Annotated in this window: 49 protein-coding genes and 1 tRNA gene (2 of these 50 only partly in view); 22 read left to right on the top strand and 28 right to left on the bottom strand. The window is 66.4% G+C overall.

Going from position 1 to position 57250, the window contains the following annotated elements; translation table 11 throughout:
- The 11 genes from hisA to guaA all read right to left on the bottom strand — a co-directional run.
- Positions 1-664, bottom strand: partial view of a 1-(5-phosphoribosyl)-5-[(5-phosphoribosylamino)methylideneamino]imidazole-4-carboxamide isomerase gene (hisA, locus tag F8S13_05155; GenBank protein ID KAB8145219.1) — the 5' portion only. 50 nt of this gene lie to the left of the window's left edge; the window shows 664 of its 714 coding nt (coding positions 1-664); its start codon is at positions 662-664; the stop codon falls past the left edge of the window.
- Positions 655-1293, bottom strand: coding sequence for an imidazole glycerol phosphate synthase subunit HisH (gene hisH / locus F8S13_05150; protein KAB8145218.1), 639 nt, complete (start codon positions 1291-1293; stop codon positions 655-657). The genes hisA and hisH overlap by 10 nt, the downstream gene beginning before the upstream one ends.
- Before the next feature lie 238 nt (positions 1294-1531).
- Entirely contained in the window at positions 1532-2563 is a 1032-nt protein-coding gene (locus F8S13_05145; GenBank protein ID KAB8145217.1) for a histone deacetylase, read from the bottom strand.
- A gap of 47 nt (positions 2564-2610) precedes the next feature.
- Complete coding sequence (locus F8S13_05140; protein KAB8145216.1) at positions 2611-3570, bottom strand: A/G-specific adenine glycosylase; 960 nt, start codon at positions 3568-3570, stop codon at positions 2611-2613.
- Between the two features lie 264 nt (positions 3571-3834).
- Positions 3835-4365 (bottom strand): ATP/GTP-binding protein, encoded by a 531-nt coding sequence (locus F8S13_05135; GenBank protein KAB8145215.1) that lies wholly within the window; start codon positions 4363-4365, stop codon positions 3835-3837.
- Between the two features lie 105 nt (positions 4366-4470).
- The gene (locus F8S13_05130; protein ID KAB8145214.1) at positions 4471-5280 is read right to left on the bottom strand and encodes a DUF4388 domain-containing protein; all 810 of its coding nucleotides are present in this window, start codon (positions 5278-5280) and stop codon (positions 4471-4473) included.
- A gap of 381 nt (positions 5281-5661) precedes the next feature.
- A complete protein-coding gene (locus tag F8S13_05125) occupies positions 5662-6105 on the bottom strand; it encodes a hypothetical protein (GenBank protein KAB8145213.1) in 444 nt (147 codons plus the stop codon).
- Between the two features lie 60 nt (positions 6106-6165).
- On the bottom strand, positions 6166-6414 hold the full coding sequence (locus tag F8S13_05120) for a hypothetical protein (protein ID KAB8145212.1): 249 nt from the start codon (positions 6412-6414) through the stop codon (positions 6166-6168).
- Positions 6415-6516: 102 nt separating this feature from the next.
- The gene (gene mnmA, locus F8S13_05115) at positions 6517-7581 is read right to left on the bottom strand and encodes a tRNA 2-thiouridine(34) synthase MnmA (protein ID KAB8145211.1); all 1065 of its coding nucleotides are present in this window, start codon (positions 7579-7581) and stop codon (positions 6517-6519) included.
- 85 nt (positions 7582-7666) lie between these two features.
- Entirely contained in the window at positions 7667-8689 is a 1023-nt protein-coding gene (gene mvk, locus F8S13_05110; GenBank protein KAB8145210.1) for a mevalonate kinase, read from the bottom strand.
- A 131-nt stretch (positions 8690-8820) separates the two neighbouring features.
- Positions 8821-10359, bottom strand: a complete 1539-nt coding sequence (guaA, locus tag F8S13_05105; protein KAB8145209.1) for a glutamine-hydrolyzing GMP synthase — start codon at positions 10357-10359, stop codon at positions 8821-8823.
- A gap of 295 nt (positions 10360-10654) precedes the next feature.
- Here guaA and F8S13_05100 point away from each other — a divergent pair, with 295 nt between their 5' ends.
- Positions 10655-11281: a hypothetical protein gene (locus tag F8S13_05100; GenBank protein KAB8145208.1), complete on the top strand. Its 627-nt coding sequence runs from the start codon at positions 10655-10657 to the stop codon at positions 11279-11281.
- Here the strand turns inward: F8S13_05100 and F8S13_05095 are convergent.
- Complete coding sequence (locus F8S13_05095) at positions 11278-12390, bottom strand: DUF2156 domain-containing protein (protein KAB8145207.1); 1113 nt, start codon at positions 12388-12390, stop codon at positions 11278-11280. The genes F8S13_05100 and F8S13_05095 overlap by 4 nt on opposite strands.
- Here F8S13_05095 and F8S13_05090 point away from each other — a divergent pair.
- Positions 12389-13609: an MFS transporter gene (locus tag F8S13_05090; protein ID KAB8145206.1), complete on the top strand. Its 1221-nt coding sequence runs from the start codon at positions 12389-12391 to the stop codon at positions 13607-13609. The genes F8S13_05095 and F8S13_05090 overlap by 2 nt on opposite strands.
- 56 nt (positions 13610-13665) lie before the next feature.
- Here F8S13_05090 and F8S13_05085 read toward each other — a convergent pair whose 3' ends face one another.
- Together F8S13_05085 and F8S13_05080 are read right to left on the bottom strand one after the other, a co-directional pair.
- On the bottom strand, positions 13666-15111 hold the full coding sequence (locus tag F8S13_05085; GenBank protein KAB8145205.1) for a hypothetical protein: 1446 nt from the start codon (positions 15109-15111) through the stop codon (positions 13666-13668).
- Positions 15112-15253: 142 nt separating this feature from the next.
- Complete coding sequence (locus tag F8S13_05080; protein ID KAB8145204.1) at positions 15254-15862, bottom strand: metal-binding protein; 609 nt, start codon at positions 15860-15862, stop codon at positions 15254-15256.
- A 127-nt stretch (positions 15863-15989) separates the two neighbouring features.
- Between F8S13_05080 and F8S13_05075 the strand changes: the two genes are divergently transcribed.
- The 6 genes from F8S13_05075 to pepF all read left to right on the top strand — a co-directional run bounded on the left by F8S13_05075 (position 15990) and on the right by pepF (position 24410).
- Positions 15990-17390, top strand: a complete 1401-nt coding sequence (locus F8S13_05075; protein ID KAB8145203.1) for a transcriptional regulator — start codon at positions 15990-15992, stop codon at positions 17388-17390.
- A gap of 108 nt (positions 17391-17498) precedes the next feature.
- Positions 17499-17588 (top strand) — tRNA-Ser (locus F8S13_05070).
- Between the two features lie 187 nt (positions 17589-17775).
- On the top strand, positions 17776-19077 hold the full coding sequence (locus F8S13_05065; protein ID KAB8145202.1) for an MFS transporter: 1302 nt from the start codon (positions 17776-17778) through the stop codon (positions 19075-19077).
- A gap of 378 nt (positions 19078-19455) precedes the next feature.
- A complete protein-coding gene (locus F8S13_05060; GenBank protein ID KAB8145201.1) occupies positions 19456-20718 on the top strand; it encodes a PAS domain S-box protein in 1263 nt (420 codons plus the stop codon).
- A gap of 345 nt (positions 20719-21063) precedes the next feature.
- Positions 21064-22353, top strand: coding sequence for a PAS domain S-box protein (locus F8S13_05055; protein KAB8145200.1), 1290 nt, complete (start codon positions 21064-21066; stop codon positions 22351-22353).
- Between the two features lie 182 nt (positions 22354-22535).
- Positions 22536-24410: an oligoendopeptidase F gene (gene pepF / locus F8S13_05050; protein ID KAB8145199.1), complete on the top strand. Its 1875-nt coding sequence runs from the start codon at positions 22536-22538 to the stop codon at positions 24408-24410.
- Between the two features lie 777 nt (positions 24411-25187).
- Here the strand turns inward: pepF and F8S13_05045 are convergent.
- The 5 genes from F8S13_05045 to dusB form a co-directional block, all read right to left on the bottom strand.
- Complete coding sequence (locus F8S13_05045; protein KAB8145198.1) at positions 25188-26366, bottom strand: class I SAM-dependent methyltransferase; 1179 nt, start codon at positions 26364-26366, stop codon at positions 25188-25190.
- A gap of 609 nt (positions 26367-26975) precedes the next feature.
- Entirely contained in the window at positions 26976-28184 is a 1209-nt protein-coding gene (locus F8S13_05040; protein ID KAB8145197.1) for an MFS transporter, read from the bottom strand.
- Between the two features lie 177 nt (positions 28185-28361).
- Positions 28362-29954 carry a glycine--tRNA ligase gene (locus F8S13_05035; protein ID KAB8145196.1) on the bottom strand — a complete coding sequence of 531 codons (1593 nt, stop codon included), beginning with the start codon at positions 29952-29954 and terminating at the stop codon, positions 28362-28364.
- Between the two features lie 514 nt (positions 29955-30468).
- Positions 30469-31371 (bottom strand): tyrosine recombinase XerD, encoded by a 903-nt coding sequence (locus F8S13_05030; protein KAB8145195.1) that lies wholly within the window; start codon positions 31369-31371, stop codon positions 30469-30471.
- Between the two features lie 202 nt (positions 31372-31573).
- Positions 31574-32614 (bottom strand): tRNA dihydrouridine synthase DusB, encoded by a 1041-nt coding sequence (dusB, locus tag F8S13_05025; GenBank protein KAB8145194.1) that lies wholly within the window; start codon positions 32612-32614, stop codon positions 31574-31576.
- Positions 32615-32692: 78 nt separating this feature from the next.
- Here dusB and malZ point away from each other — a divergent pair, with 78 nt between their 5' ends.
- Positions 32693-34519, top strand: a complete 1827-nt coding sequence (gene malZ / locus F8S13_05020; protein ID KAB8145193.1) for a maltodextrin glucosidase — start codon at positions 32693-32695, stop codon at positions 34517-34519.
- 65 nt (positions 34520-34584) lie between these two features.
- Here malZ and F8S13_05015 read toward each other — a convergent pair whose 3' ends face one another.
- Together F8S13_05015 and F8S13_05010 are read right to left on the bottom strand one after the other, a co-directional pair.
- A complete protein-coding gene (locus tag F8S13_05015; protein KAB8145257.1) occupies positions 34585-35163 on the bottom strand; it encodes a M23 family metallopeptidase in 579 nt (192 codons plus the stop codon).
- Positions 35164-35213: 50 nt separating this feature from the next.
- Positions 35214-37457 carry a GAF domain-containing protein gene (locus tag F8S13_05010; protein KAB8145192.1) on the bottom strand — a complete coding sequence of 748 codons (2244 nt, stop codon included), beginning with the start codon at positions 37455-37457 and terminating at the stop codon, positions 35214-35216.
- Between the two features lie 304 nt (positions 37458-37761).
- Here F8S13_05010 and F8S13_05005 point away from each other — a divergent pair, with 304 nt between their 5' ends.
- Entirely contained in the window at positions 37762-38547 is a 786-nt protein-coding gene (locus F8S13_05005) for an SURF1 family protein (protein ID KAB8145191.1), read from the top strand.
- Here F8S13_05005 and F8S13_05000 read toward each other — a convergent pair whose 3' ends face one another.
- Positions 38548-38802 carry a hypothetical protein gene (locus F8S13_05000; GenBank protein ID KAB8145190.1) on the bottom strand — a complete coding sequence of 85 codons (255 nt, stop codon included), beginning with the start codon at positions 38800-38802 and terminating at the stop codon, positions 38548-38550.
- A gap of 481 nt (positions 38803-39283) precedes the next feature.
- Here F8S13_05000 and F8S13_04995 point away from each other — a divergent pair, with 481 nt between their 5' ends.
- Positions 39284-40831: a nicotinate phosphoribosyltransferase gene (locus F8S13_04995; GenBank protein ID KAB8145189.1), complete on the top strand. Its 1548-nt coding sequence runs from the start codon at positions 39284-39286 to the stop codon at positions 40829-40831.
- A gap of 59 nt (positions 40832-40890) precedes the next feature.
- Here the strand turns inward: F8S13_04995 and F8S13_04990 are convergent, their stop codons facing one another.
- A complete protein-coding gene (locus F8S13_04990; protein KAB8145188.1) occupies positions 40891-41574 on the bottom strand; it encodes a 1-acyl-sn-glycerol-3-phosphate acyltransferase in 684 nt (227 codons plus the stop codon).
- A gap of 83 nt (positions 41575-41657) precedes the next feature.
- The gene (locus F8S13_04985) at positions 41658-42332 is read right to left on the bottom strand and encodes an HAD-IA family hydrolase (GenBank protein ID KAB8145187.1); all 675 of its coding nucleotides are present in this window, start codon (positions 42330-42332) and stop codon (positions 41658-41660) included.
- 51 nt (positions 42333-42383) lie between these two features.
- On the opposite strand from F8S13_04985, the gene F8S13_04980 reads away from it, so the two are divergent.
- Positions 42384-42704 (top strand): hypothetical protein, encoded by a 321-nt coding sequence (locus F8S13_04980; protein KAB8145186.1) that lies wholly within the window; start codon positions 42384-42386, stop codon positions 42702-42704.
- A gap of 225 nt (positions 42705-42929) precedes the next feature.
- Here F8S13_04980 and F8S13_04975 read toward each other — a convergent pair whose 3' ends face one another.
- A complete protein-coding gene (locus tag F8S13_04975) occupies positions 42930-43745 on the bottom strand; it encodes an SDR family NAD(P)-dependent oxidoreductase (protein KAB8145185.1) in 816 nt (271 codons plus the stop codon).
- 615 nt (positions 43746-44360) lie between these two features.
- Here F8S13_04975 and F8S13_04970 point away from each other — a divergent pair.
- From F8S13_04970 to F8S13_04925, 10 genes are all read left to right on the top strand, one after another.
- Positions 44361-45434, top strand: a complete 1074-nt coding sequence (locus F8S13_04970) for a hypothetical protein (protein KAB8145184.1) — start codon at positions 44361-44363, stop codon at positions 45432-45434.
- 249 nt (positions 45435-45683) lie between these two features.
- On the top strand, positions 45684-46856 hold the full coding sequence (locus F8S13_04965) for a threonine synthase (protein KAB8145183.1): 1173 nt from the start codon (positions 45684-45686) through the stop codon (positions 46854-46856).
- A gap of 111 nt (positions 46857-46967) precedes the next feature.
- A complete protein-coding gene (gene pdxS, locus F8S13_04960; GenBank protein ID KAB8145182.1) occupies positions 46968-47849 on the top strand; it encodes a pyridoxal 5'-phosphate synthase lyase subunit PdxS in 882 nt (293 codons plus the stop codon).
- A gap of 63 nt (positions 47850-47912) precedes the next feature.
- Complete coding sequence (gene pdxT, locus F8S13_04955) at positions 47913-48482, top strand: pyridoxal 5'-phosphate synthase glutaminase subunit PdxT (GenBank protein ID KAB8145181.1); 570 nt, start codon at positions 47913-47915, stop codon at positions 48480-48482.
- A 43-nt stretch (positions 48483-48525) separates the two neighbouring features.
- Positions 48526-49593 carry a hypothetical protein gene (locus F8S13_04950; protein KAB8145180.1) on the top strand — a complete coding sequence of 356 codons (1068 nt, stop codon included), beginning with the start codon at positions 48526-48528 and terminating at the stop codon, positions 49591-49593.
- Positions 49514-51202: an AAA family ATPase gene (locus tag F8S13_04945; GenBank protein ID KAB8145179.1), complete on the top strand. Its 1689-nt coding sequence runs from the start codon at positions 49514-49516 to the stop codon at positions 51200-51202. Before F8S13_04950 ends, F8S13_04945 begins: the two co-directional genes overlap by 80 nt.
- A gap of 62 nt (positions 51203-51264) precedes the next feature.
- Positions 51265-51954 (top strand): dTMP kinase, encoded by a 690-nt coding sequence (gene tmk / locus F8S13_04940; protein KAB8145178.1) that lies wholly within the window; start codon positions 51265-51267, stop codon positions 51952-51954.
- Positions 51955-52009: 55 nt separating this feature from the next.
- Entirely contained in the window at positions 52010-52339 is a 330-nt protein-coding gene (locus tag F8S13_04935; protein KAB8145256.1) for a hypothetical protein, read from the top strand.
- 164 nt (positions 52340-52503) lie between these two features.
- The gene (locus tag F8S13_04930; protein ID KAB8145177.1) at positions 52504-53016 is read left to right on the top strand and encodes a zinc ribbon domain-containing protein; all 513 of its coding nucleotides are present in this window, start codon (positions 52504-52506) and stop codon (positions 53014-53016) included.
- Positions 52887-53876, top strand: a complete 990-nt coding sequence (locus F8S13_04925; protein ID KAB8145176.1) for a DsbA family protein — start codon at positions 52887-52889, stop codon at positions 53874-53876. The genes F8S13_04930 and F8S13_04925 overlap by 130 nt, the downstream gene beginning before the upstream one ends.
- A gap of 73 nt (positions 53877-53949) precedes the next feature.
- Here the strand turns inward: F8S13_04925 and F8S13_04920 are convergent, their stop codons facing one another.
- The 3 genes in view from F8S13_04920 to nadB are tightly spaced (at most 47 nt apart) and all read right to left on the bottom strand, a layout consistent with a single transcriptional unit that may run on beyond the window.
- A complete protein-coding gene (locus F8S13_04920) occupies positions 53950-55089 on the bottom strand; it encodes an aminotransferase class V-fold PLP-dependent enzyme (GenBank protein KAB8145175.1) in 1140 nt (379 codons plus the stop codon).
- Complete coding sequence (gene nadC / locus F8S13_04915) at positions 55086-55973, bottom strand: carboxylating nicotinate-nucleotide diphosphorylase (protein ID KAB8145174.1); 888 nt, start codon at positions 55971-55973, stop codon at positions 55086-55088. The genes F8S13_04920 and nadC overlap by 4 nt, the downstream gene beginning before the upstream one ends.
- A 47-nt stretch (positions 55974-56020) precedes the next feature.
- On the bottom strand, positions 56021-57250 hold the 3' portion of the coding sequence (gene nadB, locus F8S13_04910) for an L-aspartate oxidase (GenBank protein KAB8145173.1). 360 nt of this gene lie beyond the right edge of the window; only the last 1230 of its 1590 coding nucleotides appear in the window; its start codon lies off the right edge, out of view — the gene reads right to left on this strand; the stop codon is at positions 56021-56023.

Raw genomic sequence — 57250 nt, 5'->3', positions numbered from 1 at the left:
GCGCGCGCCCGACGATAGCCCCCTCAACGCCCGCATCGGCCAGCCGCCGCAGGTGGTCGAGCGCGCACACCCCGCCCGAGGCGATGATGGCAGGGCCGCCCTCGCGCACGAGCGCGCCGGTGGCGGCGAAGTTTGGCTCGGTCAGCGTGCCGTCGCGGCTGATATCGGTGTAGATAATGCGCCGCACGCCCACCGCCGCCATCTTCTCGGCCAGAACGGTAGCCATGATCGAGACCTGCTCGGTCCAGCCCGCCGTCTTCACTAGGCCGTCCTTGGCATCGATGCCCACCACAATCGCATCGCCGAAGCGCGCGGCCAGCCGCCCCACCATCTCGGGGTCCTCCACCGCCGCCGTGCCCAAGATCACCCGCGCCACGCCCAGCGACAGCGCCGCGTGGGCGGCGGCCTCGGTGCGCAGCCCGCCGCCCAGCTGCACCGGGATGGAGATCGCCCGCACTATGCCAATGATCGTATCGGTGTTGACCGGGTGTCCGACCAGCGCGCCATCCAGATCGACCAGATGGAGGCGCGTGGCCCCCAGCGCGGCCCAGCGCCGCGCGACCTCCAGCGGATCTTCGCCGTAGACGGTGGACTGGGCGAAGTCGCCCTGGTAGAGGCGCACGCAGCGGCCATCTTTGATATCAATCGCCGGAATTATTTCCATGCTTGTGTCCAGCTTACATAGTTAGCCAGCAGCCGAAGGCCCAGCTGGCCGCTCTTCTCGGGGTGAAACTGCACCGCCGCAACGTTCTCGCGCACCAGCGCGCTGGGGAAGCTGACGCCGTAGTCGGTGGTCGCGCCGATCATGCGGGGGTCGGAGAGATCGCAGAAGTAGGAGTGGACAAAGTAGAAGTCGCTGCCATCCTCGATGCCGGCAAACAGCGGGTGGCCCCGCCCCTGCTCGGTGAGCGTGACCTGGTTCCAGCCGATCTGGGGCACCTTCTGGCCAGTGGGCAGCGCGCGCACCGTGCCGCCCACGATGCCGAGGCACGGGTGGGTGCCGAACTCCTCGCTGGCCTCGCACAGCACCTGCATGCCCACGCACACGCCCAGCACCGGCCTGCCCGACTCGGCGGCCTCGCGCAGCGCATCGACCATGCCTAGGCGCTCCAGCGACTGCATCGTATCGAGCGTCGCGCCGACGCCGGGGAATACCACCGCGCGGGCCTCGCGCACATCCTTTGGGTCGGATGTCACCACCAGGTCGCCGCCCACGCTGCGCAGCGCCCGCACCATATTGGGCAGGTTGCCAGCGCCATAGTCCACCACTGCTATCGCTGCCTGTTTGCTCATAGTGTCCCTAATTATACACGATAGTGTTTTTTGCCATTCGGCTGCCCTAGCGCTAGGCAGAGCCTATGCATTCTAGATTCATCGAAGATTCGCTATCACGAAGTCACGACGACTCGAAGGTTTGTATCACTTTTTCTTTGAATCGTCGTGCCTTCGTGGGGAGTGGCTCCCTTTTCCCTTGGTATCTTGGTGGGTAAAAGAATCGGCGTCCTGTCGAGAACGCATAGCCCCTATAGCGCTAGGAGGAGAGCAGCGGGTGCTCCGCCCGCAGCTTCTTGATCAGGTTGGTGATGTCTGGCTCCATATTCTCCGCCGGTCCGATCAGGTCATCCTGCGGCTCGCCCATCAGCGCGCCCAGCGCCGCGTTAGCGCACGCGCCCAGCACCCGCAGGCTGTAGCCGCCCTCAAGCACCAGCGCGATCCGCCCATCGCACAGCTCGTCGGCGGCCTGCTTTAGCTGCTGGGTCAGCCCGGCGTAGCCATCCACCGAAAGGGTGAGCGGGCCGATCGGGTCATCCCAGTGCGCATCAAAGCCCGCCGACACCAGCAGCAGCTGCGGGCGAAAGCGCCGCAGCGCAGGCAGAAACACCTGCCGATACAGCCGCTCGAAGCCCACATCGCCAACCCCATAGGGCAGCGGCACATTCAGCGTCGCACCCACGCCAGGGCCAACCCCGATCTCGCGCATGTCGCCCGATCCTGGGTACAACGGAGCCCCATGCGACGAGCAGAACAGCACGTGGCCATCGTTATAGAAGCAGTCCTGGGTACCATTGCCATGGTGCACATCATAATCGACGATCGCCACACGATCCATGCCCAGCACATCCACGGCATAGCGGGCGGCGATCGCCACATTGTTCAGCAGGCAGAAGCCCATCGAGCGATCGGGGGTGGCGTGGTGTCCGGGCGGTCGGGTCAGCGCGAAGGCGTTGTGGGCGTGCCCGCTGGCCACCGCATCCACCGCCTCAATCGCCGCGCCAGCCGCCGTGGCGGCAGCATCCCACGATCCAAACATCACATAGGTATCGCTATCGAGCCAGGCCTCGCCCTCGTTCGAGATGTACTGGATGGTCTCGACCACACGCGGCGAGTGGACGGCGCGGATATACTGGTCGCTGGCGGGCTTGGCGTCGACCACGTGCGCGCGCGCCAGCAGCCCGCTCGCGGACAGCGCAGTTTCGATCGCGGCAAGGCGCGCGGCCTGCTCGACATGGCGCGGCTCGCTATGGGCGGTGTGGGCGGTGGTGCGGATAAGTGCCGTCGTCATCGGGAACCTCTATGTCTGGCAAAAAGAACAGACCAGGACAGTCAAGGCTAGGCTGGCAGCTGCACATGCTCGCCATCCAGCACGACAAGGCCATCGGCGGCAAGGCGATCGAGCAGCCCGCGCAGCCAAGGGCGGTCGGCATCGGTAAAATCGGACTTGATCTGCGGGCCAAGCGCGGCACTCGCCACCCGGTGCCCAGGCGGCGCTGCCCGCAGCGCATCCACGATCCTACCGCGGTAGTAGCGCGTCGAGCCGACAAATGGGGCCTCGCGCCGCTCGGCCACTGCGCGCGCGCGTCGGGGCGGGGCAGCCGGGGCAAGCTCGAACGCAGCGGTGTCGCGGGCGCTGCGCACATGGTAGGCGCGGCACCCCGACTGCAGCGGGCAGCGCCAGCACTGCGGGTTCGTGGCCCCGCAGATCAGCGCGCCGATCTCCATCACGCCTTGGTTCCAGGCCCAGCCATGCCCGGCGGGCAGCACCTGCGCCGCCAGCGCCAGCAGCTCGGCATCCGAGGCTGGCCCTTGCTCCTCGGGGCCAACAAAGGCCCGCTGGATCACGCGGCGGATGTTGGTGTCCATAAACGCCACATCCTGCTCGAAGGCAAAGCACGCCACCGCCCCAGCGGTGTATGGCCCCACCCCCGGCAGTTTGAGCAGCGTGGCCACATCGCGCGGGAAGACCCCGCTGTGCTGCTCAACCACCGCCTGGGCCGCACGCTGCAGGTTGACCGCACGTCGGTTGTATCCCAGCCCCGCCCACGAGCGGATCACGTCGGCAGTAGATGCGGCGGCCAGCGCCTGGATGGTCGGAAACAGTGCAAGGAAGGCGAGATATTTGGGCATCACCCGATCCACCTGGGTCTGCTGCAGCATGATCTCAGAGACCAAGATATGGTAGGGGTCGCGCGTCTTGCGCCACGGCAGGTCGCGCCCATGCGCGGCAAACCATTGCAGCAGCCCTTGCTGCAGCGGGCCAAGCTCTCGGGCGGGCAGTGTGGAGGAATCCATGCTGCGTATTATAATATAAGAGCACGGCCCACGCATGCACAAAACAGCGGGCGGGCAGAAGCGCGAGCGCCTACCCGCCATTGTTTAGGGCAAAAATAGTGAGGGGGAAATTGAAGGGGTACGTGTGCAAACACTGCCGCAAACAAGGGGGAAGGCTCGCAGAGAGCCTCTGGGCAGCATGGCAAGCGCCTGCAAGCCTCGCTATAGAAACGCAGCGCGGAGAGATCCGCGCCGCGCTAAACGAGTGCAGGAACAACGATGCTATTACTCTTCACTCTGCTGCATGATCACATCCAGCAGCTCCAGCAGGACGCTCTTGACGCTCTCGCGGTCGTTCGCCATACAGGGCAGGATGCGAATATGCGGGGGCAGACGCAGGGCAAGCCGAAGCTCCTCGGGCGACCACGCATTAGGCTTATCCTGTTTGTTGGCAGCTACAACATACGGCGTATCGCGATAGGAAACAAAAAAGTCGATAATTCGGTTGGTCTCGCGGAAGGTCTCCGGGCGCGTGCTATCCACGAGGATAACCAGGCCAAGCATACCCTCCGAGAGGATCTCCCACATAAAATCGAACCGTTTCTGTCCCGGCGTACCGAACAGATGCAGCACGAGATCGTCGCCGACGGCGATGCGACCAAAGTCCATCGCCACGGTGGTCTCTTTTTTGATCAGCTTCGTATCATCCGTGGCCCGCCGTTCGGTGGAAACCACTTCGATCTCGCTAATGGTTTTGATGAACTCGGTCTTGCCCGCGTTCACCGCCCCGCTAATGACCATTTTTACCGTCTGCACACCGACCCTCCGCTGCGGTGCTGGTCCTCGACTCTGGGACGAGCGTAGAGTTGACTGCGCCAGCCTGCGTATATTGACAGTACCGCACTCCGCGGCACCATGCCATCACATACCACGAATCCGGTTGATAATCCGCGAAACAAGGCTCTTTTTCACCTTGGGTGCTTCCTGGCCCGGGCGGTCGCCCGCCGCAACCGGGCGAGGTTTCTTCAGAACCTCAACGAGGCCAGCTGTAAGAAAGCCGTAGACAATGCGGCAGACATCGAACTCGCTCAGGCCAGTTTTCTCGGCGATCTCAGCGAGCGTATGTTTGCCATTGATACGTGCAAAGACGCGCCACTCTTCGGTTGAGAGATTGACCCCCTTTGCCTTTTCGCCAGGCTGCTCGACAAAGCGAACGATCATATCGGTGCTGGGGATGCGATCTTTGATCCGGCCCCACTCATCGATGCGCCGCACGCCTTCCATGATAAGGTTCTCGACCGAGATCGGCACCGGCATGATCGGTGCGTCGCTCGAAGGCCGTTGGTTTTGCTCGAAGCGAAACTCGCCATCGGGCCAACCAAAAAGCGTGTAGACCGACTCTTCGATATATTGCTGAAGCGTACGCTGCAAGTCCTCGCGGCTGATGACGTTCTTTTCCGTGAGCGCCTGCGAGAGCTGCTGGCCTTCGGTCGACTCGCCCGCAGCTGCCATCGCCTGTTCTGGCGAAAGTTTCCCCCGCTGCACTAATACATCAGTCACGCGAACCTGCTGGCCATTTCGCCCGGCTGTGACAAGCTTGCCTTTGTCAAAAAAGAGCGAGGCTGTGTCATCACCTCGTGAGAGATGGAGGCAGCCGGTCTTGTAGCCACGATCAACAAGATACAAGAAATCGGAAAGCCCGAAATCACGCAGATTACCAACCAGCGCCATTGTTTCCTCCGCCCGGTGGCGTGGATGTCACCTAGTCTACTCACTTACACAACCGCGCCTGCTGGAAGCAACCGGTGGTGTCGGAGCCCCTTCCAACTGCCAGGCCATCAACAAGAACTGCTTGAAACAAACACCGCAATGGGCTAGGGCCATGTGTGGTTGATCCGAAAGCGACAGGGTACACATCCAGCTGTGATGCCGATATGTAACACCTTTGGTATGGGCGATCCACTGGCACCCTGAAAGTAGCCGTAATCGCCTCTTTTATCATACCATGGAGCGTTACTGAGAACAATAGTGATCGAGTACCACTCGTTAGCGGTTCTCTGGCCATTCCGGTACTATTGCGATCTCAGATCACGCCTAGCTTTCACCTAACCACTAGTCGCGAGGGGGGGCACCACGGCGAGCAATGAAGCTAGCGCCAGCGCGAACCCCAGCAACTAGGCCAGCCAGCTTGATCACAGGCGTCACCGCCTGCTCAGCGGCGTAGTTCGTTGTCGTTGTGACAGCAGTAACCGAGGTACGGGCCTGCTGCGACACGGCCGTGACATTTTCTAAGATGACATCGACTTTATCTGAAAGTGTTTTGATCTGGGGTTGAACCGTATCGGTCGCAAGACTGCGGATTTTATTAACAGCGTAGAGGATGGCAAACAGAATAGCGATAAGAATGAGGGTTGCGATGATGCCAGTAACCGCAACAAGGATGATCGCGATATCGCGCGTTGCTGCACGCCATTCGGGAAAGATATACGAGCAGACGATAAAGGCAACCAAAATGAGCGCCGAAACCGCAACGCCAATACTTATCCACTTCTGCAATGTGTTGCTCCTCTAATTTACAGCGACAGAATGCGCTATGAGAAGATGTTAGCGATTATATCATAGGCGCAATTTTGAAGCAACAAAAAGCAAAATCCATGCCGCTGCAATGCTTTCCAGCAGCGGAATACCAGCCGGGTGGGGCAGGCGGATGGGTAGCGACAGGCCGGTGACATAGATGATCAGGCAGCCAGCGAAGGCGGCCATCCAGTAGATGATGAGCTGAAGCCAGTGCCGCCCCCAGATCAGGTGGGCAACCGAGGCGCAGGCGGTGGCGATCAGGAGAATGAGCAATGATGATGGAGACATGGCCCCGCGATACGCGCCACAGCCAGGCGGCGGCAGCGCACTAGTGGCGGGGCGGCTTGGGTGCAGCCGCCCCACCATGGGTTGCTTGGCGTGCGATCGGGGCTAGGAAATGCGCGCGCCGCCGATCACGGTGTCGCCATTATAGAACACGGCGGCCTGCCCTGGGGTGATGGCGCGCTGCGGGGCGGCAAAATCGACATGGATGGCACCGCCCTGCCCTGGGGTGATGGTGGCAGGCACCGGCGTGGCGTGTGAGCGGATCTGCACATCGCAGGTGAAGGGGGCTGCGGGAAACTGCCCGCTGACAAAGGTGGCCTGGGTGGCATCCAGGCTGGTGCGCTCCAGCGCATCGGCGGGGCCGACGACCACGGCATTGCGCGCCGGGTCGAGCTGGATGACGTACATCGGCTGGCGGCTGGTGATGCCGAGGCCGCGCCGCTGCCCGACGGTGTAGAGCGGCAGGCCCTGGTGGCGGCCCAGCTCGCGCCCATCGGCATCTACGATCGGGCCTGCCATGATGCTCTCGGGGCGCTCCTCGCGCAGCAGGTTGCGGTAGTCGCCGCCCGGCACAAAGCAGATGTCCTGGCTCTCGGGCCGATCGGCGCTGTCGAGGCCGCGCTGCTTGGCCAGCTCGCGCACCTGGGACTTGGTGTAGCTGCCAATCGGGAAGAGCAGGTGGGCCAGATCTTCCTGGCCGAGCATGTGCAGCATATAGGCCTGGTCCTTCTCGGGGTCGAGGCCACGCAGGAGCTGGAAGCCGCCATCCTCGCCGCGCTGGATGCGGGCGTAGTGGCCGGTGGCCACGTAGTCGACGCCGAGGGCCTGGGCGCGCTGCAGCAGGGCGCGGAACTTGACATCGCGGTTGCAGGCCAGGCAGGGGTTCGGCGTGTAGCCCTGGGCGTACTCTTTGAGGAAGTAGTCGATCACGTGGCGGCGGAACTCGCGCTGGTAGTTAAACACATAGTAGGGGATGCCGAGCTGGGCGCAGACGCGCCGCGCGCTCTCGGCGATCTCCAGCGAGCAGCACAGGCTCTCGGCTAGGCGATCGTCGTCGCCATCCCAGAGATGCATCGTCACACCTGTGACCTCGTGGCCCTGCTCGTGGAGCAGCGCCGCCGCCAGCGAGCTATCGACGCCGCCGCTCATGGCGACTATAACCTTTGCCATGGTTTCCTCTATACCTCTGAAAAGCGCACTGCTCTGCGCTATTTCACGAATAACCGTTAGTTGCCGCGCCTCTGCGCTTCCCTTATTATAGCCGAATTTCTGGCGGGCCGCCCACCGCTGTCCTGAGCACGCTGGCCGCGCCTGCGCCACGCAGCGCCGCGCTGATCTGGGCCGCGCGGGCGGGGTGGGCGAGAGCGAGCATCACGCCGCCCCAGCCAGCGCCCGAGAGCTTCGCGCCGAGCGCGCCAGCCTCGCGGGCGGCCAGCACCAGCCGATCCAGCTCGGGCGAGGAGACGCCGATCTGCTGAAGCAAGGCGTGGTTTTGATCAAGCAGGGGGCCGAGCGTGCGGGTATCGCCAGCGCACAGGGCGGCGCGGGCCTGCAGGGCCAGATCGCCAACCTGGGAAAACAGGGCGTTGTAGGGGGCGGGATCGTGCTGCCAGCGGCGGCGCACCTCGCCCACGGGCAGCTTGGTCGAGCTGCGCACGCCGGTGTCGGCCACCAGCAGCAGCAGCGGCGCTGGGATGTCGAGCGGCTCGATCTGCGCGCCATCTTCGGTTCGCACGAACCACACGGCCTGCTCGTAGGCGATCACCGTATTATCCACCCCGCTGGGCGTGCCGTGCAGGCGTCGCTCATTTTCAAACACCAGCTGCGAGATCTGGGCGGGGGCCAGCGTGCGCCCAGTGTAGCGGGCCAGCGCGCGCACGATCGCGGTGGCGACCGAAGCGCCGCTGCCCATGCCCGAAGCAATCGGCAGATCGGATGTGATCGTAATGGTAATCGCGGGTGGCGCGGCGATCTGAAAGGCATGCAGAACCTCGCCGACCAGCTGGCAGAGCGGATCGTCTGGAGCATCGTCCATCGCCCATGCGCGGGCCAGGTCGGGCGCGTCGAAGCGCACGCCGCCGCTAGGCATTGGCGTGATATGGGCGGATGCGCGAATACCGCTGAGCGGCAGGGCGATGGCAGGCTGGCCGTAGACCACGGCGTGCTCGCCGCAGAGGATGAGCTTGCCCGGGGCGGTGCCGGTGGCGCGGTGCAGCTCTGGGGTATAGGAATGGTCGGAGGCTGCGTCGCCAAGGGTGGGTGGTAGATCTGAGGGCATAGCTTGTTCCACTTTCAGCTGCGCTTGGGCAAGGAATTATAGCAGGCTTGGCGTGGCGACAAGTGCGCCTAACAATAAGCGAGACCTGCGGCACAGCTCATACCGCAGGTCTCTCGATATGCCTCGCGCCGCTATTCCCACTCGATCGTGGACGGCGGCTTGGATGAGATGTCGTAGACCACACGGTTGACGCCAGGCACCTCGTTCACGATCCGGCTGCTGGCGCGGGCCAGCACATCGCCCGGCAGGCGCGCCCAGTCGGCGGTCATATAGTCCTCGGTGGTGACAGCGCGCAGGGCGATCACATCGGCGTAGGTGCGGCCATCGCCCATCACGCCGACGCTCTGGATGGGCAGCAGCACCGCGAAGGCCTGCTGGGTGGAGCGGTACAGCCCGGCTGTGCGCAGCTCCTCGATGAAGATCGCATCGGCCTTGCGCAGCGTCTCCAGGCGATCCCACGTGATCGCGCCCAGCAGGCGCACGGCCAAGCCGGGGCCGGGGAAGGGGTGCCGCCAGACCCAGTCTTCGGGCAGGCCAAGCTGCAGGCCAGCGGCGCGCACCTCGTCCTTGAAGAGGTAGCGCAGCGGCTCGACCAGCTTGAGCTTCATATCCTCGGGCAGGCCGCCGACGTTGTGGTGGGTCTTGATCGTGACACCCTTCTGGCGGTCGGGGGCCTTGGACTCGATCACATCGGGGTAGAGCGTGCCCTGGGCTAGGAACTCGGCATCGCCGATGTTCGCGGCCTCGCGCTCGAACAGGCGCACGAACTTCTCGCCGATGATCTTGCGCTTCTGCTCGGGGTCGGCCACGCCCGCCAGCGCCTCAAGGAACTCCTCGCGGGCATCTACCACGATCAGCGGGATCTTGAAGTGATCGCCGAACATCTTCACAACCTGCTCGGCCTCGCCCAGGCGCAGCAAGCCGTTGTCGACAAACACACAGGTGAGTCGATCGCCGATGGCCTGATGGATGAGCAGCGCGGCCACGGCTGAGTCGACGCCGCCAGAAAGCGCGCAGATCACGCGGCCCTGGCCAACCTGGGAGCGGATGCGCTCGATCGCCTCGTGGACAAAGCTAGATGCGGTCCACGAGGACTGCGCGCCGCAGATCCCGAAGGCGAAGTTGCGCAGCAGATCGCGGCCAAACTTGGTATGGACGACCTCGGGGTGGAACTGGATGCCGTACCAGCGGCGGGCATCGTCGCCAGCGGCGGCGAAGGGCGTGGAGGGGTTGCGGGCGATCACGCGGAAGCCAGGGGGCAGCTTCTCGATGCGGTCGCCGTGGCTCATCCACACCGGCTGCTCCTGGGGGATGCCAGTGAACAGCGGGCTTTCCTCGATCACGCTGATGGTGGCGGGGCCGAACTCGCGCCCATCCTCGCCGATCACGCTGCCGCCGAGCGCGTAGCTCTGCAGCTGCATGCCGTAGCAGATCCCCAGCACTGGGACGCCAAACTCGGGCAGCCAGGCGGGCATCGCGGGCGCGCCCTCGGCGTAGACGCTGGCGGGGCCGCCGGAGAGGATGACGCCGATCGGATCGAGGCGGCGAATCTCTTCCTCGCTCACATCATGCGGGAGCAGCTCGCTGTATACGCCCAGCTCGCGCAGGCGGCGCACGATCAGCTGGGCGGTCTGAGAGCCAAAATCGAGCACGGGAATGATCTGGGTCATGGTCAAGAATCCTGCCCCTAAACGGATGGCAAGCCAGCGATGCGTGAGGTGCCATCGTGCCAGCTTGCCATCGTTGTCTGCTATACGTTTTGCTGTCTGGATTATAGCATAGCGGGCGACGCGACCAGCGACAGATGGGTGATCGGGCTGCACAGTTTGTGTGACAAAGCTTCGGGACTATGCTCCTATTGATCGGGCAGGGTTGACGACACATACTACAATGGCAAGCAAATGGTGATCGATATAGGACCAATCTATTATCAGAGAAGAGCATCTACACGCTGGAGTTCCCGCAATGCGCATCAGCCCAAATCAACCACGCCTGCGTATCGTCGCTATAGCCTGCTGGGGGCTAGGGGCGTTCTGCCTGATCCACGGTGGCTCATTCTCGCTCGGCCTGGCCGCCATGGTGATGCTGACGATCAGCACCAAGCTGCTGGGCTTTTTCCTGCTGGCGATCGGCGTGGCGTTTTGGCTGCTGAGCGCCGACCGACGGGCTGGCATTATCTTCGACAAAAAGGGACTGCTGCTCAACCTAGGCAGCTTCTCATCCTTCATCGCCTGGGAAAACATCGAGCGCGTGGGCGTGAGCAGCTACCGATCGAGCCTGCTGAGCATCGGCAGCACACGCCAGTTTGGCATCGCGCTGAAGGACACCTCGGGCTACATCCAATCCTACGAGGAGCGCATGCCGGCCTCCAGCAGCATTGCCGCGCGCGGCATCCGCTGGCTCAGCAGGGTGCTGCAGCCCTTCCGGCGGCAGAATGACGAGCCGATCCGGCATGTGCTTGAGCACAACCGCAGCCAGACCGGCTTTGACGTGCTGATCCCCGAGGCGTTTTTGGGCGGTCGGGCCGACACCTTCGCCGACCTAGTCGAGTCGTACCGCTCGCAGGCGCTGTTCCAGCGCGTCGGGGTCTAGCCGAGCCAGCCCTGTACCCAGGCTAGCTCCTGCTGGATGGCCCGCAGCAGCGTGCGGCCAATGAACCAGGCGGGCGGCTCGCCGCTGAAGGCCTCGGCGATGGCGTAGAGCATACCCAGCGAGACAAAGCGGCCATCGGCGACCATGTAGAGCGGCTCCCAGGCATCGGGCTGGAACTTGCGCTTGTAGCTATCGAGGCCCTCGAAGTTGAAGAAGCGCTGGCCGTGCGCCCTAGCCCACGCCAGCGCCAGCCGCACCAGCGGCAGCTGCGGGGGCTGGCGGATGGCGGCGGCCCGCGAGAGCGGCGAGAGCCCCAGCGTGACGTAGCTGGCACCTTCGGCGGCCAGCGCACGCATGGCGTGGTCGACCAGCAGCTCGGTGGTGCCATTGGGCGCGGATGGGGCGCGGATGTTCTGCTCGATCAGCCAGCCCTGGCGCAGCCGCATGGGCGAGGCCACCAGAAAGCCCAGCACCGCGCCCTCGCGCTCGGCCACAAACACTCGGCGATCCTCCACATTCCCCAGGGTATCCGGCTCGACCACAAAGTGCATCGGCGGCATGCCCCGTGTGGCCAGCCAGGCCCGCAGGCAGCTGTGCAGCGCCGGGCTGCAGCGGGCGCGATCGACGCCCCACCGGCTTACCGCCACCCCGCGATTCTGGGCGCGGGCCAGCTGGGCGCGCAGCGAGCTTTTCCGTGCGATAATAGCAGGCCAGCGCTGGGGGTTCCACACCGGCTGCGCGCCCAGCAGCAGCTTCGCGATGGGCCGCCCCCGGGGAAAAAGGTCGATCAGGCGCTGCTGCACGCCAAAGTAGCACGCCCGGCACCGCGCCTGTGCGGCGGCGGCGGTAAACTCGCCCAGCACCGCCGCGATACGCTCGGGCGGCGCGATCGGCGCGCCCGCCGCAAGCCAGTAGCGGCCCACCTGCACATAGCCCACCACCGCATCACCATCGGCGCTAAACCAGTAGTCTAGCCCCGGATTCAGAATCTGATAGGACATCGCATTCCAGCCATAGCGTAGGACCAGCGCCCTGGCGAGATCGTGCCGCGCGTGGGGCTGGGCGCGCTGAAGATTGCCCGCATCTGAATAAGGAAGTGCCGCATCCATGTCATCGCATCCTGTTGGGTATCTCTCGCTGCTGCGGACAAACACGCCGTTTCGCAGGCTCTGGTATGGCCAGATCGTCAGCCAGCTGGGCGACTGGTTCGACTCGATCGCGCTCTACGCGCTGCTGCCGCGACTGACGGGCAGCGAGCAGTCGGTGGGGCTGCTGCTGCTCGCCCAGTTCATCCCCACCGCGATCGCGGGGCCGCTGGCCGGCGTGATCGTCGACCGGCTGCCGCGCAAGCTGGCCATGATCGGGTCGGACATCGGGCGGGCGCTGCTGGTGCTGGCCCTGCTGTTCATCCACGACCCGAGCCAGGTGTGGATGATCTATTCTATTGTAGTGCTAAAATTCACATTCTCCGCATTTTTCGATCCAGCGCGCTCGGCCATCCTGCCCGCGCTCGTCAAGCGCGAGGAGCTGGTGGCGGCCAACACTATCAGCAGCGCCACGTGGTCGGCCATGCTGGCAGTGGGGGCGGCGCTGGGCGGGGTGGTGGCCGGGGTATTTGGCACCGATGTGGCCTTCGCGATCGACGCGGCCTCGTTCGCGCTGTCGGCGGTGCTGATCGCCAGCGTGCGCGTGCGCGAGACGCACATGGACACGCCTACGCAGACCAACCACCTGCAGGATCTGCGGGCGGGGGTCGCGTACCTGGCGCACGACCGCGACGCGCTGGTGCTGACGATATGCAAGGCGCTGTGGAGCCTGGGCGGTGGGATCTTGGTGGTGCTCACCATCTTTGGGCGGGGCGTGTTCCCCATGGGCGAGGGCGGTGCGCTGAGCATCGGGCTGCTGTATGCGGCGCGCGGGGTGGGCGCTGGCATCGGGCCAGTGATCATCGGGGCGTTGGGCGATCAGTCCGAGCGCTTCATGCGGCGGATGATGGGGCTGTGCTTTCTGATCTCGGCGCTGGGCTACGCGCTGCTGCCCGCCGCGCCCGTCCTAGCGCTGGCGGCTCTGGCCGTGATGCTGGCCCACTGCGGCGGCGGCACCCAGTGGGTCTACGGCACCGCGCTGCTGCAGCTGCGGCTTCCCGACGCCATCCAGGGCCGGATCTTCGCGATCGAGCTGGCGCTGCTCACGCTCACCTCGGGGGTGTCGAGCTACGGCACCAGCCTGCTGGCCGACATGGGCTGGTCGCCCGCCAGCCTGTCGCTGCTGATGGCTGCGCTGTTCGCGCTGCCTGGGCTGTGGCTGTGGCGGCGGCTGGGCCGCTAATGCGACGAAGGGCGCGGGGAGTTTCCCCGCGCCCTTCGTCGCGTTATGAAAAGCTGCTACGGCAGCCAGACCACCGGCGAGGCAAAATCGACCCGATCGGCCAGCTTCTGGCTGGGGCGGCTGCCCGGCTGCCAGCGCCATAGCTCGCCGGGGGCTGGCTCGGCGCCCTGCGCGTCCTCGGCGACATCGGGCCGCCAGCCAGCGGGCAGGATGACCGCCAGCGCGGCACCATCGGGCGACCACGCGCCGCCCTGGGCCAGCCGCAAGGTCTCGGCACGCGAGCCGATGAGCGTGACGCTGCCCTCGGGCAGGGCCACCGAGCGCGAGCCGCTGAGCGTGACCGCCGTGACCGACCACGTGCCGTAGCCGGTGAGGCCGCGCGCATCGCTATAGTTGTCCTCGGCGATGGCCACCTGGGCGGCATCCGGCGAGAACGCGGCGGGCAGCTGCCAGCCCGCGCCACTGTAGACCGGCTCGCCACCACCCTTGAAGGTGAGGGCCAGCTCGCTCATGCCCAGATCGACCAGGGCCTGGTAGCCAAGGAAGCGGTGGAACAGCACCTTGCTGCCATCCGCCGACCACGACGGGGCATAGACCACCAGCCCGCTGCCACTGCTGTTCGGCGCTTTGGCGAAGCTCCAGCCGTTCTGGCCCTGACGGTTCACCATGCGGATGGTGTTCGTGGCGCTATGGGGGAACTCGCCCAGCGAATCGGTGGGCGGCGTGGCGAAGACCACCCGCTTGAGGTCGGGCGAGATCGCCGGGTCGCAGCCCTGGCCGAGCGTGCGCTGCTCGCCGGTGGCAAGCTCGATCAGGCGCACCTCGCTGGTGGCGCACCACTGGCCCCAGTCGGGCCACTGGCGGGCATAGGGCTTGGTGGCGCTGGCCGACGCAAAGGCGACCGCGCTGCCATCCACCGCGATCGAGGGCGTGACATCGGCGCGGCTATCGCTGGTCAGCTGCCGCAGGCCGCTGCCGTCGCGGCGCACCACCCAGATCTCGGCCTGCTGGCCCGCACCGCGCACCAGCGCGATCAGGTCGGCACCACGCGCGGCGGCAAAATCGCTCACACCCTCGGCGATCACGCGCTCGCTGCCCGCCTGGGGGTCGAGCGCGGTGAGCGCCCCAGCGCGCAGGAACAGGATCTCGCTGCGGCCTGTGGGCGCGGGCGCTGCGGCGGGCGCGCTGGCCTCGCCAGGCTGGCCGCCGACCAGCTGCTGCTTGGTGGGCGTGGGCGCGAGGGTGGCAGAAGGCGCAGGTGGCGCGGCGGTGGCTGTCGGCTGCGCCGCCTGGGCGGCAGCGGTGGGGGCTGCAGTGGGCTGCGGCGCAGCGGTGGGGGCTGCGGTGGCTGGGGCCAGGGTGGGCGGCGCACTGGTGGCAACCGCCGCAGCCGCCGGGGCCGCAGCGGGGGCGCTGGGGAGTGCGGCGGCGGGGGCGGTGCCGCAGCCCACCAGCGCCAGCCCGGTGGCAGCAAGACCAAAAGCACGAAGCAGGAAATTCATGATCACTCGCTGTATCTCAGCCCATGTGGGCAGTCTAGAACGGACAGATGGCTACATCCATGAACGAATCGTATCGCCCAAAATCACGTAGCGCCTAGCGGCCTTTGTCGATCCGCACAGGCAACATCCGTTCCAGCCCCAGCTACCAGGCCCGCCTGCGCCGCCGGGGCCGCCAGTGATCATGATCCTCGTAGCGCTTGCTCACGCGGATGCCTATGCGGCGGAGGAAATGCTTGCCGCCCGTCACCAGCCAGTCGGCGATGGTGTGGGCCGCGCCGCCGGTGACAAACCCGACCATGAATGTCCAGGTCTCGCGCGGGTGGGCCACCACGAGGTCGCGCAGGTAGGCGGTCATTATCTCGTGGTAGCGCGGCAGGATAATGCCGAGCCGCCCTAGCGCCCAGGTGAGCGCGATTAGGATGAGCGAGACCATGCCGTAGAAGTAGGCCAGCCGCAGCAGCGCTGGCAGAACCAGGCCGTGGCTGAGCCAGCGGCTGCGGTGCGGCACCGCCCACATGTAGGGCCGCCAGATCCAGTAGAAAATGCCCCAGCGGTCGTCGATCTGGGAGTCGAGGTCGAGGTCGGGCGAGAACATCATGCCCGAGACACAGTGGGCGGCCAGGAACAGGAGTGCGTTACCAACCGCTATCGACGGATCTTCGGTGCGACTGAGGATAATAGAGTAGGCTGGCAGCGACAGCGCCACGCCGCTGACAACCGTGATAATATCGTGAGTGCGCGCATCGGGCATAGCATCTTCTTGGTATTGCAGAATCGAGAAGCCGCTATGCAGCGTAGCACAGAACATCCAGCGGCGCAAGCAAATTTGTTCGCATCGCCATACGCCTATCGAGCCGCACCCACAGCGAGGAGGCCCTATGATCCCAGGAACCACCAGCATCGCCGACCTGCTCGCCCAACCGCCCGGCCCGCACCTCACCTTCATGCGCGGCAGGCTGCGCCCCGAAGACATCGCCCAGGCGCTCGTGGCGCTGGCCAACGCCCAGGGCGGCATTGTGGTGCTGGGCGCGGCAGGCGGCGGCAAGCGGCCCGATGGGCTGGCCAGCCCCGACCAGGCCCGCGAGCAGGCGCTAGAGGCCGCCATGCTCTGCACGCCGCCCATGGTGCTGCCGCTGCCCCAGCCCGCCCAGGTGGAGGGCGAGGTGCTGCTGCTGCTGACCGTGCCCTCGGGCCTGCCCCACGTCTACAGCCTGCACGGCAAATACCTGCGGCGCGAGGGTGCCGAGGATCAGCCGATCGCGCCAGATGCGCTGCGCAGGCTGCTGCTGGAGCGCGGCGAGACCAGCTGGGAGCGCATGTCGCCCCAGGATGCCAGCCTGGCCGACCTCGACCTCTCGAAGATCGGGGCCTACACCCGCCGCATCGGCCCCGCCGCCGAGTCCAATGTCTACGAGTTCCTCTACCGCCGCGGCGCGCTGGCCCGCGCGCCTGCGCCCGACACCTTCCGCCCCACCAACGCCGGGCTGCTGCTGTTCGGGCGCGATGTGGACCGCTTCTTCCCCCAGTGCGAAATCACGCTGGTGCGCTACCGTGGCCGCGAGATGAGCGACGAGTTCCTGCGCGAGGACATCCGCGACACGCTGCCCGAGGCTCTGCGCCGCGCCGAGATCTGGCTCTCGGAAAACATGCGGCACGGCAGCCGCATGGTCGGGCTAGAGCGGCAGGACTGGACCCAGTTCCCGCTGGGCGCGGTGCGCGAGACCCTGGTGAACGCCGTGGCCCACCGCGACTACACCATCCGGGGCGAGGGCATCCGCATCGCGCTGTTCGGCGACCGGCTGGAGTGCTACTCGCCGGGCAGGCTGCCGGGCCACGTGACGCTGGAGAACCTGCTGGAGGAGCGCTACTCGCGCAACGAGACGCTGGTGCAGGTGCTGGCCGACTTCGGCATGATCGAGCGGCTGGGCTACGGCATCGACCGCATGCTGCGGCAGATGCGCGAGGCCGGCCTGCCCGCGCCTGGCTTCCGCGAGACCGCCGCAGGCTTCCTGGTGACGCTGCGCGGCCAGGTGGGCGACGACAAGCTGGACGCGGGCGGCGTGGACACATCCGAGTGGCGCAGGCTAGGCCTCAACGAGCGCCAGATCGCCGCCATGGTGCATGTGGCCGAGCACCACCGGCTCACCAATAGCGACATGCAGGATCTCGCCCCGGATGTCTCCGCCGAGACACTGCGCCGCGACCTGGCCGACCTCGTCGACCGCGGGCTGCTGATGAAGGTGGGCGAGAAGCGCGGCACCTACTACATCCTCAAATGAGCAAGGCCGCGCCACAGAGCCAGCGCCAACCTTATGGCGCTGGCTCTGTTAGGCCCGCAGCTTTTTTGCACAAAAAGGCACTCTTCTGCTATAATAGCAGCGCTTTCCGGGGAGGTCGCATAGTGGCCTAGTGCGCGGCACTGGAAATGCCGTAGGGGGGCAACCTCCTCGAGGGTTCAAATCCCTCCCTCCCCGCCAGACCGCTTGGCCCAGGCCGAGCCAGCCAAGAGACCAGGATGCCCGCTGGGCACCTGGTCTTTTTGCGCCCCGCAGGCCCGCCAGGCCGCAGACAATTCTCTTTACAGAAATTAAACCCTTTGGCTGATGACGGCTGAGAATCAGTCGTGCTAGAATGCCTTTTAATTTCAGGGGAATCTATGCACTGATGCAAACACTTTACACATTTCAACGACGTATCGGCTCATCGCTTCGCTCTTTCTTCTGGCCTTCCGACATACCGCAGCGCAACATCCGCAATGTCCTGATCGACGGCTTCGGCGTCGGGCTGGTCAACGGTGTCGCCACCTTCCTCTCGATCTTCCTGGTTCGCCTCAACGCCTCCTCGCTCATGGTCGGCCTGCTGACATCGCTCCCAGCGCTGGCGGGCATGGTGCTCACCATCTTCATCGGGCAGCTGCTGGAGCGGCAGCGCAACATCGTGCCGTGGTACTCGGCCTCGCGGGTGCTGGTGTTCCTCTCCTACGCGCTGATGGGCGTGGCCCCGTTCTTCTTCCCGCTCGACATGATCCCGATCGTTATCATCATCCTGTGGGCCTTCGCCACAGTGCCGCAGATCGTGCTGAACGTGGCCTTCACGGTGGTGATGGGCGCGGTGGCCGGGCCAGACAAGCGCTACTACCTGATGAGCAGGCGCTGGTCGATCCTGGGCGCATCGACCGCCATATCGGTGGCGCTGTGCGGCTGGCTGCTCGACACTATCACCTTCCCGCTGAACTACCAGATCGTGTTCATCGCCTCGTTCGCCGCCGGGCTGCTCAGCTTCGCCTTCTCGCGGCAGATCAGCATCCCCGACAACGAGCCGGTGGCCAAGCCCCAGGGCGGGCGGCGCAGCCCCCGGCAGCACCTCAATGACACGCTGGCGCTGCTGCGCGGCAACGGGTCATACAACCGCTTCATCGGCAGCCAGTTCCTGTTCCGGCTGGGGCTGGGCATCGGCATCCCGCTGTTCCCGATCTACTGGGTACGCGACCTGCAGGCCAGCGACTCGTGGGTGGGCATCATCAACACGGTATCGAACGCGGTGCTGCTGATCGCCTACTTCATCTGGTCGTCGGTCAGCGAGCGGCGCGGGCCGGGGATCGTGCTGCGGATCTGCGTGTTCGGCATGGCACTCTACCCGCTGGTCACCGGGCTGACCCACACCACCGGGCCGCTGCCGCTCTACGCGGGCGTGGCCAACCTGTTCAGCGCCGGGATCGACCTGGTGCTATTCGACATCCTGCTGAGCACCTGCCCCAAGAGCCACACCGCCACCTACGTGGCGCTCTACCAGATGACCAACTCGGTGGCCACGTTCTTCGGCCCCATGATCGGCACCACGATCGGCGATATGTTCGGCTATAGCGCCGCGCTGATCTTCGCGGCATTGGTGCGCTTCGCCGGGCTAGGGCTGTTTGTGCTGTTCCAGGTGGGCAACGAGCCAAAGCCCGAGCCAAGCGCGGCGTAGGCAGGCCGATAGCGAGCATGTGAAAAGAACCGGTTCCCCCCAGACACCAAGGGAGCAAAGCAACCGGTTCACCACGAAGATGACGCTTCGCAAGATGCTATTTTGGTAGTAAATCGGGCCTCTTCCCTTCGTGCCTTCGCACCTCCGTGGTATGCGCTCCCTTTTCTCCCCTTGGGGTCTTGGAGTCTTGGTGGTAAAAACGTTCTGCCGACCGAGAATGCATAGGCCCTAGTAGCGCGCTGATTCCATCTTGCCGAAGCAGGAAGCTTACAGTACAATAGAGCAACCCTTAACGGTTTTTAAATCAACGGCGAACATCCAGGCAGCGCTGCGCTTTGCCATCGCCTGCGCTCGGATTCATCAGGGACAGATACTGCCATGCAGCACATCGAAACAACTGTCGAGCCGGATCTTCAGCCGTTCCGCGATTTCTTCAAGGAATCGTTCCCCACCATCGTCACCAATCTGGTGCCCGACTTCCGCGCGATCTCGATCGCCTTCCACAACGCGCCCGAGCCGATCGCCCGCGAGCGCATCCAGATGCACATGGTCGCCTTCGAGCGCGGCTTCGACTCATCCGCGCTCATCCCGCCGCACGTCGAGTCGTCGCTGGGCATGATCATCCGCCAGCAGACCAAGGTCGCCAACCTGCTCAATCTGCTCTCGCTGTTCCGCCAGCAGTTCATGGACATGGCCATCCGCGCCGACATGGCGGGCGTGCCCAACACGCTGTGGGGCCTCAAGCGGCTGATGGAGCTGGCCGATATCGCCTCGGAGCACATCGTCGAGCTGCACCAGCTGCACCTCGAAGAGGACATCCACCGCAAGACCGACGAGCTGCGCAACACCCGCGACCGCTTCGAGCAGGCCTTCATGAGCACGCCGCTGGCCATGATCGAGTGGGACGCCCAGGGCCGCATCCTGTTCTGGAACCAGAGCGCCCAGCGCATCTTCGGCTGGGCGGCGGATGAGGCGCTGGGCCAGAACCTGATCGCCCTGCTGGTGCCCGATGTGGCCGCCGACCAGGTGGGCGGCGTGCTGCGCGAGGTGCTGAGCGGCCAGGCCCTGAACAACCGCAACCAGAACACCAGGCGGGATGGCCGGTTGATCACCTGCCAGTGGCATAACGCCGTGCTGCGCGACGAGCAGGGCCAGGTGATCGGCGCTATCTCGCAGGCCGAGGATGTGACCGACCAGATCCGCGCCGAGGAAGAGCGCGCCAGCCTGCAGCAGCAGATCATCGAGGCCCAGGCCGCTGCGCTGCACGAGCTGTCGACCCCGCTCATCCCGCTGGCCGATGGTGTGGTGGCCATGCCGCTGATCGGCAGCATCGACAGCGCCCGCGCCCAGCAGGTGATCGACACGCTGCTGAGCGGCGTGGCCGAGCACCGCGCCCGCATCACCATCCTCGACATCACCGGCGTGCCCGTGGTGGACACCAAGGTGGCCAATGCGCTGCTGAGCGCGGCCCAGGCCGTGCGCCTGCTGGGCGGCGAGGTGGTGCTCACCGGCATCCGCCCCGAGGTGGCCCAGACGCTGGTGGGCCTGGGCGTGGATCTGGGCAGCATCATCACGCTGGCCTCGCTGCAGAGCGGCATCGCCTACGCCTTCCACAGCCGCGCAGGCAAGGCCCGGCGCTAGCAGGGAAAAGCACCGGGATGCGCAACGGCGACTAGGCGACCCTTCAAGCGGTGCCTGGTTGCCGCTGCGCTGGTGCGCCATCAGCGATGGCTCCTCCTCGCCCCGCATCCTTTTCTTCCCCGCGCGCCTTCGTGCTCGTCGTCCCCCCTGCGTTCCCTTGGCGTTTTGGCATCTTGGTGGGAAATCTTCTCCCTCGCGCCTTCGCGTCTTCGTGGTAAATGCGTTCTTTCCCTTAGCAACTTGGTGGTAAAGAATCTTCTGTGTAGTACGAACGCATCACCACAGATCAGAAAAAGGTACCCCCAAATATTTCAAAAGTATGGTACTCTAGTCATATACTAATTCATGACTAGAGTACCGAGCTGCTCCATGACGACCAAAGATTTTGTCATCAATGATGATGCCTCCATCGCCGACCTCTCTGCCTTCCGTTTCTTCATGCGAGGCTGTCTTCCCGCGATCCGAAGCGCTATCGTCTATGATCTTGGCCGGATGTCGGTGCTGCCCAATGCCGGGCATGGCGAGCCGCTGGAGCAGCGCGTCGAGCGCCATATCGAGGCCATGCTCGCCGGGCTTGAGACCCCAGACCAGGTGCCGCAGCCGCTGATCGAGGAGTTCATGCCGCTGATCGAGCGGCACATGGAGATCGCCAGCCTGTTCAACCTGCTGCGGGTCTACCGCCAGCACCTGCTGGAGTACGCCATCTCGGCGCTGACCAGCGGGGTGGCCAGCGCCGCCGACGCGCTCAAGGGCATCGTGCTGCTCACCGACACCACCACCATGCTGCTGGCCGACTTCTACCACGGGCGGCTGTACGAGAGCATCTACCGCCAGGCCGACGAGCTGCGCACCACCAAAAACCGCCTTGAGCAGAGCTACCTGAGCACGCCGCTGGCCTCGGTCGAGTGGGATACCGACGGGCGCATCCTGTTCTGGAACCCCAGCGCCGAGCGGATCTTCGGCTGGACTGCCGAGGAGGCGGTGGGCCGCAACATCGTCGAGCTGCTGGGCGTGGACCACGACCCCGACGCGGTGGCCACGCTGCTGGCCCGCATGGCCAAGGGCGACCTAGTGAACCGGCAGATCGCCAACCGCACCGGCGATGGCCGCACGATCACCTGCCAGTGGTACAACGCGGTGCTCTACGACGAGGGCGGCGATGTGATCGGCGTGCTCTCGCAGGCCGAGGATGTGACCGAGCAGCTGCGGGCCGAGCGCGAGCACGAGGCGCTGCAGCAGCAGATGTTCGACGCCCAGGCCGCCACCCTGCGCGAGCTGTCGACCCCGCTCATCCCGCTGGCCGACCGCGTGGTGGCCATGCCGCTGATCGGCAGTATCGACAGCACCCGCGCCCAGCAGATCGTCGACAACCTGCTGGATGGCGTGAGCGCCAACCACGCCGCCGTGGCCATCCTCGACATCACCGGCGTGCCGGTGGTGGACACGCACGTGGCCAACGCGCTGCTGCGGGCCGCCAACGCCGTGAAGCTGCTGGGCGCGCGCGTGGTGCTCACCGGCATCCGCCCCGAGGTGGCACAGACGCTGGTGGGTCTGGGCGTGGATCTGAGCAGCATCATCACACGCGGCACCCTGCAGAGCGGCATCGCCTACGCCTTCAGCCTGCGGCTGCGCTAGGCGGGCAGAACAGCGGGCGCGCATGGTCGTATGGCCTGCGCGCCCATTTTGCGCGCTGCCCCCGCTCGTTGGGAATACCGCCTCTCACCACTGAGCGCTGCTAACTACAGCGAGCTGAAAAAGAGACCCGCCAAGCGGCCACCGCTTCGCATACACCCCCAGCCCGATCTTTGCGCATCTGTATGCCATCTTCCAAGCATCCGCGTAGCATCCGTGGTAGAATCAAGCATCATTCAGGCCAGAAGGAGGCTCATGTGACCGATACGCATAAAGTCCCGCGCCGCGATGAGGTCGAGGACGAGTACACCTGGGATCTCAGCACGATCTACGCAGATGACGCCGCCTGGGAGCAGGCGGTGGCCGCGCTGGAGGCCCAGACCCCCGACCTCGGCGCGCTGGAGGGCACCATAGCCCAGGGCGCGAAGGCGCTGCTGCACGCGCTGACCCTGGCCGACAAGGTGGCCGAGCAGCTCTGGCAGGTCTACGTCTACGCCGGACGCCGCCACGACTCGGACACCACCGACACCGCCGGGCAGGCGCTGGACAGCCGCGCCGGGTCGGTGGTCGCCAAGATCTCGGCGGCCATGGCCTTCATCGAGCCGGAGATCCTGGCCCTGCCCGACGCCACCATCCAGCAGTGGCTGGCCGAGGAGCCGGGGCTAGAGCTGTACCGCTACAAGCTGGAGCAGCTGGCCCGCCAGCGCGCCCACGTACGCTCCGCCGAGGTGGAGAACGTGGTGGCGCAGTTCGGCGACGTGGCGCGCTCCACCAGCGATATCTTCGGCATGCTCACCAACGCCGATCTGGACTTCCCCTATATCAAGGATGAGAGCGGCAACGACATCCAGCTCTCGCACGCCCGCTACGGGCGCTTCCTAGAGAGCCAGGACCGGCGCGTGCGGCGCGATACGTTCAAGGGCATGTACAGCGCGTTCGGCAAGATCCGCAACACGCTGGCCACCACGCTCGCGGGCGAGATCCGCAGCCACGTGGTGGGCGCGCGCATCCACAACTACCCCTCGGCGCTGGCCGCCGCGCTGGAGCCGAACGACATCCCGCTGGATGTCTACCACAACCTGATCAGCACGATCAACGCCAACCTGCCCAAGCTGCACCGCTACATGGAGCTGCGCAAGCGCGTGATGGGCCTGGACGACCTGCGGATCTACGACCTCTACGCCCCCATGATCAACGAGCCGGATGTGGTGATCTCCTACGCCGAGGGCGCGGCGCTGGTGCGCGACGCGCTGGCCCCGCTGGGCGCGCAGTACGCCGACGCGCTGCAGCAGACCTTCACCAGCCGCTGGATCGATGTCTACGAGAACGTGGGCAAGCGCAGCGGCGCATACAGCGATGGCTCGTACACCACCGCGCCGTTCATCCTGCTGAACTACCAGGATCGCCTGAACGACGTGTTCACGCTGGCCCACGAGCTGGGCCACTCGATGCACTCATTCTTCACCCGCAAGACCCAGCCCTTCGTCTACGGCAACTACACCATCTTCGTGGCCGAGGTGGCGTCGACGCTGAACGAGGCGCTGCTGACCGACTACATGATCAAGAACCGCGCCGACGCCTCGCTGAAGCGCCGCCTGCTGGTGCAGCAGCTGGAGGACGTGCGCACCACGATCTTCCGCCAGACCATGTTCGCCGAGTTCGAGCTGGACATGCACACCCGCACCGAGCAGGGCGAGCCGCTGACCGCCGATGGCCTGAGCCAGCGCTACCACGAGCTGGTGGGCCGCTACCACGGCCCGGCGGTGGTGCTGGATGATGAGATCGCGCTGGAGTGGGCGCGCATCCCGCACTTCTACTACAACTACTATGTCTACCAATACGCCACCGGCCTCTCGGCGGCGCTCGCGCTCTCGAAGCAGATCATCGGCGAGGGCCAGCCGGCCATCGACCGCTACCTGAACTTCCTGCGCGGCGGCTCGTCGAAGTCGTCGATCGAGCTGCTGCGCGGCGCGGGGGTGGACATGGAGTCGCCCGCGCCGATCCAGGCCGCCATGGACGAGTTCGACCATCTGCTGGATGAGCTTGAGACGCTGGTGTAGCTCTTTCTCATCACGAAGGCCCCAAGATCTAACCGATCTTGGGGCCTTCGGCTTTTGTGGGCGATGATGCAGCGGGCAAGCTGCTCACATGGTGTCACATTTGTGGATGTTTCTCGGTCGATTGCGCCACCGAACCCAATGTGACCGGATCAGGTAACGATGACCTCGCATCGCCGCCATCGTCATCGGCCCGATGGCCGCAATGATGTAGGGGCGGACCTGGTGTCCGCCCCATCGCGATGCGCCGCGTTCATCGCGTCTCCATCCGGTGCTCACGGCGCGTGACGATGCGCGCCGCGCCGCATGCATCGCCCGCATCGCAGGGGCATTCGATCTACAGATACACGCCGTGCGGGCGAGCAGGGTACGCCTTCGTCAACAGCGGCGGTGCTTGAATAGTAGTGCGTGCCCTGCGCGGGCGGCGACTAGGGGCCAGCCCCTAGTGACCCCGCCATGGGGCTACGCCCCCTTGGAACCCCCAATTTTGGGCGTTCCCGTGCTTCTAGCTGGCGGCTAGTGTTTGTGCATATGGCCATTAAGACTCTAGCGGCACCTTCGCCGCATGGGCCGGGTGGGTAGGGTTTTATCGTGTCCCACGATTGTATGTCTACGGCCTGCGTTTGCAGCACGCCGGAACCCGACTGCATGCCAGCCGCCCGCAATTGCAACACAGCGGCCTCGGCCATCCAGCGAAGGCGTGCGCACAGGGCTGCTGGCCATAATCCTCACCGCAGCGGGAATGCCTCGCCTAGCGCTGGCGGGCCTTTTTCACCCTACCTATCCCCGCTGCTCGCAGATCAGCGCGATCGGCTGGCCGCGCCCCTGGGTGAGCACCACCACCAGCGGGCGAGGGCCATCGCCGGAGAGTTGGCGGGCCAGCGCGTCGGTGTCCAGCGGCGAGCCGCGCTTCTTCACCGTCACCGGCCCCGCGCCCAGGTCGCGCAGGCGCGCCCGCAGCCGCTTCAGCTGGAAGGGCTGCCACTCCAGCACCCGCCAGGCGCGGGCCAGCGGCGTGGCAACTAGGCGATCGCTGGTGAGGTAGGCGATCTGCGCATCCAGCTGCGCCGCGCCCAGCTGGTCGGCCAGCTCGCGCACCAGGTGGGCGCGGATGACCGCCGCGTCTGGCTCGTAGAGGTAGGCCATTGGGTCGGCCAGGGGCACCTCGGGCGGCTGCGGGGCGGGCAGCAGCGCTGCGCCTGCGGGCAGCACCGTGGCGCGGCGGGGATGCTGAGCCAAGGCTCCGCACCACAGCACCAGCTCCTTCAGGTCGCCGCCCAGCGACACCGCCTCGACCTCGCAGCCCTCCAGGCCAGGGATGCTGTCGTAGGGCACGCCCGGGCCGAGCTTCACGCACAGCGAGGGGATGCGCCCGCGCCAGGCCAGCACCTGCGGCAGCGGCGGCTGGTACTGGGCCACGTCGAACACGCGCCGCCGCTCGTCGCGCCGCGCCGGGTCGCAGAACAGCGCATCGGCGGGCGGCGGGTCGTCGGCCAGCTCCTCGGCCCGCACGGCGATGCGGTCGGCCAGGCCTAGGGCCTGCGCGTTGGCGGTGGCCAGGGCGGCGCGCAGCGGGTCGCGCTCGAAGGCGGTGACGCGCACGCCCGCCGACGCCAGGGCCAGCGCGTCGCCGCCGATGCCGCAGCCCACCTCGACCAGATGCGCCACGCCCGCGCGGGCGATGCGGGCCGCGCGGTGCTGGGCCACCGGCTCGGCGGTGGCCTGCTCTAGGGCCTCGCGGGTAAAAAACATCTGGTCGGCGCGGCTGAACTTGGCCTGGGCCTTGCGCCGCAGCAGGGCCTGCTCGATCGCGGCGCGGGCCTGCTCGGGGCGGTAGCGGGCGCGCAGCCGCTCGATCTCGGGCAGCAGCGTGGCGTCGCGCAGGTCGCGCTCGGCCAGCTCGGCTAGCAGCGCCGCGCCCTCGGGAGCCTGCAGCCATGCCAGGGTGGTGATATCCATGGTGTGCCATATCTCGCGAAAATGATCCGACCGCGATCATACCCACATTGGCCCGCAGCCGCAACATGGGGGAGCGTTTTACCACCAAGGCTCCAAGACACCAAGGGGAGAAAGAACCGTTTCACCTCGAAGACGCGAAGGCGCGAAGATTCTTTACCACCAAGGCTCCAAGACACCAAGGGAAGAAAGAACCGTTTTACCTCGAAGACGCAAAGGCGCGAAGATTCTTTACCACCAAGGCTCCAAGACACCAAGGGAGAAAAGGCAATAGAAACAGGCGAGGGGCCAGCCCTACTCACCTGGCCCATGCGGCGAAGGTGCCGCTCGTGCATACTGGCCATATGCACGAACACCAGATGCCTGATTTCGGCATAGGAATGCTCCAAATTGGGGTTTCGAAGGGGGCAACGCCCCCTCGCGGGGTTCCTAGGGGCTGGCCCCTAGGCGCTGCCCGCGCAGGGCATGCACCCACCAATCAAGCGCAACCGTCATCATTGAGGCCGTAGCCGGTCGTCCCGACCGGGCAACGCTGCAAGCATTGCCTACGGTCGGGACGACACAGAGATGCCTCAAAAGTGAAACCATACGAGGCACGCGCCAGCGCCGCCCCTACCGCCCGAAGCGGCGCACGCCCGCCAGCCAGATCAGCAGGGCCAGCGCCGCGAACCCGCCGCCCAGCGCGCACACGCCCGCCCAGCCCAGGCTGGCCCAGGCCGCCGAGGCCAGCGCCGAGCCGAGCGAGCCGCCCAGGAAGTAGATCACGATGTAGGCGCTGTTCAGGCGGCTGCGCGCCGCCGGGTTCAGCGCGTAGACCCGCGTCTGGTTCGAGATATGCGCACCCTGCACGCCCAGGTCGAGCAGGATGACGCCCAGCGCCAGCCCCCAGAGCTGATCGCCCAGCAGCCAGAACACGCCGAACGACACCAGCACCAGTGCGATGCCGATGCCGGTGATCCGCCGCGCCGGCATGCGGTCGGAGAGCCGACCGGCGAAGGTGGCCGCCATGGCCCCGGCCACGCCCACCAGGCCGAACAGGCCCGCCACATCGCTGCCGTAGTGGTAGGACGGCGTCTGCAGGTGGAAGGCCAGCGTCACCCAGAACGCGCTGAAGCAGCCGAACACCAAAGCCCCGAAGGCGGCGGCCTCGCGCAGGGCGGGCATGGTGCGTAGCATCTGCCACATGGATGCCAGCAGCTGGCCGTAGCGCAGGCCCGCGCGCGCGGGGTCGTCGGGCAGGGCCAGCCGCAGCGCCAGCGCCAGCAGCACCATCATGCCCGCCGCGATCCAGAAGATCGCCCGCCAGCCCAGCGCCGCGCCCACCAGGCCGCTGGCCGTGCGCGCCAGCAGGATGCCGATCAGCAGCCCGCTCATCACCGTGCCCACCACGCGCCCGCCCTCGCGCGACCCAGCCAGGCTGGATGCGAACGGCACGATCACCTGGGGTGAGACGGTGAGCACGCCCACCGCAAAGCTGGCCACTGCCAGCCACACTAGGCTGGGGGCCAGCGCCACCGCCGCCAGCGCAGCCATCACCGCCAGCAGCGTGGCGACGATCAGGCGGCGGCGGTTGTGGGTGTCGCCCAGCGGCACGATCAGCAGCAGCCCCAGGGCATAGCCCAGCTGGGTGACGGTGGCCACGATGCCCGCCTGCGCGGTGCCCACGCCAAAGTCCTTGGCGATCAGCGGCAGGATGGGCTGCACATAGTACTGGTTGGCCACGGCCAGCCCGCTGGCCGCCGCCATCACGGCCACCAGCCGCCGGTCGATCCGCCGCTCCTCGGCCTGCTCGGCCACGGCGATAGGGGTCACGCTGCTCATTGTCCCGCTCCCTCTGTTAGAAAAATTGGCGCGGTGGCTCGCACCGCAGTCCGTAATAGTGAGCGCACGCACCTTCGCCTGCGGCCCCAAAAACAGGCAAGGGCGCGAAGGGGGTATCTTCCCTCCGCGCCCTTGCCGTCCGACCTTCGCGTCTTCGAGTCTTCGTGGTGAAAAAGGCTAGACCAGCCGCTCGCGCACGTACTGCTCAAGCTCGGTCTGGGCCACGCGCTCCTGCTTCATGGTGTCGCGGTCGCGCACCGTCACCGTGCCGTCCTCCAGCGACTGGAAGTCGACGGTGATGCAGAACGGTGTGCCGATCTCATCCTGGCGGCGGTAGAGCTTGCCGATCGCGCCGGTGTCGTCGTAGACCGTGCGCAGGCCGCTGGTCTGCAGCGAGCGGCGCAGGCCCTTGGCCATGCCCACCAGGCCCTCGTGGTTGCGCTTGAGCGGGAAGAACGCCGCCTTGATCGGGGCGATCTTGGGCTGGAGCCGCAGTACTGTGCGGTAGCTCTCATCGATCAGCGGCTGGGCCTGCCCGCGCAGCTTTTTGCCCACCTCGATCTGCTCGGCCCCGCTCATGCCCAGCAGCGCATCGATCCGGCCCAGCGAGTCGGGCAGGGCGGCGGCGATCGCCTCGCCCTCGGCCACAATCGACTCCTTCTGGTCGGCGCGCAGCGTCTCGTTGCGGCCTACCGACTTCAGGAAGCTGGCCAGCGCCGCGCCCACAGCCTCCAGCTTCTCGGGCGCGGGGGCCTTCACCATCTCCTCGTCGTAGGCCTGGCAGAGCACGGCCAGCATGCAGCGGCCCACGCCCGCCGACGGCTCGATCACGAACGGCACCAGGTGGCGCTTCGACTCCTGGTCGAAGTAGGTCAGGCGGGCGGTGCTGTCGGTGTTGGTGTTCACCCGCGCCGTCAGGCCCAGCTGGTCCTGGTCGCGGCTGTGCGAGCCGAGGTCGTAGTCGGTGCGGTTGGCGATGCCCTCGATCTCCTCGTAGCCCAGCGTCGGGTAGTTGTACATCAGGTCGTAGGTGCGCTTCGAGTAGTGCGCCAGGTCGGCCTTGGGCACGTCGTAGACATTGATCTGGCTGCGCGGCACGCCGATGCCCTCCCACCACTTCAGGCGGGCCTCAAGCCACTTCTCGTGCCAGTCCTCGTCGGTGCCGGGCATCACGAAGAACTCGATCTCCATCTGCTCGAACTCGCGCACGCGGAACAGGAAGTTGCGCGGGTTGATCTCGTTGCGGAACGACTTGCCGATCTGCGCGATCCCGAAGGGCAGCTTGCGGCTCATGGTCTGCTGCACGTTCAGGTAGTTGGCGAAGATGCCCTGGGCCGTCTCGGGGCGCAGGTACGCAAACGAGCTAGGGTCGGCCACCGGCCCGACCTGGGTCTTGAACATCATGTTGAACGGGCGCGGCTCGGTCAGGTCGGTCGAGCCGCAGTTCGGGCACTTGCCCTTGATGTGGTCGGCGCGCCAGCGGCTCTTGCAGTTGCGGCAGTCCACCAGCGGGTCGTTGAAGGTTTCCTCGTGGCCCGAGTACTTCCACACCAGCTTGTTCATCAGGATGGAGGCGTCCAGGCCCTCCATGTCGTCGCGCTCGTAGACATTGGCGCGCCACCAGTCCTGCTGGATGTTGTTCTTCAGCTCCACGCCCAGCGGGCCGTAGTCGAAGACGCCCTGGAGACCGCCGTAGATCTCCGAGCTTTGAAAGATGAAGCCGCGCCGTTTGGCCAGCGAGACCACTTGTTCGAGAGTCGATGCGGGCATGGGAACCTCCTCCTGTTCACGTGCGGCGCTGGGCCGCCTTGCCGCCCAGGGCAACAAAAAGCCCCAGGCGAGTGCGTTTCGCCTGGGGACGCATCCGGGGGATGCGCGGTTCCACCCCAGTTACCAGGCGCGGCGCGCGCTGGTCTCTCATCACATTTGGTTGTTGGCTCCGCAGCGCCCTTCGCCACATGCTCTGCCGCCGGGCTTGCACTGTCCCCGGCTCGCTGAAGGCGGCCCGTGTGGCTACTCCTCTGCCTCAACGCCGTACCGCGCCAGTATAGCACAGCGGCTGGGGATGAGCAATCGGCCAGCAAGCCGATTCAGCACAAGGGCGCGGGGACTTCTCCCACCAAGACTCCAAGACACCAAGGAACAAAAAGAAACGAATACCACGAAGGCGCGAAGACACGAAGGGCGGAAAGATGATCTCCCACCAAGGATCCAAGACGCCAAGGGAACGAAAGCCGCCCAGGGCTAGCCCTGGGCGGCTCGGCCAAAACATATGGAGTGGCCCCTAGTGCCCCTTCGCCAGCCGCTCGCCGCTGGGCTGGGCGGCGCTGCCGTTGGGCGTGGCCAGCTGCTGGTAGATCTGCGTGGTCGAGATCGAGGCGTGGCCCAGCAGGGTCTGCACCGCGCGGATGTCGGCCCCGTTGCTCAGCATGTGCGCCGCGAACGAGTGGCGCAGCGTGTGCGGCGTCAGCTCCTCGATGCCCAGCTCGTCGGCGTAGCCCTTGAGGATCAGCCAGAAGCCCTGGCGGGTCAGGCGTTTGCCACGGTGGTTGAGGAACAGCGACTCGGCCTGCGGCTCCGAGTTGCGGGCCAGCTGCGGGCGGGCGATGTCCAGAAACTCCTCCAGCGCGGTCATCGCCGAGGGCGAGAGCGGCAGGATGCGCTCGCGGCCAGCCTTGCCAGCGCAGCGCACCGCCTCGGTCTCGCTGTTGAAGTCGGCCAGATCCAGGGCCACCAGCTCGCTCACGCGCATGCCTGTGGCGTACAGCAGCTCGATCATGGCCTTGTCGCGCAGGCGCTCGGGCGTGGGGTTGCGCAGCGGCAGCTCCAGCAGGTCGTCAACCTGGGTGGGCGTGAGCGGCTTGGGCAGGTAGCGGTCGACCTTGGGCGAGTCAATCCGCTCGGTCGGGTCGCTCTGCACCGCGCCGCAGCCGCGCAGGAAGGTATAGAAAGATTTTACCGCCGCTGTCCTGCGGGCGACAGTCGAGTTGGCATACTGGCGCTCGCGCAGAAACAGCAGAAAGGCCAGCATATCGTCGTGGCTAACGATCGACCAGTCCGCGATGCCGCGCTCTTTGAGAAAGGCGATAAATTGTTCAAGGTCGGTTCGGTAGGCGGCGGCGGTATTGGCCGAAAGACCGCGCTTCTCGGCCAAGTGCTCTAAGAACGCGGAGATCTGCTCTTCCATGGGTGTCTCCCACCTCCCATTGCTGGGGTGGCGCGGGAGCGGCGTGGGGCCGCTCAATATCGGGCGCAACAGCACAAGTCACGCCGTCGAAGGCGCTCGTCAGCAGCCGTATGAGGTAGACCTGTGTTGAACATTTGAGCGCCCCGGTGGGACGCTGGCGTATGGTACCGCAAGGTAGTGGTGATGTCAATCCTCGAACCCGCTAGGCGGCAGCGCGCTCGGCGCTGCTGGTCTTGCCAAAGAAGGCGTCGATCTTGGCCATGGCCTCGTCGGTGGTGGATGAGCGGTGCACACTCTCGCGCAGCGCCGAGCTGTTGGGCATGCCCACCGAGAACTGGCCGAGCAGCTGCTTCAGCTTGTTGAGCGCCAGGCGCTCCTGCATCTCATCCTTGCACATCTCCAGGTAGCGCAGCAGCAGCTGGTACTTATCCTCGGGCGAGGGCTGGAAGATCGGCTGGCCCGCCCGCAGCTGGGCGGTCTGCTGGAAGATCCAGGGGTTGGCCATCGCGCCGCGCCCGATCATGATGCCGTCGGCACCGTACACGCGCAGCCTGCGCAGCGCCTCGTGGGCGTCCTTCACGTCGCCCGAGCCGATCACGGGGATGGAGACCACCTGCTTCACCTCGCTCAGGCGGCTCCAGTCGGCGGTGCCGGTGTAGAGCTGCACGCGGGTGCGCGGGTGCAGCGACAGCGCCTTGATGCCGACCGACTCGGCCATGCGGGCGGTGTCGAGGTAGTTGAGGCTGGCGTCATCCCAGCCGGCGCGGAACTTGAGCGTCACCGGGATGCTCACGGCCTTGACCACGGCGCTCAGCACGCGCTCCATCTTGCCCAGGTCCTTCAGCAGGGCCGAGCCGTGGCCGCCGCCGGTGACTTTGGGCGAGGGGCAGCCGCAGTTGATGTCGAGGATGTCGGCCCCCAGCTTCTCCACGGTGCTGGCGGCGGTGGCCATCAGATCGGGGTCGTTGCCGCTGAGCTGCACGGTGAAGGGCCGCTCCTCGGGCAGGAAGTCGAGCTGGTGGTGGCGGGCCAGGGCCTTGGGGGTGATGCTGGCAGCGTTGGTCATCTCGCTGCTCACCAGGCCGCAGCCGCCCAGGCTCAGCACCAGCCGCCGGAACACGGTGTCGGTGACGCCCACCATGGGGGCCAGCACGATGTTCGGCTGTATGGTGATGTGCGCGACCTGGTAGCTGCTGGGCAGGTCGGCATATTCTGCGGTAATCGATGGTGTATCTTGATTCATAGTCTACGAATTATAGCATGTCGCCGTAGAGACTATGGTAAACTAAACCGGTACAGGTCAATCCCAAGGAGCACGGACATGAATTGGATCGCGTCGATACACCACGATGGTTCCCCGCGCTACGTTGCGCCGTCCAATGGTCGAGCCACCCTGCGCCTTCGCGCCGACATACACGCGCCGATCGAGAAAATCCTCATCCGCTCGGCCCCCGACGGCGAGCAGAGCATGACGCCGATGGAGCGCGTGGCGGATGAGGGCGTCTGCCAGTGGTGGCAGGCCGAGCTGCCCCGCGCCATGCCGCGCGACGGCTACCGCTTCTACATCATCACCGCCGAGGGCGACTTCTGGCTCTCCGCCGCCGGGGTCACCCGCCACACCCCCACCGACACCACCGACTTTAAGCTGCTCGACAGCGCCACCATGCCCGCGTGGGTGCGCAACGCCGTGTTCTACCAGATCTTCCCCGACCGCTTCTGCGATGGCGACCCCAGCAACAACGTGCGCGACGGCGAGTACACCTACCTGCGCCGCCCCGTGATCGCGCGCGGCTGGGATGCCACCCCCACCCGCGAGCTTGGCCCGCTGGAGTTCTTCGGCGGCGACATCCAGGGCATCATCCAGAAGCTGGGCTACCTGCAGGATCTGGGCGTGACCGCCATCTACCTCACGCCAGTCTTCACCTCGCCATCCAACCACAAGTACGACAGCGCCACCTACGAGGAGGTCGACCCGCACTTCGGCGGCAACACGGCCCTGGCCGAGCTGCGCTCGGCGCTGGATGTGCGCGGCATGCGCCTGATGCTCGACCTGGTGCCCAACCACTCGGGCGACCGCCACACATGGTTTCAGGCCGCCCTGGCCGACAAAGATGCGCCCGAGGCTGGATTCTACACCTTTCGCAGCCACCCAGGCGACTACGAGAAGTGGCTGGGTGTCTCGACGCTGCCCAAGCTCAACTACCGCAGCGAGGAGCTGCGCGAGCGCATGTACGCGGGCGAAAACTCGATCGTGCGGCGCTGGATGCGCCCGCCCTACCGGATCGATGCGTGGCGCATCGACGTAGCCAACATGCTGGCCCGCCAGGGCGACAGCCAGCTGGGCCACAAGATCGGGCGCGGCATGCGGCGGGCGGTGAAAGACGAGAACCCCCAGGCCTACCTGCTAGGCGAAAACTTCTTTGATGGCACGCCCCACCTGCAGGGCGAGGAGCTGGACGCCAGCATGAACTACCGCGGCTTCGCCTTCCCGCTGCTGCAGTGGCTGGCGGGCGACTACTTCCTGCAGGCCCAGTGGCTGGCCGACGTGCGCCCGCTGGACACAGCCACCATGGCGGCGCAGTGGCTGGCCTTCCTGGCCCCCGTGCCCTACCAGGTAGCGCTGCAGCAGTTCAACCTGCTGGGCAGCCACGACACGCCCCGTGTCACCACCATCCTCGGCGGCGATCTGGCCAAGCTGCAGGTGGCCCGCGCGCTGCTGTACGCCTTCCCCGGCGTGCCCTGCATCTACTACGGCGACGAGGTGGGCCTGGAGGGCGGCACCGACCCCGACAACCGCCGCCCCATGCCCTGGGACGAGTCGCGCTGGAATGCGGCGGTGCTCGACTTCGAGCGCAAGCTCACCCGCATCCGCCGCAGCTCGCCAGCGCTGCGCCACGGCGGCTTCCAGCTGGTGCACGCCCATGGCCAGACGGTGGCTTTCCTACGCGAGGTGCTGGATGAGCGCGTGCTGGTGGTGGCTCGCCGCGCCGACGACGGCATGGGCGCGCTGGATGTGCGCGCCGCAGGTATCGCCGATGGCGTGACCTGCGTGGAGATGCTGACCGGCGTGGAGAGCACTGTGGTGGGCGGCAGGCTGCCGCTGCTGCACATGCCCGAGGTGGGCGTGCAGCTCTGGCGCATGCCCTAGCAAAAAGCACACAAAACGGGCCTGGGATCTTTCATCCCAGGCCCGTTTTGTGTGCAGAAAGGGCGCTACTCTAACGACGGCGTGATCTGCTCGCCGCGCTGCCAGGCGCGCAAGTAGGGGTAGGGCGCGATCTCGCCCCGCCGCGTGGCCCAGTCCTCGGGCGTGGTGGGGTGCGAGATGCCGAAGTGCAGGTGCGGCGCGACGTAGCGCGCGTCGCCGCTCTTGCCCGTCAGGCCCAGCAGCTGGCCCGCATCCACATGCGCGCCCACCTCAATCCCATCCGCCACCGCCGAGAGGTGCGACCCATAGTAGCGCACACCATCATCGCCGATCATGGCGACAGAGAGGCCGCCGCGCGTCGCGGGGTCGTTGCGCTTGGGGGTCCAGGTGTCCGTCGTCGTCACCCACTCGACGGTGCCGCTGGTTGGTGCTACAAAATGGCTTCCCCTAGGGCAAAAAATATCGGCGGCGGGGTAGTCGTGGTGGTACTTGCCGTAGCTGATCTTGCCCAGCTTTTTGCCCTGCGCGGTCAGCTGCACGGGGAAGGCGTAGGTGTAGGAAGGTGCCTCGGTAGGAGCCGCCGTCGGGCTTGGGGTGGGCGTGGGCGGTGCAGCCCCCGCCGTGATGGCATTGGCCAGCAGCATGAGGCCAACGCACAGGCTTGCCAAAAAGATACGCACGCTGTCTTCTCCGCTTAAAAACCCTCGTCGGGCTGCTCCATCGGCAGGGCCACGTAGAACGTGCTTCCCCGCCCAAGCTCGCTCTCGACCCACAGCAGGCCGCCGTGGCGCTGCACAAACTCGCGGCTCAGGTAGAGACCCAGGCCCAGGCCCTCGCCGCGCCGCTCGCGCCCGCGCGAGTAGCGCCGGAACAGCGTGGCGCGCTGCTCCTCGGAGATGCCCACACCCTGATCCTCTACCGCGATCAGCGCCAGATCATCGGCCAGGGCCAGCCCGCCGTCGGCGTGGCGCAGCGCCAGCGCATCGGGGTGGCGAGCCAGCACGTCGGCCACCCGATCCTGGGCCAGCGTAACCGATATGCTGGTCTCGTTGGCGCTGTAGCGGATGGCGTTGCTCACCAGGTTGGTCAGCACCTGACGGATGCGCAGCGGGTCGCAGGCGATCGTCAGATCGGGCTGCTTGATCTCCAGGTTCAGCGTGCGCTCGCCCGCCGAGGGGCGCTGCTGCTCGATCACCTGCTGCACCAGGCTGGCAAGGTTGGCCTGCTGGATCTGCAGGCTCACCTGGTCGGCATCTAGGCGCGACACGTCGAGCAGATTGTCCACCATGCGCAGCATATGGGTCACCTGCTGGGCCAGGATCGTCAAGCCGCGCAGGTCGGGCGAGTCCTCGTCGCGCTTTTGCTCGCGGCGCACCAGCAGATCGGTGTAGCTGCGCACGGCGGCCAGCGGGCTGCGCAGCTCGTGGGCGGCCACGGCCAGAAAATCATCCTTGGCGCGCTCAACCTTCTGGCTGGCGGTCACATCGCGGAACACCACCACCGCGCCCTGGGTGAGATCATCCTGATTCACCGGCCCGCCGCTGAAGCTCATCACGGTATCGCGCCCGCTCGCACCGCGCTGGAACACGCGGTAGTCGTGGAAGATCTCGCCCGAGAGCGCTTTGGCCAGCGGGTGCTCCTCCACGGGCAGCGGGTCGCCATTCAGCCTGCGGATGCCGTAGAAGTCGGGCATCTCGCTCACCTGCTGGCCGAAGGGCACATGCTCCAGCGAGAGCAGGTCCATAGCTGTCTGGTTGGCCAAGATCAGCCGCCCCTCGCCATCGCACAGCGCCACGCCCTCGGCGATACCGCCGATCACCGCCGCCAGCCGCTGGCGCTCGATCTCGCTGTAGGTGTAGAGCTTCACGTTGGCGATGGCGAAGCCCACCAGGCTGCCGATCATCATCAGCACGCGGGTGTCGATCTGCTCGTAGAGGTTGCCGACGCCATACATGCAGGCCACACCAGCCACGGTGCCACCGGCCAGCAGCGGCAGATAGATGCAGCTGGCCATGCCATCGTCGATCAGGGCCTGCTCATCGGGCAGCAGCGGGCGGCTGATCGGCTGGCCATAGCGCACGGCCTCGGCGCAGGCCGCGTCGGCCACGCCAATCTCCTCGTGGTGCTGGGCGTAGCTGGCGGGCATGTGCCGCTGCGCCCCCAGGGTCAGGCTCGACCGCGAGGGGTTGTAGAGCAGCAGCATGCCAGCGTTGGCCTGCACCACGCCCATCAGCACATCCAGCGTGTTGCTCACCAGCTCATCCAGATCGCTGGCGCTGCTCACCGCCGTGCTGATCGCGCCGAAGGACTCCAGCCGCCGCTGGTCGGTCTTCATCTGCACGTAGATCTGGGCGCTGTGGATAGCTGACGCCACAATATTGGCGAACAGCTGTAGGGTGGGGAAATCGCTGCTGCCAAACGGCGGGCGATGGTTGAGGCTCAGCAGCTCCAGCACACCCATCACATCGGCCCCGGCGCGCAGGGGCAGCAGCACGGCGCTCATATCACGTGGTATCAGGTCGAACAGCTGGCGCAGGCCTTCCTGATTGCGCTGGTTGTATGGCCCCGATAGCTCGCGGTAGCGCGACCGCCCATCGACCCACAGCGGGTCGCTGCGCTGCAGGATGCTGCCAGCCAGGCCCTCGCCATGGCGTAGGCGGATCTGGCGCAGGAACGCTGGGTTGTCCTGGCTCTCAAGGCCGTGCGAGGCCCCTACCTGCAGCGTGCTCTGCTGGGGGCTATACAGCCAGAGGATGCTGGCATCGATGCTGGGCAGCGCCTCGGCGATCTTCTGGGGGATGGCGCGGTAGAGGGTGTCGGGGTCGTGGATGGACACCAGCTGCGATGCGATCTGCAGCAGGATGGCGGCGGAGCTGGGCACAGGCTCGTGCGCTGGCTGGGCAAAAAGATCTTGCTCTGGAATGGCCTCAAGGCTCATGTGCTGCACCTTGCTACGATCTGTGCCAAACGGCTCTGCTTTTTTAACGCGTTGAAATTATAGCACGCCTATGGCAAACGAATGGATGGCAGACAGGAAGCAAACCGCTGGTTTACCCCTAACGTTTTTATAAAAAAAGGCCAGAGAGACGAAAGTAGCAGGCCCTGGTAAACTGGAGATTTTTCTCACAATCTCACCCATTTCGTGCTAGACTATGCCCATCCGGAGCGCGCAGCACCGATCAGGGCCAGCTGGCGATCCCAGGCTATGTTCTTCCCAACGATGGAGCACCGTACACAAGGCTATGTTTGTTCAGTATCTATTTCAAGGCCGCCGCGGCATATTCACCGCGCTGGTGGTGCTGATGGCGATCGTGTTCTGCGGGCTGGGCATCTGGCAGCTCAACCGGCTCGGCCAGCGCTTCGCCATGATCGACCTGATGCGCGAGCGTATGGCGCAGCCTGTGGTGGAGCTCACCGGGGGCGAGGCCCTCGACACCGCCGCGCTCGACTACCGCCGCATCCAGGTGCGCGGCACCTTCGAGCCATCGCAGGAGATCCTGCGCCGCAACCGCTCGTTCAACGGTGCCACCGGCTTCCACCTCGTCACGCCATTTCACATCGCCGGTTCCACCAAGGCCCTGCTGGTCGACCGCGGCTGGATCCCCTACGACCAATCATCCCCCGCCCAGCGCGCCGCCTTCGCACCGCCCAGCGGCGAGGTGACGATCGAGGGCATCGCGCAGCAGTCGCAGGATGCCGACGCGGCCCCATTCGACCCGCCGCTCGCCAGCGGCCAGACGCGGCTGGATGCCTGGTTCCGCATCAACATTGCGCGCATCCAGCAGCAGGTGGCCGAGCCGCTACTGCCGATCTTCATCGAGCAGCAGCCCAGCGAGGGCGAGGAGCAGACCAGCTTCCCGCTGCGCAGCGCCACCGAGCTGCCGAGCGCTGGGAACCATCTGTCCTACGCCATCCAGTGGTTCTCGTTTGCGATCATCCTGGTGAGCGGCTACCTGGTGTTCATGCATCGCCAGCGGCACAACCTGCTGGAAGAAGCGCTGCCCACAGCGCAGGGCAGGCCCGGCTAGCTAGCGGATGCCCCAGGCCATCATCAGCAGCACCAGGGTCAGCTGCACGCAGTGGAGGCAGTCGAACTGCACTGCCCGCCAGAACTCCTCGCGGCCAAGCCACCACCACACACGGTTGAGCCGGTGCCGCAGCGGATGGTTGCGCAGCGAATCAATCGAGACCGCCTGGGCAAGGCGCAGCAGCCGACGCGTATTGGTGACAAACATCGCACTCCAGATACCAACGACCGAAAGTTGAACAAGCATTGCCAGCATATGAGCCTCCGCTGGTAGAGTTGTTTGTCGACAGGGCGCGCAGATCGCGAACCGTGTGTGGGGCCGCGTTGCCCTTGCTACTGGTATAAACGAGCGTATGCGCAAAACAAGGGGAAGGAAACCCACCCCCGGAACAAGACCGCCCACCTTGGTGTCTTCGCGTGAGAGCGCCCGTGTGCGGGCCGCATTGGAGTTGGTATAGATGATCGCGCATGTGGCAAGAATCTTGCCAGCGTCAACCACCCGCCCATCTTGTAGTATCAGCATATTTTTGGCAGGATTCAATGTACCTATTGTTCCTTGCCTGGGGGTGAGAGAGGTACTAGATTGACATAGGACGAAATAACCTGTATCGCCCGGCACAATCTTCCGACGGCCCAGGCCGCTACGCGTCGGCGCTTTGTGGTACAGTTTTGCCAAGAGGTATTGAACACAATCAGGCAGGGCACGGCACCTGTGCCGTGCTCGAAGGAGCATCGCAATGCCAGAGGTTAGCCGCCGCGCGGTCGAGGGGATCCTCTTCACCGATCAGTATCAGCTCACGATGGCCCAGCTCTACTTTCGCATGGGCATCCACGAGAACACCGCGCAGTTCGAGCACTACTTCCGCAGCTACCCCGACTACGGCGGACACCAGGCGGGCTACTGTGTGAGCGCGGGGCTGGGCACCCTGCTAGAGTGGATGGAGGGCGCGCGCTTTGGCGAGGAGGAGCTGGCCATGCTGCGCAGCCAGCGGGCCAATGATGGCAGCCAGCTGTTCCACGATGATTTCCTGGCCTGGCTGCGCAAAAACGGCAGCTTTGGGGCGCTCTCGCTGCAGGCCATCCCCGAGGGGCGCGTGGTGCACCCCAACACCCCGCTGACGGTGGTGCGCGGGCCGCTGGCCATGGCTCAGATCATCGAGACGCCGCTGCTGAACATCATCAACTACCAGACGCTGGTGGCCACCAAGGCGGCGCGTATCCGCGAGAGCGGCGGCGGCCAGCTGGTGCTGGAGTTCGGGGTGCGGCGCGGGCAGGGCATCGGCGCGATCGAGGGCGGGCGGGCCGCGCTGATCGGCGGGGCCGACTTCACCAGCGACGTGGGCATCTCGCACGCGCTGGGCTACCAGCCCAAGGGCACCCACGCCCACGCCATGATCCAGGCCTTCATGGCCATGGGCCTGACCGAGCTTGACGCCTTCCGCGCCTACGCCGAGGCCTACCCCGACGACTGCCTGCTGCTGGTGGATACGATCAACACGCTGGAGAGCGGCGTTCCAAACGCCATCCGCGTGTTCGAGGAGCTGCGCGCCAAGGGCCACCGCCCGGTGGGCGTGCGGCTGGACTCGGGCGACCTGGCCTACCTGACGATCGAGGTGGCCAAGATGCTGGATGACGCCGGGTTCCCCGAGGCGGGCATCGTGCTCTCTAGCAACCTGGATGAGATGATCATCTGGCAGATCAAGACCCAGATCCGCGAGGAGGCCGAGCGCCACGGGCTGGATGCCAACGCGGTGCTGCGGCGGCTGACCTACGGCGTAGGCACCCGCCTGATCACATCGTGGGGCGCGCCCGCCCTGGGCGGCGTGTATAAGCTGATGGCGCTGCAGCACCAGGGTGTGTGGTCGCCCGCCATCAAGCTGTCGGACTCGGCGGAGAAGACGCCGAACCCCGGCAACAAGCGGCTGTGGCGGCTCTACGACCGGCGCGGCAGCGCCACCGCCGACCTGCTGACGCTGGAGGATGAGGATCCGCGCGAGTGGGACCAGATCATCCTGCGCCACCCCAGCGATATCAACAAGTCGCGCATCGTGCGCGCCAGCGATATCTCGCAGATCGAGCCGGTGCTGGCGGATGTGCTGGCCGAGGGCAAACTGGTGTACGACCCGCCCACGCTGGACGACATGCGCCTGGCCCGCCGCACCGATGTGAAGCGGCTCGACCCCGGCGTGAAGCGCCTGGTGAACCCGCATGTCTACCACGTCTCGCTCTCGCAGGCCCTGTGGGAGCTGAAGGAGCGCCTGATCACCGAGGCGCGCGCGAAGTAGGGGGCAGAAATGCAGCAGAACGCGGGCGCACCCAGTGTGGGTGCGCCCGCGTTCTGCTGCTACTTGATACTAGCCTGACCCTCGCCGAGCGCCGCAACCACATCGTGCAGCTCGCGCGAGACCGCGCGCCAGGTGTGCTTGTTGCCGGGGTCGGCCACCAGGTGGTCGATCACCGGCCCGAAGCGCACGGTCACGGGGTAGGGGCGCGGCAGGACGCGGTTCTTGGGCATCACGCGGCCAGTGCCCTCGATATAGGCGGGCAGCACGGGCAGGTAGGGGAAATCGGCCAGCAGCCGCCCCACGCCGCTGCGGAACTGTGCCATCGAGCCATCGCGGCTGCGCGTGCCCTCGGGGTAGAGCACCACGCCGTAGCCCTCGCGCAGCGCCCGCACCACGTGGCGCAGCGGGTCGACGCCCACCTTGGGCTTGCGCGCGATCGGGATGGTGTTGAACAGCACGCGCGACACCTTCTCCATCGTCCCACCGGTGAAGAAGTAGTCGCTGGCGGCGGCGGCCACCACATTTGGCCATAGCTTCGAGGGCAGGCTGGCGTAGAGCAGCGGGGTGTCGGCATGGCTGGTGTGGTTGGCGACCAGCAGGAAGGGACCGTGCTCGGGGATATGCTCGCTACCCTCGACCTTCAGTCGGCAGTAGAGCCGGATGACGCTCATAAAGAGATGCGCAGGGATCTTGATGCGGGCTGCCGGATGTCGGCTCGTATACATTCCCATGGCTGCTTCCATGCCTCCCTAGATGTGGCGCTGCGCCAGTAGAGCGTGGCGCAGCGGAGGAGAAGAATTGGCGGCGTGTTCTGGCAAGCAGATCGCTAGCTCTCACGCGCGAGCAGCAGTTCGATCGCGTCCTCGGGCAGTTCTTCAAGCGAGCGCACAACCACATCGGCCTGAAGGCTGCCGTGGGTGGAGAGGATGCCGACCACGCGCATGCTGGCGCGCCGGGCGGCCTCGACGCCCGCCGGGGCGTCCTCGAAGACGACGCAGTGGGCGGGGTGCGCCCCCAGCCGCTGGGCGGCCAGCTGGAAGACCTGCGGGTCGGGCTTGCCATAGGTCACATCCTCGGCAGATGTGACCGCCGAGAAGTACTGTGCGATGTCCAGCACATCGATAATCGCATCCACGTTGGCGCGCGGTGCGGATGAGGCGACGGCCTGGCGGAACCCGGCCCGCTGCAGCCGATCGAGCCACTGGCGCACGCCCGGCAGCAGGTGGATGCCGCGCTCGCGCACCATCTGGCGGTACAGCTCCTCTTTGATGCCGCCGATGCGGGCGATCTCGCTGTCGCTCAGATCTTCGCCCATCAGGCCGCGCAGGATCACGTCGTTGCGCTGCCCGAAGGTGGCCTGAAAATAGGTCTCGGTTACCGGCCAGCCAGCCTGCTCAAGCGTGTCGCGCCACGAAAGCCAGTGGTACTCGGCGGAGTCGAGAAGGGTGCCGTCCATGTCCCACAGGGCGGCGCGGGTGGGTGTGTTGTCGTGTGTGCTCATGCCTGCCAGCTATTCCTCTCAGGTTTCGTTTTCGTATTATAGCATAGCCCTTTGGGCGGGCTTTGGCGCTGGCGATCTGCGGCGGGGTGTGGTAGCGCAAGGGGTGAGGCGAGGGCTGGTGTATCGATATTCACGCGGCACAAAGAGGGGCGGGCGGCAGATTTATTATCTGCCGCCCGCCCCTGTGCTTCGGGCCTAGTCGTTATCGCCATTACCAAGCGAGCGGCTCGGCTCAGTCTCACTGGCTGGGCCGCGGCTCTTGCCGTTCATGCTGTTTTCGGTGTGGCCCTGGCGCGCATTCGTCGGCCCGGCCTTGCCGGTGCTTCCCGGCATTGGGATCTCATCACTCTCGATCTCGGCATCGATGCCTGAGATCTCGCCTACGTAGGCTGGCGCGGTGCGATGCCCGCCCGTGCCAGAGGAGCCGCCAGCACCGCCGACGCCATCGACGCCATAGTGCGTGGGTCGCGGCTTATCATCCTCGTGTTGCGGATCGGGGGCGTTGCCCCTGGGATGGCGCTGTTTCTCTGCCATGGTAGTCCCTCCTTCGTTGTGGTGAGGACTCCATGCAGAGAGCGTGCCAGCGGCGATCGGGCGTCAGGATGCCACCGCAGTAGCACCTGGGGCATCCTTCGCCCCGCCGAGCTTGCGCCTGCCGATCAGGAGATAGGCCAGGTCGATCACGTCGGGCAGCAGCGCGGCGATGCCGCCCGCCAGCAGCACCGCCACGCCCAGCCAGCCCGGCACGATCGCGGTGCGGCTGGGGCGCTCGGCCAGCTTCACGATCTTCTTGGCCACCTGTATCGGCTCTAGGCCGGGCATCTCGGCCCCGGCCATCTCGCCAAACTCGGTCTTGAACGGCCCCGGCTCGACCAGCGACACCCGCACGCCATAGGGCAGCAGCTCGCGGCGCAGCGAGTGGCTCAGGCTGCGCACCGAGACCTTGGTGGGGAAGTAGTTGCCCCAGCCGGGCAGCGAGAAGTGGCCCGCCATCGAGCCGATGTTGATCACCACGCCGTGCGAGCGCAGCAGGGCGGGCAGGGCGCGCTTGGTGAGCAGCACCAGGCTGAGCACATTGGTCTCCCACTGGCGGCGCAGGTCGTCGATCGCAGCCTCGGCGAAGCTCTCCTTCAGCGGCACGCCGGCGTTATTCACCAGCACATCGATCCGGCCAAAGCGGCGGATGGTCTGGTCGATCAGGTTTTTCTGATCCTCGGGCTTGGTCACATCGCAGGGGATGGCCAGCGCGGTGCCGCCCTTCATCTCGATCTCCTCGACCAGCTCATTCAGCCGCTCGGCGCGGCGGGCGGCCACCACCACGCGGTAGCCCTTCTGCGCCGCGAGCAGCGCCGTCAGCTTTCCAAACCCGCTTGAGGCCCCGGTGATGATCATGACATTGCCAGGTGTGGCCATGGGCTGCTCTCCCTTATTTCAGCGTTGTGGTCGCAGGCCCGCGTTTGGCGCAGGTGGCGCGCGCCTGCCATACGAAGGTGGTGCGGGCTGATTATAGCCGCAACTACGCGCGAAGGCCAGATCGCGCGCCGCAGAGCGGGGTTTCCCGCCTGCGCGGGTGGCACCTGGGGCCTCTGCGAGGGGGTGTAACTCCTCACATGGTGTCACGTAGTCGGGCTTTCCGAGGCGTTTTTGGCAAAATTGCACGTTGCCGTCGGGTCGGCTAGGGTGTGCTTTCGCCGATGGCGGTCGTGCTTGTCGGGTGGGTGGATGCCCTGCGCGGGCGGCGCCTAGGGGCCTGGCCCCTAGGAACCCCGCGAGGGGGTGTAACCCCCTTCGATCCCCCAATGTTGAGCGTTCCCGTGCCGTTTCCTAGCTGCTGGCGTTCGTGCATATGGCCATCAAGACTTTTGCGGCTCCTTCGCCGCATGGGATTAGTGGGATGGGGCGTTGATTTCCATCGACGTCGAGGCGGGTCTCGTGCCCGCCCACGTGCATCGCATGCATCGGATGCCTCTACGATGCGTCATCATCGACCATCGATGGCGAATGGTGGCCAAAAGGTCTTCAGCAGCTATGCTACTCGTCAACACCGCTCTGACCCTCGTCAACACCGCTCTGACCCTCGTCAACACGGCTCTGGCCCTCGTCAATATCGCCCTGACTTTCGTCAACACGGCTCTGACCCTTGTCAATACCGCCCTGGCCCTTGTCAATACGGCTCTGGTCCTCGTCAATACCGCCCTGGCCCTCGTCAACACGCCTCTGACCCTCGTCAACACGGCTCTGACCCTCGTCAATATCGCCCTGACTTTCGTCAACATAGCTCTGGCCCTCGTCAATACCACCCTGGCCCTTGTCAACACGGCTCTGACCCTCGTCAATACCGCCCTGACCCTCATCAATACCGCCCTGACCTTCGTCAACACTAATATGCTCTTGCGCAAAGAAGAAAAAACGCTCTACACTATTTTCAAGACCGTATCAGGAAGGAGCATGGGGATGAGCATGAGCCGCGATCATCAGATCGCCAGCGCACAGCGGAGCATCCTGGTCATCCAGCAGGAGCGCATCATCCAGGAGGAGCTGAGACGGGTGGGCTATACCGAGGGCAGGCTAGAGAGCGACTATGCGGCCTGCGCCGCCGCGATGGTGGCGATTGAGCGGCAGAGTGCGGCGCAGCTGGATCTGGCCCGGGCTATCGAGCAGGTGCGGCAGCTGCGCGCCGAGGCCCAGGCGTGCTACAGCGCGCTGGCCAGCACGGTGCGAGCGGTCTTCCCCAGCGAACCGATCCTGCACGAGCGACTGCGGCTGCGCGGGAACCCCAGCCAACAGAAGGCCCGGAGCGCCTTCATCGCCCGCGCCCGTGCGCTCTACGATGGGCTGCTGGAGCAGGCCGAGCTGCTGCCGCTGCTGGCGGATGCGGGCTATGACCAGCTGCGGCTGGAAGAGGAGCGCGGGGGCATCGACCTGCTGCAGCAGGCCGGTGCCGCGCGCGAGGTGGCCGCGTTCCGGGCGCGGCAGGCCACCGAGCAGCAGCGCCTAGCGCTGGCCGAGCTAGCCAGCCGCCGCAGCCGCTTTCGGCGGCTGGCCAAGGTGGCGCTGCGCGGCAACCCGCAGGCGCTTGGGGCGCTGGGGCTGGGCCGCTGAATGCACCAGCCACCCCTGGGGTGGTAGGGCCGTCCTATGCGCGCTATCTGATGCCACCTCGCATCTTGATGGTGAATCGGTTTCCCTCGTTGTGTCTTGGTTCCCTGTGGTTCCTTGGTGTCTTGGAGTCTTGGTGGTAAAAACGTGCTGCCGAATGAGCGCATAGAGGCCCTTTGTGCCTCCGCAGGAGGGGCTATGCTATACTCGGCCCGCGCTACCTACCATTCACACGCGAGGAATGCACAGACCATGAGCCAGTCGACCATAACCCACCTTGAGTGCGGGGCGTGCGGCCAGCGCTACGCCCACGATCAGCTGCTGAACCTCTGCCCGGCGTGCGGCAAGCCGCTGCTGGCGCGCTACGACCTAGAGCGCGCGGCGGCCACGCTCACCCCCGAGGCGCTGGCCAGGCGGCCCGCCAGCATGTGGCGCTACCGCGAGGTGATGCCGGTGCAGGATGACGCGTACATCCTCAGCCTGGGCGAGGGCTGGACGCCGCTAGCCCGCGCCACCCGGCTGGGCCAGCAGATCGGCTGCCCCAACACCCTGATCAAAGACGAGTCGCTCAACCCCACCGGCAGCTTCAAGGCCCGTGGCCTGAGCGCGGCGGTGAGCCGGGCCTACGAGCTGGGCGCGCAGGCCCTGGCTGTGCCCAGCGCGGGCAACGCCGCCGGTGCCATGAGCGCCTACGCCGCGCTGGCCGGGCTGCCCGCCCACGTGTTCATGCCCGCCGACGTGCCCATGCCGTTCCGCGTGGAGTGCGCCGCGCTGGGCGCGGAGGTGACGCTGGTGGATGGCCTGATCAACGACTGCGGGGCGCGGGTGCGCGAGGGCGTGCAGCAGGGCCGCTGGTTCGACGTGAGCACGCTGCGCGAGCCGTACCGGATCGAGGGCAAGAAGACCATGGGCTACGAGCTGGCCGAGCAGCTGGGCTGGCGGCTGCCCGACGTGCTGATCTACCCCACCGGCGGCGGCACCGGCCTGATCGGCATGTGGAAGGCCTTCGACGAGATGGAGCAGATCGGGCTGATCGGCCCCAAGCGCCCCCGGCTGGTGAGCGTGCAGAGCGAGGGCTGCGCGCCGATCGTGCGGGCCTTCGAGCAGGGCGTGGAGCACGCCGAGCTGTGGCAGGGCGCGCGCACCATCGCCGACGGCATCCGCGTGCCGGTGGCGATCGGCGACTTTCTGATGCTGCGGGCCATCCGCGCCAGCGGGGGCTGCGCCGTGGCCGTGAGCGACGAGAGCCTGCGCGAGAGCACCCGGCTGATGGGGGCCGCCACCGGCATCTTCCCCGCCCCCGAGGGCGCGGCGTGCCTGACGGCCCAGCGCCTGCTGCTTGAGCGCGGCTGGATCGCCCGCGACGAGCAGGTGGTGCTGTTCAACACCGGCACCGGCCTGAAGTACGCCCACCTGTGGGCCTAGGGATGCCGCATCACCAAGCCTTCTCAAGGCGGAGGATGCTGCGCCGAGCGGTGTGGTACAATGACACAAACAAAAATTCTCACCGCTCAAAAAATAGATCTGAGGGATGCAATGGACAAGTCAACATGGACAACAAAGGCTGGGCTGGCGCAGATGCTCAAGGGCGGCGTGATCATGGATGTGGTCACCCCCGAGCAGGCCAAGATCGCCGAGGAGGCAGGCGCGTGCGCCGTGATGGCGCTTGAGCGCGTCCCGGCGGACATCCGCGCCCAGGGCGGCGTAGCGCGCATGAGCGACCCCGAGCTGATCCTCAAGATCATGGAGGCGGTGACGATCCCGGTGATGGCCAAGGCCCGCATCGGCCACTTTGTGGAGGCGCAGGTGCTTGAGTCGCTCGGGATCGACTATATCGACGAGAGCGAGGTGCTGACCCCGGCGGATGAGGAGCACCACATCAACAAGCACACGTTCAAAGTGCCGTTCGTGTGCGGCTGCCGCAACCTGGGCGAGGCGCTGCGCCGCGTGGCCGAAGGATCGGCGATGCTGCGCACCAAGGGCGAGGCCGGCACCGGCGACGTGGTGGAGGCCGTGCGCCACGCCCGCACCGTGTTCAGCGAGATCCGCCGACTAGGCAGCATGGATGAGGACGAGCTGTACACCTACGCCAAGAACATCCAGGCGCCCTACGATCTGGTGCGCTCGGTGGCCGAAAACAAGCAGCTGCCGGTGGTGAACTTCGCCGCAGGCGGCATCGCCACCCCCGCCGACGCCGCGCTGCTGATGCAGCTGGGCGTGGACGGCGTGTTCGTTGGCTCCGGCATCTTCAAGTCGGGCGACCCGGCCAAGCGCGCGCGCGCGATCGTGCAGGCCACCACCCACTTCAACGAGCCGGAGATCATCGCCGAGGTCTCCAAGGGCCTGGGCGAGCCGATGGTCGGGATCAGCGTCAACTCGCTGCAGCAGGGCCAGCTGATGGCCGGGCGCGGCTGGTAGTTTCCCAAGGAGGGCCGGGCGCGGCTGGCAGGATGCCGCCGCGCCTGGCGCAGCACAGAACCTATGACAACAGGAGTTCTCGCCCTGCAGGGCGATTTCCGCGAGCACAAAGCGAAGCTTCAACACATCGGCGCGGAGGTTGTTGAGGTTCGGCAGCTGAAACACCTGGACACCGTCGATCGTCTCATCATCCCAGGCGGGGAAAGCACCACCATCGGGCGGCTGATGGTGATCTACAATCTGCTGGAGCCGATCCGCGAGCGCGCCCTGGCCGGGATGCCGATCTGGGGCACGTGCGCGGGGGCCATCCTGCTGGCCAAGCAGATCGCCGACGGCAAGCCGGGCCAGCCGGGGCTGCAGCTGATGGACATCACCGCGCGGCGCAACGCCTTCGGGCGGCAGCTCGACAGCTTCGAGGCCACCACGCAGATCGCGGCGCTGGGCGAGGAGCCCATCCGCACCGTGTTTATCCGCGCCCCGACCATCGAGCAGGTGGGCGCGGGGGTCGATATTCTGGGCAAGCTCGACGATGGCCGGATCATCGCCGCGCAGCAAGGGAAGCTGCTCGCCAGCTCATTTCACCCCGAGCTGACCGACGACGACCGGATGCACCGCTATTTTCTCGAACTCTAATCGCAGCGCACCGGCCACCGCCAGCGCGCCGCACGCCACACACATGATCGGACCTGCCACACCTGGCGACCTCTGGACATTACGGCGTAAACCGCGCAGCCACGTGATGCTGTACAACGAGGCCATGCTCGCACGGCCCCATCGATTCCTGTGGTGCGCGCTGCGCAGCATCATCGAGGGCAACAGCTACCACGGGATGACCATGATGCTGCGCGAGCGGGGCCTGCGGGCGGCGGTGCAGACCGTGGCCCGCAGCGGCAGGCCCGAGCACGACGTGGCGGTGCTGGCCTCCTATGGCGGCGTCGAGGGCGGGCCGACCGACCCCGACATGTGGTTCCGGCTGCTGGAGCAGCTCTCGGCGCTGGCGGGGCGGGCGGCGGTGCAGCGGCTCTACGCCGCGCTCTCGCAGAGCCACACCGAGCTGCGCGAGCTGTTCCGCCAGAGCGGCTTTAGCCACTACACCACCCAGCTGGTGCTGCGGCTCGAAGGGCCGGACTGGGACCAGGGCACCACCGTGGCCCCGCTGCGCCCCCAGACCCAGCGCTCGCTGTTCGCCATCCAGAAGCTCTACGGCCTGACCACACCACGAACCGTGCAGCAGGCCGAGGTGCGCGACAGCCGCACCTGGAAGCTGCCCCGGGCGCGCGACCGCGCGGGGACGCGCGGCTGGGTGCTTGGATCCGACGACAATCTGACCGCGTACCTTCATGTGACCACCGGCACCGCCGGGCACGTGCTGACGCTGCTGCTCCACCCCGAGTCCCGCGAGATCACCACCGATGTGCTGCGGTTTGGGCTGGGCCAGATCAGCGACGACCTGCCGGTATACTTACTGCTACGCGAGTACCAGCGCGAGCTGCTGATGCCCGCCAGCGACCTAGGATTTCAGCCCATTGGCGAACAGGCGCTCTACGTGCGCCACATCACCGCACCTGTGCGGCAGCCCATCCTCCGCCCTATCGCCGAACCGATGCTGGAGTCTCGTGTATCCATACCAACGATATCCTCGATAAACGAGGACGCGAGGGCATATGTCAGATCAACACGATATCACAAGCAACATCGACCTGCTGCTTCAGACGCTGCCGACGGGGATCCGAGCGGCACTTGAGCAAGGGGAGGAGAGCAAAGACGACCTGCTCGAGATCGTGATGGATCTGGGGCGGCTGCCCGAGGCGCGCTACCGCGACAGCGAGCGCCTGCTGAGCAGCGAGGATGTGACCCGTGAGGATATCGACTATGTGATCTCGCGGATCGGCATGTTCGGCGAGGACAACCGCGCTGGCATCCCGCGCACGCTGCACCGCATCTCGGGCATCCGCAACCGCTCGGGCGATGTGATCGGCCTCACGTGCCGCGTGGGGCGCGCCGTGTACGGCACCATCATCATCCTGCGCGACCTAGTGGAGTCGGGCCAGAGCGTGCTGCTGCTGGGCCGCCCCGGCGTGGGCAAGACCACCATGCTGCGCGAGACCGCCCGCGTGCTGGCCGACGAGCTGCGCAAGCGCGTGGTGATTGTAGACACATCCAACGAGATCGCCGGCGACGGCGACGTGCCGCACCCCGGCATTGGCCGCGCCCGCCGCATGCAGGTGCCGCGCCCATCCGAGCAGCACGCGATCATGATCGAGGCGGTGGAGAACCACATGCCGCAGGTGATCGTGATCGACGAGATCGGCACCGAGCTTGAGGCCCAGGCCGCCCGCACCATCGCCGAGCGCGGCGTGCAGCTGATCGGCACCGCCCACGGCAACACGCTCGACAACCTGATGATCAACCCCACGCTCTCCGACCTGATCGGCGGCATCCAGGCTGTGACCCTGGGCGACGACGAGGCCCGGCGGCGCGGCACCCAGAAGACCGTGCTGGAGCGCAAGGCCCCGCCCACCTTCGACATCCTGGTCGAGATCCAGAGCTGGGACAAGGTGCTGGTCTACCCCGATGTGGCCGCCGCCGTCGACTCCATCCTGCGTGGCGAGGAGCCGCAGGCCGAGCTGCGCGAGCGCAACGCCGACGGCGACATCCAGGTGGAGACCAAAGGCCACGCCCCGCGCGAAGGCTTCGAGCGCGCCGAGTACAGCAGCCGCAGGCGCGACGGCGGCGAGCGCGGCGGCGAGCCGGGCCGCAGGCGCGATGGCGGCCAGCGCGGCGCAGGCGTGGCCCAGGCGGCCAACCGCGACCGGGCGGCGCTCTCGGGCAACAGCGGCGCGATGAACGGGGTGTCGGCCCAGCGGATCTACCCCTTCGGGATCAGCCGCGACCGGCTGGAGAAGGCCATCCACGCGCTGCGCGTGCCCGCCACCATCGTGCGCGAGATGGGCGAGGCCACACTGGTGATGACGCTAAAAAACTACTACCGCCAAGGCTCCGAGCGCGTACGCCAGGCCGAGGGCCGGGGCGTGCCGGTCTACGTGCTGCGCAACAACACCGCCCACCAGATGGAGCGCCAGCTGGCCGACATCTTCCACCTGGGCGATGTCACCCCCGAGGTGGTGCCCGCCTACCGCGGCAACTTCTACGAGGATGAGGAACAGGAGGCCCGCGTCGAGACCGAGAGCGCGATCACCCAGGTGCTGAACGGCGAGCAGCACGCGGTGGAGCTGACGCCGCGCAGCAACTACATCCGCAAGATCCAACACCAGATGGCGGAGCGGTATAATGTCCGCTCGGAGAGCCGTGGCCGCGAGCCACATCGGCGCGTGAAAGTTTCCAGAGGCTAGCAGCCTGCGGGGTGCCAGGGCAACACACAAGGAGACGCTGGCACCCATACTTCTTCTAACGTATGAGTCTATTTATCACATTCGAGGGGCCTGAGGGCAGCGGGAAGAGCACCCAGTCGCGGCTGCTCTACGAGTACATGGTCGAGCGCGGATACCCCGTCATCCTGGTGCGCGAGCCGGGCGGCACGCGGATCAGCGACATGATCCGGCGGATCGTGCTGGACCTGCACAACACCGAGATTCTGCCCATGACCGAGACGCTGCTGTTCTCGGCGGCGCGCGCCCAGCTGGTCCACGAGGTCATCCGGCCCTACCTGGCCCACGATGGCATCGTGCTGTGCGACCGCTACGCCGACTCGACCTACGCCTACCAGGGCTTCGGCCTGGGCCGCGACATGAGCGAGCTGCGCATCCTGACCGAGATGGCCACCGGCGGCCTACAGCCCGACATGACCATCTACCTCGACCTGAGCGCCGAGGATGGCCTGGAGCGCAAGGCCCGCGCCCGCGAGCGCCTCCGCTCGCAGTCGGCCCCGCTGACCCCGATGCCCGAGGGCCGCACGGGCGTGCCGGTCGAGTGGAATCGGCTCGACGCCCGCGAGCTAGAGTTCCACAAGCGGGTGGAGGAGGGCTACCGCCAGCTGATCAACGAGTCGAAGGAGCGCTGGCACGTGTTCAACGCCTGCCTGGCGGTCGAGGAGATCGCCGCGCAGATCGGCGATACGGTCGAGTCGGTGCTACACCAGAGCTAGGCCCCGCTGGCACGAGAGCGAAGAGGACTGAATGGCAAGCAACGAACCAACCCCCATGCGCCTAGTGATCGCGGTGGTGCAGCGCCAGGATGCCGCCGACCTAGTGGCGGCGCTCACCGAGCGCGGCTACCGCGTGACCCGCATCAGCAGCGAGGGCGGCTTCCTGCACGAGGGCAATATGACTCTGTTTATCGCCACCGAGACCGACATGCTGGAGCCGCTGCTGCGGGTCATCCGCGAGCACTGCTACACCCGCACCCGCTACGTCTCGCCGCTGCCGCCAATCGCCGAGTCGGGCGAGTTCTACCCGCCCGCGCCGATCGAGGTGCAGGTGGGCGGGGCGACGGTGTTTGTGCTGAAAGCCGGGCAGATGCTGCGCGTCTAGCCGATGCGGCATAGCGATTGCACGACATGTGGGAGGCGACGCCTCCCACATGTGTTTTCTTGGCCTTTGCGGGCGTCGCGATGCGCCAGCGCGCGCCGTGCCAGGAACTTGACATTTTCTTCTATTGCGAGAAAATGAGCCGCAATAGGAAAGGAGCTATGACCTTGGAAGCGATTCAGTCGCTGATCACAAATACGATACCCATCCTGGTGGTGCTTGGCTGGGCCTTGCTCGCCTACCTTATTCTGCTGTGGGCCGCATCGGTGCTGTGGGCCTACCGCGACATCCGCAGCCGCAGCGACGATGTGGTGGTGCAGGTGTTCGCGGTCTCGCTGGTGCTGCTGCTGCCGTTCGCCGGGATCGTGCTGCACATGATCCTGCGCCCGCGCCAGACCCTAGGCGAGAAGTACGAGCGCACGCTGGAAGAGCAATATATGCGGCGCGACCTTGAGGAGCCGTATGTCTGCCCGCACTGCCAGCGCGGCATCGAGCCAGATTTCATCCTCTGCCCGCACTGCCACACCTCGCTGCGCCGCCGCTGCGAGACATGCAGCCACGTGATCGACCTCACGTGGTCGGTCTGCCCCTACTGTGGCGAGGACGGCACCGGGCGGGCCATGCACCAGCTCTACCGCCGCGCCCCCGAGACGCAGCCAGTGGAGGCGCTGAAGCGCTAGACACGGGCCGTGCGGGCATGCGTCTGCGGCGCGCTGCGCCCCGAGGCGGCTCTGCGCGGCATCTTTTTATCGCTCTGAAGGGATCTGACATGGTAGCATTCTCGCCCCGCATCCAGCGGGCGCTCTCAGGCGCGCTGCTGGGCGGCGCGCTCTTTCTCACGGCCTCGTGCGGCCCCACAGGCACTGTCTCCACCATCGCCAGCGCGACTGCCGAGGGCTCGACAACCTCGGGGGCCACCACTCAGGCAACCGCCGCGCCAGCCGCAGCCGAGGCCACCGCCGCGCCAGCCGCCGAGGCCACCGCCACCGCCAGCGCGGCCAGCCGCAGCATGGGCGACCCCAGCGCGCCGATCAAGGTGGTCGTGTATAGCGACTTCCAGTGCCCCTACTGCGCGATGTTTGCCGAGCAGGCCATGCCCGAGATCAAGAAGAACTACATCGACACCGGCAAGGTCTCGTTCGAGTTCCGCGACTTCCCGCTCTCCGAGATCCACAGCAGCGCGGTGCTGGCTGCCCACGTGGCCAACTGCGCGGCGGTGCAGGGCAGCTTCTACCCCATGCACGACCGGCTGTTCAAGGGCCAGACGGACAAAGAGTGGGGCACCAGCAACCTCTCGCAGGATTTCTCAACCATGCTGGGCTACGCCCGCGAGCTGAAGCTGGACGAGAAGGCGCTGCAGACGTGCGTCCAGTCGCAGCAGTTCGCGACGCAGATCGAGTCCGACTACCGCGAGGGCACGGCGGCGGGGGTGCAGAGCACGCCCTCGTTTACGGTAAACGGTACACTGGTGGTGGGCGCGCAGCCCTACGACACCTGGAAGAAGACCTTCGACGACGAGCTGGCCAAGCTCGGAAAGTAGCAGCGCAGGTCGATACAATAGAAAGCGGGCTGGGCGCATATACCCAGCCCGCTTTCTGCTGCCATAGATCGCTCTAGCGTAGCTCCATCATTATGTCTCCCAGCATCGCCACCACGCGGTCGATCTGCTCGGCGCTGTTCAGCGCGCCCAGGCTGAAGCGCACCGCCGTCTGCGCCAGCTCGGCAGGGATGCCCATGGCCGTGAGCACATGTGAGGGGTCGGTCTCGCCCGCCGCGCAGGCCGAGCCGCTAGAGCAAGCCACGCCCCGGTCGGCCAGAGCCACCAGCACGGCCTCGCCCGCCACGCCCGCGAAGCAGAAGCTGGCGCTGCCCGCCAGCCGCTGGGTGGGGTGGCCGGTGAGCATGGCCCCCGGCACCATGTCCAGCACACCCGCGATCAGGTGGTCGCGCAGGGCCTGGGTGGCCGCCATGTCGTGCTCGGCAGCTAGCTGGAGCGCTGCGGCCAGGCCGACCATGCCCGCCACATTCTCGGTGCCCGCGCGCCTATCGCGCTCCTGGTGTCCGCCGTGGATGAGCGGATCGAGCGGGGTGCCGCGCCGCACATAGAGCGCGCCCACACCCTTGGGGCCGTAGAGCTTGTGGGCCGAGATGGTGAGCAGATCGACGCCCAGCGCATCCACATCCACCACCATGTTGGCCATGGCCTGCACCGCATCGGTGTGCAGCGGGATGCCGCGCGGCCTAGTGCGCTGGGCGATCTCGGCCAGGGGCTGGATGCTGCCCACCTCGTTATTGGCCAGCATGACGCTGACCAGCACCGTGCGCGCATCCAGCGCCGCATCGAGCGCGGCCAGATCGACCACGCCAGCCGCATCGACGGGCAGGTAGGTGATACGGAAGCCGTGGGCGGCCTCAAGGTACTCGCAGGCGCGCAGCACCGCGTGGTGCTCGATCTGCGTGGTGATGATGTGGTCGCCCCGGCTGCGGCTGGCCAGCGCCACGCCCTTCAGCGCCAGATTGTCGCCCTCGCTGCCGCCGCTGGTGATGATCACCTCGCCGGGGCGCGCCCCGATGCGCTGGGCCACCGTGGCGTGCGCCCACTCCACCGCCCGCCGGGCCTGCTCGGCCAGCGGGTAGCGGCTGGAGGCATTGCCGAACTGCTGGGTGAAGTAGGGCCACATCGCCTCCAGCACCTTGGGATGGGTGGGCGTGGTCGCGGCGTGATCGAGGTAGATCAGGCCCGCGTCGCTCATTGCGCCAGCTCCATGTCCAGCCCGATATCCAGCGCGGGTGCCGAGTGGGTCAGCCCGCCGACCGAGATAATATCGACGCCCGAGGCCGCGATCGCCGCCACTGTGGCCATATTCACCCCGCCCGAGGCCTCGGTAAGCGCGCGCCCGTCGATCAGCGCTACGGCCTCGCGCAGCAGATCTGGCCCCATATTGTCCAGCAGGATAATGTCGGCCCTGGCCTCCAGGGCCAGCGGGATCTGGTCGATGCGGTCGACCTCGATCTCGATCTTGACCGTGTGGGCTAGCTGCTCGCGCATCTGCGCCACCGCGGCGGGCAGGCTCAGGCCGCGCATGGCGATAGCGACTAGATGGTTATCCTTGATCATCACGGCGTCGCTCAGGTCGCGGCGGTGGTTGCGCCCGCCGCCCACACGCACGGCGTACTTCTCCAGCGCCCGCAGGCCGGGGGTGGTCTTGCGGGTGTCCACGATCCGCGCCCTGGTGCCGCGCACGGCGGCCACGTAGCGCGCCGTCAGGCTGGCGATGCCGCTCAGACGCTGGGCAAAGTTGAGCGCCACGCGCTCGCCGCGCAGCAGGCTGCGGGCCGGGCCGCGCACCACGGCCAGATCCTGCCCCGGCTCGATGGCCGCGCCCTCGGGCACCAGCTGCTCGAAGGTGACGCGGCTATCGGCGGTCTGGAAGACCAGCCCGGCGATGGTGAGGCCAGCCGCCACGCCCGCGCTGCGGCCACGAAACACCGCGCTGGCCTGGATGCCGTCCGGCACCAGCAGGTCGGAGGTGATGTCGCCGCGCCCGAGATCTTCGTCGAGCGCCGCGCCCACCAGCCGCGCCAGCGCCTCATCGGAGATGTAGTGGCTGGTGGATGGGATATATGCCGCTGTCATTCTGTTTCCCTCTCTAGGCCGCATGGCGGCTCTTCATTGAACCTGGGCTAGTCCGCCGCCGCAAGGCTGCGCTCCAGCGCGTGCTCGACAGCCACGCGCTGGCCCACCACAATGCGGTGCCGCCAGGCGTCCAGCGTCTCGGGGGCATCGCTGCGGAAGTGGCCGCCGCGGCTCTCCTGGCGGGCCAGCGCGGCCTGGGCCATCAGCCAGCCCAGCAGCACCTGGTTGCGCAGCTCGTGGTCGGCGATGCTGCGCGGGTGGGCCAGCGCCGCCTGCCAGCGGCCCATGGTCTCGACCGCTTCCTCAAGCTCGGCGGCCTCGCGCACCAGGCCCACGTTCTGCCACATCAGCCGCTGCAGGTCGGCCTGGGTTGGAGCCTTGCTGGGCGCGGCATGCTGCGGCTGGGCCAGCTCCAGCACTTGGTCGGGGCCAAAATCTGCCGACTCGGTATCCTCGAACCACGCCGCGCCACGCTGGAGCGTGCGCTCCACGATCCGCCCGCCGAACACCAGGCCCTCCAGCAGCGAGTTGCTGGCCAGCCGGTTCGCGCCGTGCACGCCCGAGCAGGCCACCTCGCCGCAGGCATACAGGCCGGGCAGGCTGGTCTCGCCCCAGCTGTTGGTGCGCACACCGCCCATCATGTAGTGGGCGGCGGGGGCCACCGGCACCAGATCCTTGGTGATGTCCATCCCGGCCTCGGCGCAGAACTTGGCGATGGTCGGGAAGTGGCGCAGGGCCTCCTCGGCGTCCAGATGCCGCAGGTCGAGGTAGGCGCAGTCGCTGCCGGTGCGGCGCATCTCGCTGGTGATCGCCCGCGCCACGATGTCGCGCGGGGCCAGCTCGTTGCGCTCGTCGTAGCGCGGCATGAAGCGCTCGCCCAGGCTGTTGCGCAGGTACGCGCCCTCGCCGCGCACCGCCTCGGAGATCAGGAAGGGCGGCAGTCCATCCATCCGCAGCGCGGTGGGGTGGAACTGGTAGAACTCTAGGTCGATCAGCTCGGCACCGGCGCGGAAGGCCAGCGCCATGCCGCTGCCGGTGGCCACGCCGGGGTTGGTGGTGTAGGCGTAGAGCTGCCCGGCCCCGCCGCTGGCCAGGATGATGTGCCGCCCGCGGTAGCGCCGCGCGGGCCGCTCGCCCTGCATGGCCCACACGCCGGTGGCGCGGCCATGCTCCACCGCGATCTCGGTCACAAACGCATCCTCAAGCACCGCCACATTGGCCTTGCGGATGGCCTGGCAGAGCGCCTCCTCGATATGCCAGCCGGTGGCGTCGCCGCC

The sequence above is a fragment of the Chloroflexia bacterium SDU3-3 genome (genome assembly GCA_009268125.1).
In the GTDB taxonomy this organism is placed as follows: Bacteria; Chloroflexota; Chloroflexia; order Chloroflexales; family Roseiflexaceae; genus SDU3-3.
The sequence above is the reverse complement of the archived record's forward strand: the minus strand, read 5'-3'. Positions and strand labels throughout refer to the sequence as shown.

Excerpts from the sequence above, each read along its gene's own strand:
- F8S13_05060 (KAB8145201.1), top strand. The coding sequence starts at position 19,456 with ATGCAGCACATCGAAACAACTGTCGAGCCGGATCTTCAGCCGTTCCGC.
- F8S13_05085 (KAB8145205.1), bottom strand. The coding sequence starts at position 15,111 with ATGAATTTCCTGCTTCGTGCTTTTGGTCTTGCTGCCACCGGGCTGGCG.
- F8S13_05075 (KAB8145203.1), top strand. The coding sequence starts at position 15,990 with ATGATCCCAGGAACCACCAGCATCGCCGACCTGCTCGCCCAACCGCCC.
- F8S13_05035 (KAB8145196.1), bottom strand. The coding sequence starts at position 29,954 with ATGCCCGCATCGACTCTCGAACAAGTGGTCTCGCTGGCCAAACGGCGC.
- F8S13_05120 (KAB8145212.1), bottom strand. The coding sequence starts at position 6,414 with ATGTCTCCATCATCATTGCTCATTCTCCTGATCGCCACCGCCTGCGCC.
- F8S13_05055 (KAB8145200.1), top strand. The coding sequence starts at position 21,064 with ATGACTAGAGTACCGAGCTGCTCCATGACGACCAAAGATTTTGTCATC.
- F8S13_04925 (KAB8145176.1), top strand. The coding sequence starts at position 52,887 with ATGCAGCCACGTGATCGACCTCACGTGGTCGGTCTGCCCCTACTGTGG.
- guaA (KAB8145209.1), bottom strand. The coding sequence starts at position 10,359 with ATGACCCAGATCATTCCCGTGCTCGATTTTGGCTCTCAGACCGCCCAG.
- F8S13_04965 (KAB8145183.1), top strand. The coding sequence starts at position 45,684 with ATGAGCCAGTCGACCATAACCCACCTTGAGTGCGGGGCGTGCGGCCAG.
- F8S13_05045 (KAB8145198.1), bottom strand. The coding sequence starts at position 26,366 with ATGGATATCACCACCCTGGCATGGCTGCAGGCTCCCGAGGGCGCGGCG.
- F8S13_05005 (KAB8145191.1), top strand. The coding sequence starts at position 37,762 with ATGTTTGTTCAGTATCTATTTCAAGGCCGCCGCGGCATATTCACCGCG.
- hisH (KAB8145218.1), bottom strand. The coding sequence starts at position 1,293 with ATGAGCAAACAGGCAGCGATAGCAGTGGTGGACTATGGCGCTGGCAAC.
- tmk (KAB8145178.1), top strand. The coding sequence starts at position 51,265 with ATGAGTCTATTTATCACATTCGAGGGGCCTGAGGGCAGCGGGAAGAGC.
- F8S13_05080 (KAB8145204.1), bottom strand. The coding sequence starts at position 15,862 with ATGCCCGATGCGCGCACTCACGATATTATCACGGTTGTCAGCGGCGTG.
- F8S13_04950 (KAB8145180.1), top strand. The coding sequence starts at position 48,526 with ATGATCGGACCTGCCACACCTGGCGACCTCTGGACATTACGGCGTAAA.
- F8S13_05030 (KAB8145195.1), bottom strand. The coding sequence starts at position 31,371 with ATGGAAGAGCAGATCTCCGCGTTCTTAGAGCACTTGGCCGAGAAGCGC.
- F8S13_05140 (KAB8145216.1), bottom strand. The coding sequence starts at position 3,570 with ATGGATTCCTCCACACTGCCCGCCCGAGAGCTTGGCCCGCTGCAGCAA.
- F8S13_05040 (KAB8145197.1), bottom strand. The coding sequence starts at position 28,184 with ATGAGCAGCGTGACCCCTATCGCCGTGGCCGAGCAGGCCGAGGAGCGG.
- F8S13_05130 (KAB8145214.1), bottom strand. The coding sequence starts at position 5,280 with ATGGCGCTGGTTGGTAATCTGCGTGATTTCGGGCTTTCCGATTTCTTG.
- dusB (KAB8145194.1), bottom strand. The coding sequence starts at position 32,614 with ATGAATCAAGATACACCATCGATTACCGCAGAATATGCCGACCTGCCC.
- F8S13_05100 (KAB8145208.1), top strand. The coding sequence starts at position 10,655 with ATGCGCATCAGCCCAAATCAACCACGCCTGCGTATCGTCGCTATAGCC.
- F8S13_05090 (KAB8145206.1), top strand. The coding sequence starts at position 12,389 with ATGTCATCGCATCCTGTTGGGTATCTCTCGCTGCTGCGGACAAACACG.
- F8S13_05145 (KAB8145217.1), bottom strand. The coding sequence starts at position 2,563 with ATGACGACGGCACTTATCCGCACCACCGCCCACACCGCCCATAGCGAG.
- F8S13_05000 (KAB8145190.1), bottom strand. The coding sequence starts at position 38,802 with ATGCTGGCAATGCTTGTTCAACTTTCGGTCGTTGGTATCTGGAGTGCG.
- F8S13_04935 (KAB8145256.1), top strand. The coding sequence starts at position 52,010 with ATGCGCCTAGTGATCGCGGTGGTGCAGCGCCAGGATGCCGCCGACCTA.
- pepF (KAB8145199.1), top strand. The coding sequence starts at position 22,536 with ATGCCATCTTCCAAGCATCCGCGTAGCATCCGTGGTAGAATCAAGCAT.
- mvk (KAB8145210.1), bottom strand. The coding sequence starts at position 8,689 with ATGCCCTCAGATCTACCACCCACCCTTGGCGACGCAGCCTCCGACCAT.
- F8S13_04990 (KAB8145188.1), bottom strand. The coding sequence starts at position 41,574 with ATGGAAGCAGCCATGGGAATGTATACGAGCCGACATCCGGCAGCCCGC.
- F8S13_04970 (KAB8145184.1), top strand. The coding sequence starts at position 44,361 with ATGCTACTCGTCAACACCGCTCTGACCCTCGTCAACACCGCTCTGACC.
- F8S13_05015 (KAB8145257.1), bottom strand. The coding sequence starts at position 35,163 with ATGCTGCTGGCCAATGCCATCACGGCGGGGGCTGCACCGCCCACGCCC.
- pdxS (KAB8145182.1), top strand. The coding sequence starts at position 46,968 with ATGGACAAGTCAACATGGACAACAAAGGCTGGGCTGGCGCAGATGCTC.
- F8S13_04985 (KAB8145187.1), bottom strand. The coding sequence starts at position 42,332 with ATGAGCACACACGACAACACACCCACCCGCGCCGCCCTGTGGGACATG.
- F8S13_04975 (KAB8145185.1), bottom strand. The coding sequence starts at position 43,745 with ATGGCCACACCTGGCAATGTCATGATCATCACCGGGGCCTCAAGCGGG.
- F8S13_05095 (KAB8145207.1), bottom strand. The coding sequence starts at position 12,390 with ATGGATGCGGCACTTCCTTATTCAGATGCGGGCAATCTTCAGCGCGCC.
- mnmA (KAB8145211.1), bottom strand. The coding sequence starts at position 7,581 with ATGGCAAAGGTTATAGTCGCCATGAGCGGCGGCGTCGATAGCTCGCTG.
- nadC (KAB8145174.1), bottom strand. The coding sequence starts at position 55,973 with ATGACAGCGGCATATATCCCATCCACCAGCCACTACATCTCCGATGAG.
- F8S13_05010 (KAB8145192.1), bottom strand. The coding sequence starts at position 37,457 with ATGAGCCTTGAGGCCATTCCAGAGCAAGATCTTTTTGCCCAGCCAGCG.
- F8S13_05065 (KAB8145202.1), top strand. The coding sequence starts at position 17,776 with ATGCAAACACTTTACACATTTCAACGACGTATCGGCTCATCGCTTCGC.
- F8S13_04995 (KAB8145189.1), top strand. The coding sequence starts at position 39,284 with ATGCCAGAGGTTAGCCGCCGCGCGGTCGAGGGGATCCTCTTCACCGAT.
- malZ (KAB8145193.1), top strand. The coding sequence starts at position 32,693 with ATGAATTGGATCGCGTCGATACACCACGATGGTTCCCCGCGCTACGTT.
- F8S13_04920 (KAB8145175.1), bottom strand. The coding sequence starts at position 55,089 with ATGAGCGACGCGGGCCTGATCTACCTCGATCACGCCGCGACCACGCCC.
- F8S13_04945 (KAB8145179.1), top strand. The coding sequence starts at position 49,514 with ATGTCAGATCAACACGATATCACAAGCAACATCGACCTGCTGCTTCAG.
- pdxT (KAB8145181.1), top strand. The coding sequence starts at position 47,913 with ATGACAACAGGAGTTCTCGCCCTGCAGGGCGATTTCCGCGAGCACAAA.